This is a genomic window from Amycolatopsis sp. NPDC034160, assembly GCF_055575355.1.
The window spans coordinates 1-57,032 of the sequence record NZ_JBVISU010000007.1; the positions used below are offsets into that span (position 1 = coordinate 1).

Annotated in this window: 52 protein-coding genes and 1 pseudogene (1 of these 53 running past the window's edge); 20 read left to right on the forward strand and 33 right to left on the reverse strand. The window is 69.1% G+C overall.

The features are described 5' to 3' along the window. Positions 1-120: 120 nt before the first annotated feature. On the reverse strand, positions 121-1,035 hold the full coding sequence (locus tag ACZ54P_RS16355) for a cation diffusion facilitator family transporter (RefSeq protein ID WP_465462356.1): 915 nt from the start codon (positions 1,033-1,035) through the stop codon (positions 121-123). 155 nt (positions 1,036-1,190) lie between these two features. Between ACZ54P_RS16355 and ACZ54P_RS16360 the strand changes: the two genes are divergently transcribed. After that, positions 1,191-4,205, forward strand: a complete 3,015-nt coding sequence (locus ACZ54P_RS16360; RefSeq protein WP_465462357.1) for an AfsR/SARP family transcriptional regulator — start codon at positions 1,191-1,193, stop codon at positions 4,203-4,205. 44 nt (positions 4,206-4,249) lie between these two features. Here ACZ54P_RS16360 and ACZ54P_RS16365 read toward each other — a convergent pair whose 3' ends face one another. From ACZ54P_RS16365 to ACZ54P_RS16390, 6 genes are all read right to left on the reverse strand, one after another. Then, the gene (locus ACZ54P_RS16365; RefSeq protein WP_465462358.1) at positions 4,250-4,507 is read right to left on the reverse strand and encodes a hypothetical protein; all 258 of its coding nucleotides are present in this window, start codon (positions 4,505-4,507) and stop codon (positions 4,250-4,252) included. A gap of 194 nt (positions 4,508-4,701) precedes the next feature. Continuing rightward, positions 4,702-5,925, reverse strand: a complete 1,224-nt coding sequence (gene manA / locus ACZ54P_RS16370; protein ID WP_465462614.1) for a mannose-6-phosphate isomerase, class I — start codon at positions 5,923-5,925, stop codon at positions 4,702-4,704. Between the two features lie 67 nt (positions 5,926-5,992). Then, positions 5,993-7,084 carry a hypothetical protein gene (locus tag ACZ54P_RS16375; RefSeq protein WP_465462359.1) on the reverse strand — a complete coding sequence of 364 codons (1,092 nt, stop codon included), beginning with the start codon at positions 7,082-7,084 and terminating at the stop codon, positions 5,993-5,995. Further along, positions 7,068-7,289, reverse strand: a complete 222-nt coding sequence (locus tag ACZ54P_RS16380) for a Trm112 family protein (protein WP_465462360.1) — start codon at positions 7,287-7,289, stop codon at positions 7,068-7,070. Before ACZ54P_RS16380 ends, ACZ54P_RS16375 begins: the two co-directional genes overlap by 17 nt. A gap of 84 nt (positions 7,290-7,373) precedes the next feature. Next, positions 7,374-8,729, reverse strand: coding sequence for a phosphomannomutase/phosphoglucomutase (locus ACZ54P_RS16385; protein WP_465462361.1), 1,356 nt, complete (start codon positions 8,727-8,729; stop codon positions 7,374-7,376). A gap of 71 nt (positions 8,730-8,800) precedes the next feature. After that, positions 8,801-9,154 (reverse strand): DUF3499 domain-containing protein, encoded by a 354-nt coding sequence (locus ACZ54P_RS16390; protein ID WP_074038239.1) that lies wholly within the window; start codon positions 9,152-9,154, stop codon positions 8,801-8,803. Between the two features lie 116 nt (positions 9,155-9,270). Here ACZ54P_RS16390 and ACZ54P_RS16395 point away from each other — a divergent pair, with 116 nt between their 5' ends. Next, on the forward strand, positions 9,271-9,702 hold the full coding sequence (locus tag ACZ54P_RS16395; RefSeq protein WP_037306554.1) for a metallopeptidase family protein: 432 nt from the start codon (positions 9,271-9,273) through the stop codon (positions 9,700-9,702). Positions 9,703-10,092: 390 nt separating this feature from the next. On the opposite strand, the gene ACZ54P_RS16400 is transcribed toward ACZ54P_RS16395, so the two are convergent. Next, positions 10,093-13,392, reverse strand: coding sequence for a glycosyltransferase family 2 protein (locus ACZ54P_RS16400; protein ID WP_465462362.1), 3,300 nt, complete (start codon positions 13,390-13,392; stop codon positions 10,093-10,095). Between the two features lie 146 nt (positions 13,393-13,538). After that, positions 13,539-13,922: a WhiB family transcriptional regulator gene (locus tag ACZ54P_RS16405; protein WP_007028952.1), complete on the reverse strand. Its 384-nt coding sequence runs from the start codon at positions 13,920-13,922 to the stop codon at positions 13,539-13,541. Between the two features lie 171 nt (positions 13,923-14,093). Here ACZ54P_RS16405 and ACZ54P_RS16410 point away from each other — a divergent pair, with 171 nt between their 5' ends. Then, positions 14,094-14,855, forward strand: a complete 762-nt coding sequence (locus ACZ54P_RS16410; protein WP_465462615.1) for a site-2 protease family protein — start codon at positions 14,094-14,096, stop codon at positions 14,853-14,855. A 3-nt stretch (positions 14,856-14,858) separates the two neighbouring features. On the opposite strand, the gene ACZ54P_RS16415 is transcribed toward ACZ54P_RS16410, so the two are convergent. From ACZ54P_RS16415 to mshB, 3 genes are read right to left on the reverse strand one after another with little or no spacing between them, the layout of a single operon-like run. Beyond that, positions 14,859-15,650, reverse strand: a complete 792-nt coding sequence (locus tag ACZ54P_RS16415) for a hypothetical protein (protein ID WP_465462363.1) — start codon at positions 15,648-15,650, stop codon at positions 14,859-14,861. Beyond that, on the reverse strand, positions 15,643-16,068 hold the full coding sequence (locus ACZ54P_RS16420; RefSeq protein ID WP_465462364.1) for a hypothetical protein: 426 nt from the start codon (positions 16,066-16,068) through the stop codon (positions 15,643-15,645). Before ACZ54P_RS16420 ends, ACZ54P_RS16415 begins: the two co-directional genes overlap by 8 nt. Then, positions 16,065-16,898: an N-acetyl-1-D-myo-inositol-2-amino-2-deoxy-alpha-D-glucopyranoside deacetylase gene (mshB, locus tag ACZ54P_RS16425; RefSeq protein ID WP_465462365.1), complete on the reverse strand. Its 834-nt coding sequence runs from the start codon at positions 16,896-16,898 to the stop codon at positions 16,065-16,067. The genes ACZ54P_RS16420 and mshB overlap by 4 nt, the downstream gene beginning before the upstream one ends. Positions 16,899-17,093: 195 nt before the next feature. On the opposite strand from mshB, the gene ACZ54P_RS16430 reads away from it, so the two are divergent. Further along, the gene (locus ACZ54P_RS16430; protein ID WP_465462366.1) at positions 17,094-18,875 is read left to right on the forward strand and encodes an ABC transporter ATP-binding protein; all 1,782 of its coding nucleotides are present in this window, start codon (positions 17,094-17,096) and stop codon (positions 18,873-18,875) included. Between the two features lie 247 nt (positions 18,876-19,122). Here ACZ54P_RS16430 and ACZ54P_RS16435 read toward each other — a convergent pair whose 3' ends face one another. From ACZ54P_RS16435 to ACZ54P_RS16450, 4 genes are all read right to left on the reverse strand, one after another. Continuing rightward, positions 19,123-20,046, reverse strand: coding sequence for an ABC transporter permease (locus ACZ54P_RS16435; protein ID WP_465462616.1), 924 nt, complete (start codon positions 20,044-20,046; stop codon positions 19,123-19,125). A 1-nt stretch (position 20,047) separates the two neighbouring features. Further along, positions 20,048-21,064, reverse strand: a complete 1,017-nt coding sequence (locus tag ACZ54P_RS16440; protein WP_465462367.1) for an ABC transporter permease — start codon at positions 21,062-21,064, stop codon at positions 20,048-20,050. A gap of 180 nt (positions 21,065-21,244) precedes the next feature. Continuing rightward, on the reverse strand, positions 21,245-23,047 hold the full coding sequence (locus ACZ54P_RS16445) for an ABC transporter family substrate-binding protein (RefSeq protein WP_465462368.1): 1,803 nt from the start codon (positions 23,045-23,047) through the stop codon (positions 21,245-21,247). A gap of 285 nt (positions 23,048-23,332) precedes the next feature. Further along, positions 23,333-25,042 (reverse strand): ABC transporter family substrate-binding protein, encoded by a 1,710-nt coding sequence (locus ACZ54P_RS16450; protein ID WP_465462617.1) that lies wholly within the window; start codon positions 25,040-25,042, stop codon positions 23,333-23,335. Positions 25,043-25,271: 229 nt separating this feature from the next. Here ACZ54P_RS16450 and ACZ54P_RS16455 point away from each other — a divergent pair, with 229 nt between their 5' ends. Then, positions 25,272-26,645, forward strand: a complete 1,374-nt coding sequence (locus ACZ54P_RS16455) for an MFS transporter (RefSeq protein ID WP_465462369.1) — start codon at positions 25,272-25,274, stop codon at positions 26,643-26,645. A gap of 478 nt (positions 26,646-27,123) precedes the next feature. Here ACZ54P_RS16455 and typA read toward each other — a convergent pair whose 3' ends face one another. Next, the gene (gene typA / locus ACZ54P_RS16460; RefSeq protein ID WP_465462370.1) at positions 27,124-29,046 is read right to left on the reverse strand and encodes a translational GTPase TypA; all 1,923 of its coding nucleotides are present in this window, start codon (positions 29,044-29,046) and stop codon (positions 27,124-27,126) included. A 221-nt stretch (positions 29,047-29,267) separates the two neighbouring features. On the opposite strand from typA, the gene ACZ54P_RS16465 reads away from it, so the two are divergent. Beyond that, positions 29,268-29,426 (forward strand): hypothetical protein, encoded by a 159-nt coding sequence (locus ACZ54P_RS16465; protein ID WP_007028942.1) that lies wholly within the window; start codon positions 29,268-29,270, stop codon positions 29,424-29,426. A 20-nt stretch (positions 29,427-29,446) separates the two neighbouring features. Here ACZ54P_RS16465 and ACZ54P_RS16470 read toward each other — a convergent pair whose 3' ends face one another. Beyond that, entirely contained in the window at positions 29,447-29,746 is a 300-nt protein-coding gene (locus ACZ54P_RS16470) for a YciI family protein (protein ID WP_465462618.1), read from the reverse strand. A gap of 313 nt (positions 29,747-30,059) precedes the next feature. Here ACZ54P_RS16470 and trpS point away from each other — a divergent pair, with 313 nt between their 5' ends. Continuing rightward, positions 30,060-31,025, forward strand: coding sequence for a tryptophan--tRNA ligase (trpS, locus tag ACZ54P_RS16475; RefSeq protein ID WP_465462371.1), 966 nt, complete (start codon positions 30,060-30,062; stop codon positions 31,023-31,025). A gap of 86 nt (positions 31,026-31,111) precedes the next feature. Here trpS and ACZ54P_RS16480 read toward each other — a convergent pair whose 3' ends face one another. The 3 genes from ACZ54P_RS16480 to ACZ54P_RS16490 form a co-directional block, all read right to left on the reverse strand. Further along, the gene (locus ACZ54P_RS16480; protein ID WP_465462372.1) at positions 31,112-31,501 is read right to left on the reverse strand and encodes a (deoxy)nucleoside triphosphate pyrophosphohydrolase; all 390 of its coding nucleotides are present in this window, start codon (positions 31,499-31,501) and stop codon (positions 31,112-31,114) included. Between the two features lie 65 nt (positions 31,502-31,566). After that, positions 31,567-32,901, reverse strand: coding sequence for an ATP-binding protein (locus tag ACZ54P_RS16485; RefSeq protein ID WP_465462373.1), 1,335 nt, complete (start codon positions 32,899-32,901; stop codon positions 31,567-31,569). After that, positions 32,898-33,626, reverse strand: coding sequence for a response regulator transcription factor (locus tag ACZ54P_RS16490; RefSeq protein WP_465462374.1), 729 nt, complete (start codon positions 33,624-33,626; stop codon positions 32,898-32,900). The genes ACZ54P_RS16485 and ACZ54P_RS16490 overlap by 4 nt, the downstream gene beginning before the upstream one ends. A gap of 145 nt (positions 33,627-33,771) precedes the next feature. Here ACZ54P_RS16490 and ACZ54P_RS16495 point away from each other — a divergent pair, with 145 nt between their 5' ends. The 4 genes from ACZ54P_RS16495 to ACZ54P_RS16510 all read left to right on the forward strand — a co-directional run bounded on the left by ACZ54P_RS16495 (position 33,772) and on the right by ACZ54P_RS16510 (position 37,146). Next, a complete protein-coding gene (locus tag ACZ54P_RS16495; RefSeq protein ID WP_465462375.1) occupies positions 33,772-34,863 on the forward strand; it encodes a LolA family protein in 1,092 nt (363 codons plus the stop codon). Then, positions 34,860-35,855, forward strand: coding sequence for an ABC transporter ATP-binding protein (locus tag ACZ54P_RS16500; RefSeq protein ID WP_465462376.1), 996 nt, complete (start codon positions 34,860-34,862; stop codon positions 35,853-35,855). The genes ACZ54P_RS16495 and ACZ54P_RS16500 overlap by 4 nt, the downstream gene beginning before the upstream one ends. Next, complete coding sequence (locus tag ACZ54P_RS16505) at positions 35,852-36,730, forward strand: ABC transporter permease (protein ID WP_465462377.1); 879 nt, start codon at positions 35,852-35,854, stop codon at positions 36,728-36,730. The genes ACZ54P_RS16500 and ACZ54P_RS16505 overlap by 4 nt, the downstream gene beginning before the upstream one ends. Positions 36,731-36,834: 104 nt before the next feature. After that, the gene (locus ACZ54P_RS16510) at positions 36,835-37,146 is read left to right on the forward strand and encodes a hypothetical protein (RefSeq protein ID WP_465462378.1); all 312 of its coding nucleotides are present in this window, start codon (positions 36,835-36,837) and stop codon (positions 37,144-37,146) included. 61 nt (positions 37,147-37,207) lie between these two features. Here the strand turns inward: ACZ54P_RS16510 and ACZ54P_RS16515 are convergent, their stop codons facing one another. Genes ACZ54P_RS16515 through ACZ54P_RS16525 form a run of 3 tightly spaced genes read right to left on the reverse strand, consistent with a single transcriptional unit; the run spans position 37,208 to position 40,910 of the window. Further along, positions 37,208-38,233 (reverse strand): ABC transporter ATP-binding protein, encoded by a 1,026-nt coding sequence (locus ACZ54P_RS16515; protein ID WP_465462379.1) that lies wholly within the window; start codon positions 38,231-38,233, stop codon positions 37,208-37,210. Continuing rightward, on the reverse strand, positions 38,233-39,882 hold the full coding sequence (locus ACZ54P_RS16520) for an ABC transporter permease (protein ID WP_465462380.1): 1,650 nt from the start codon (positions 39,880-39,882) through the stop codon (positions 38,233-38,235). Before ACZ54P_RS16520 ends, ACZ54P_RS16515 begins: the two co-directional genes overlap by 1 nt. Then, positions 39,858-40,910, reverse strand: coding sequence for a thiamine ABC transporter substrate-binding protein (locus ACZ54P_RS16525; RefSeq protein WP_465462381.1), 1,053 nt, complete (start codon positions 40,908-40,910; stop codon positions 39,858-39,860). Before ACZ54P_RS16525 ends, ACZ54P_RS16520 begins: the two co-directional genes overlap by 25 nt. A gap of 73 nt (positions 40,911-40,983) precedes the next feature. On the opposite strand from ACZ54P_RS16525, the gene ACZ54P_RS16530 reads away from it, so the two are divergent. Continuing rightward, positions 40,984-41,274 (forward strand): 4a-hydroxytetrahydrobiopterin dehydratase, encoded by a 291-nt coding sequence (locus tag ACZ54P_RS16530; RefSeq protein ID WP_465462382.1) that lies wholly within the window; start codon positions 40,984-40,986, stop codon positions 41,272-41,274. A gap of 381 nt (positions 41,275-41,655) precedes the next feature. Here ACZ54P_RS16530 and ACZ54P_RS16535 read toward each other — a convergent pair whose 3' ends face one another. Genes ACZ54P_RS16535 through ACZ54P_RS16545 form a run of 3 tightly spaced genes read right to left on the reverse strand, consistent with a single transcriptional unit; the run spans position 41,656 to position 42,592 of the window. Further along, positions 41,656-41,994, reverse strand: coding sequence for a winged helix-turn-helix transcriptional regulator (locus ACZ54P_RS16535; RefSeq protein WP_465462619.1), 339 nt, complete (start codon positions 41,992-41,994; stop codon positions 41,656-41,658). Positions 41,995-42,011: 17 nt separating this feature from the next. Continuing rightward, on the reverse strand, positions 42,012-42,392 hold the full coding sequence (locus ACZ54P_RS16540) for a type II toxin-antitoxin system death-on-curing family toxin (protein WP_465462383.1): 381 nt from the start codon (positions 42,390-42,392) through the stop codon (positions 42,012-42,014). Continuing rightward, the gene (locus ACZ54P_RS16545; protein WP_465462384.1) at positions 42,389-42,592 is read right to left on the reverse strand and encodes a CopG family transcriptional regulator; all 204 of its coding nucleotides are present in this window, start codon (positions 42,590-42,592) and stop codon (positions 42,389-42,391) included. The genes ACZ54P_RS16540 and ACZ54P_RS16545 overlap by 4 nt, the downstream gene beginning before the upstream one ends. Before the next feature lie 51 nt (positions 42,593-42,643). Between ACZ54P_RS16545 and ACZ54P_RS16550 the strand changes: the two genes are divergently transcribed. After that, positions 42,644-43,108 (forward strand): DUF2716 domain-containing protein, encoded by a 465-nt coding sequence (locus ACZ54P_RS16550; protein WP_465462385.1) that lies wholly within the window; start codon positions 42,644-42,646, stop codon positions 43,106-43,108. Between the two features lie 102 nt (positions 43,109-43,210). After that, positions 43,211-44,572, forward strand: coding sequence for a M20/M25/M40 family metallo-hydrolase (locus ACZ54P_RS16555; RefSeq protein ID WP_465462386.1), 1,362 nt, complete (start codon positions 43,211-43,213; stop codon positions 44,570-44,572). Between the two features lie 47 nt (positions 44,573-44,619). Here the strand turns inward: ACZ54P_RS16555 and ACZ54P_RS16560 are convergent, their stop codons facing one another. The 3 genes from ACZ54P_RS16560 to ACZ54P_RS16570 are packed head-to-tail and all read right to left on the reverse strand — an operon-like array spanning position 44,620 to position 46,803. After that, positions 44,620-45,690: an ankyrin repeat domain-containing protein gene (locus ACZ54P_RS16560; RefSeq protein ID WP_465462387.1), complete on the reverse strand. Its 1,071-nt coding sequence runs from the start codon at positions 45,688-45,690 to the stop codon at positions 44,620-44,622. Positions 45,691-45,700: 10 nt separating this feature from the next. Next, a complete protein-coding gene (locus ACZ54P_RS16565) occupies positions 45,701-46,588 on the reverse strand; it encodes a hypothetical protein (protein WP_465462388.1) in 888 nt (295 codons plus the stop codon). A 20-nt stretch (positions 46,589-46,608) separates the two neighbouring features. Next, positions 46,609-46,803 (reverse strand): hypothetical protein, encoded by a 195-nt coding sequence (locus tag ACZ54P_RS16570; RefSeq protein WP_465462389.1) that lies wholly within the window; start codon positions 46,801-46,803, stop codon positions 46,609-46,611. A 42-nt stretch (positions 46,804-46,845) separates the two neighbouring features. Between ACZ54P_RS16570 and ACZ54P_RS16575 the strand changes: the two genes are divergently transcribed. Both ACZ54P_RS16575 and ACZ54P_RS16580 read left to right on the forward strand, forming a co-directional pair. Then, complete coding sequence (locus tag ACZ54P_RS16575) at positions 46,846-47,214, forward strand: hypothetical protein (RefSeq protein ID WP_465462390.1); 369 nt, start codon at positions 46,846-46,848, stop codon at positions 47,212-47,214. Between the two features lie 230 nt (positions 47,215-47,444). Further along, positions 47,445-47,846 (forward strand): annotated as a pseudogene (locus tag ACZ54P_RS16580) (hypothetical protein); the annotation flags it as partial. Here ACZ54P_RS16580 and ychF read toward each other — a convergent pair. Then, the gene (gene ychF / locus ACZ54P_RS16585) at positions 47,836-48,918 is read right to left on the reverse strand and encodes a redox-regulated ATPase YchF (protein WP_465462391.1); all 1,083 of its coding nucleotides are present in this window, start codon (positions 48,916-48,918) and stop codon (positions 47,836-47,838) included. The pseudogene ACZ54P_RS16580 and the gene ychF overlap by 11 nt on opposite strands. A gap of 115 nt (positions 48,919-49,033) precedes the next feature. Between ychF and ACZ54P_RS16590 the strand changes: the two genes are divergently transcribed. Together ACZ54P_RS16590 and ACZ54P_RS16595 are read left to right on the forward strand one after the other, a co-directional pair. After that, a complete protein-coding gene (locus tag ACZ54P_RS16590; protein WP_465462392.1) occupies positions 49,034-50,488 on the forward strand; it encodes a DNA-3-methyladenine glycosylase 2 family protein in 1,455 nt (484 codons plus the stop codon). Then, a complete protein-coding gene (locus ACZ54P_RS16595) occupies positions 50,488-50,988 on the forward strand; it encodes a methylated-DNA--[protein]-cysteine S-methyltransferase (RefSeq protein ID WP_465462393.1) in 501 nt (166 codons plus the stop codon). The genes ACZ54P_RS16590 and ACZ54P_RS16595 overlap by 1 nt, the downstream gene beginning before the upstream one ends. Before the next feature lie 533 nt (positions 50,989-51,521). On the opposite strand, the gene ACZ54P_RS16600 is transcribed toward ACZ54P_RS16595, so the two are convergent. Continuing rightward, complete coding sequence (locus ACZ54P_RS16600) at positions 51,522-54,473, reverse strand: AAA family ATPase (protein WP_465462394.1); 2,952 nt, start codon at positions 54,471-54,473, stop codon at positions 51,522-51,524. Then, on the reverse strand, positions 54,470-55,621 hold the full coding sequence (locus tag ACZ54P_RS16605) for an exonuclease SbcCD subunit D (RefSeq protein ID WP_465462395.1): 1,152 nt from the start codon (positions 55,619-55,621) through the stop codon (positions 54,470-54,472). The genes ACZ54P_RS16600 and ACZ54P_RS16605 overlap by 4 nt, the downstream gene beginning before the upstream one ends. Before the next feature lie 179 nt (positions 55,622-55,800). Between ACZ54P_RS16605 and rmuC the strand changes: the two genes are divergently transcribed. Together rmuC and ACZ54P_RS16615 are read left to right on the forward strand one after the other, a co-directional pair. After that, complete coding sequence (gene rmuC / locus ACZ54P_RS16610) at positions 55,801-56,715, forward strand: DNA recombination protein RmuC (protein ID WP_465462396.1); 915 nt, start codon at positions 55,801-55,803, stop codon at positions 56,713-56,715. 248 nt (positions 56,716-56,963) lie between these two features. Continuing rightward, positions 56,964-57,032, forward strand: partial view of a DUF6542 domain-containing protein gene (locus ACZ54P_RS16615; RefSeq protein WP_465462397.1) — the start only. 792 nt of this gene lie beyond the right edge of the window; only the first 69 of its 861 coding nucleotides appear in the window; it begins with the start codon at positions 56,964-56,966; its stop codon lies beyond the right edge, outside the window.

Genomic DNA, 57,032 nt, shown 5'->3' on the forward strand with positions numbered 1-57,032 from the left:
CCGCGTCCGCACCAGCACCCACCGCGTCACCGCACTAGCCAAAGCCATCCTCACCCTCGAATACAGCCTCAGCTAACCAAGATGGAAAAGGCTCATTGCGTGTCTTGGGGCGAGCGAGACTCAGACCAGGGAGCGGTCCAGGTCCGGCTCCAGGTAGATCAGCTTCGCCGTCGGCACCTTCGCGCGCACACGCGCTTCGGCGTCGTCGATGGTCTGCGCGACCTCGCCGGTGTCCAGTCCAGGCACCAAAGCGAGCTTCGCGGCCACCAGCATCTCGTCCGGGCCGATGTAGAGGGTGCGGATGTGGATGACCCGCTCGACCTTGCCCGCGGCCAGTTCGTCGACGATGGTGTCGAGGTCGGCCGGCGAGGCGCCCTCGCCGATCAGCAGGCTCTTCATCTCGATGATCAGGATGATCGCGATGATCCCGAGCAGCACGCCGATGGTCACGGTGCCGATGCCGTCCCACACCGGGTTCCCGGTGACGACCGACATCCCGACGCCCGCGAGCGCGAACACCAGGCCGAGCAGCGCGCCCGCGTCCTCCAGGAGGACCACCGGCAGTTCGGGGGTCTTGGCCTGGCGGATGAACGCCCACCAGCCCGCGTCGCCCTTGATCTTCTTCGACTCCTGGATCGCGGTGTAGAAGGAGTAGCACTCCAGTCCGATCGCGACCACCAGGATGCCGACGGCCACCATCGGCGAGGTCAGGTCCTCGGGATGCGAAATCTTGTGGATGCCCTCGTACAGCGCGAACACCGAGCCGAGGCTGAAGAGCATCAGCGCGACGATGAACGAGTAGAAGTACCGGTCGCGGCCGAACCCGAACGGATGCGTGCGGGTCGCCTTGCGCTGCGAGGTCTTCTGCCCCAGCAGCAGGAGGCCCTGGTTCGAGGTGTCCGCGAGCGAGTGCACCGACTCGGCGAGCATCGACGACGACCCCGTGATGAGGAAGCCGGTGAACTTCGCGACCGCGATGCCGGCGTTCGCCACGAGCGCGGCGATGATCGCTTTGGTTCCGCCACCTGCTGACACGTGCCAACTCCCCAATGGTGTCCCGATATGCCGGGTTCGAAGGCTAGCAGTGCAGACGAGCCGGTACGCGCTGGGCGGCCCGGCCCGGGGACAGGTCACAGAATTGTCGGACGCCCTCGCTAGTCTCGCCCCTCTCATGAGCTGGGGAGGTACCCGTGCCGCGATTCGGCGTGCTCGGACCGTTGACGATCGAAAGTCCGCCCGGGCGGCGTACGACGCCGCGCGGCGATCATCAGCGCACCCTGCTGGCCGTCCTGCTGCTGAACGCGAACTCGTCCGTCCCGGTCGACGCCCTGGTCGAGACGCTCTGGCCGGAGACGCCGCCGAAGTCGTACGCCTCGAATCTGCACACCTACGTCTCCCGGCTGCGCGCGCGGATCGAGGGGCTGGAGATCGAGCGGGATCCGCATGGCTATCGGCTGGTGGTCGAGCCCGGCGAACTCGATCTGCTGTCCTTCCGCGAGGCCGCGGCCGCGGGGAAGGCGGCGGCGCGGGCGGGTGATCCGGCGGCGGCCGCCGGGCACTACCGCCGCGCGCTCGCGGAATGGCGCGGGCCGGTCTTGTCCGGACTGCACGTTCCCCGGCTCGACGCGGATGTCGCCCGGCTCGAGTCGGAACGTCTCGCCGCCTTCGAAGACTGTGTCGACGCCGAACTGTCCGACGGCAGGCATGGCGAACTCACCGGCGAACTCCAGGCGATGATCACCGAACACCCGCTGCGCGAGCGGCTGGCCGCGCAACTGATGATCGCGCTGCACCGCGCCGGGCGGCAGGCCGATTCGCTGGCCGTCTACCGCGACCTGCGCGCCACCCTCGTCGAGGAGCTCGGCGTGGAACCCGGCGCCGAGGTCCGCCGCGTGCACGCCGCCGTGCTGCGCGGTGAGGATCCGGTGCCCGCCACCAAGGTGACGCCGGTCTTCCCGATCTGCCAGCTTCCGCCGGACATCGCGGATTTCGCCGGCCGCGAAGGCGAGATCGTGAGACTCTCCGGCCTGCTCGGCGACGGTGCCGGCGTCCCGGTCGCGGTGATCACCGGCGAACCCGGTGCGGGCAAGTCCACCCTCGCGATCAGCACGGCACACCGGCTCCGCCGGTCCTTCCCGGACGGTCAGTTGTTCGTCCCGCTGGCAGGCGCCTCCAGTCCGCGCGATCTCGCCGACGTCCTCGGCGACCTCTTGCGGGCACTGGGGGTCACCGGCCCCGCCATCCCGGACGACGTCGAGGCGCGGGCGGCGGTCTACCGCGGGCGCCTCGCCGACCGGCGGGTCCTCGTGGTGCTCGACGACGCCGCCGGCCCGGATCAGATCCGCGCACTGCTGCCGGGAACGCCGGGCTGCGCCGTCCTGATCACCAGCAGGCAACGGCTTTCCGGTCTCGCCGGGGCCAGTCGCCTTCACCTCGCCCCGCTGTCCGGCGCCGAGGCGATGACGCTGCTGGAGCGGTTGGCCGGACCGGACCGGGTGGGCGCCGAACGCGCGGACGCGGAGCGGATCGCCAAGGCCTGCGGCAATCTCCCGCTGGCACTGCGGATCGCGGGCAGCAGGCTCGCCATGCGGCCGGGACTGCCGCTGGGGAAACTCGCCGCGAAGCTGGAAGACGAGGTCTCCCGCCTCGACGAACTGCGGGTCAGCGATCTCCAGGTCCGCGGCAGCATCGCGTTGAGCTACCGAGCACTGAGCCCGGCCGCGCGGCGGGCGTTCCGGTTGATCGGCCGCTGCCGCACTCTCGACCTTCCCGCCTGGGCGGTCTCGACCCTCATCGACAACACCGCCGACGAGGACGCGGACGAGGCCATCGACGAGCTCGTCGAAGCCAGCCTGCTCGAAGCCACCGGCCTCGACCCGACGGGCGAACAGCGGTTCCGCGTGCACGATCTCGTGCGCGTCTTCGCCACCGAACTCGGCCGGGAACTGGAGACCCACGCCGAGCGGGTGGCCACCGTCGCGAAAGTGTCGGACGCGGCGCTGTGCCTCGCCGACACGGCGGCCCGTCGCCTGCCGAGGACGGTGCCGATGCCGTTGTCGGATCAGGACCTGCCCGCGCAACCGCTCGCGGGTGAACTGGTCGAGCGGCTGCTGCGCGATCCCGAGGCGTGGTTCTCCGTGGAGCGGGCCAATCTGGTCACCGCCGTCTCGTCGCTGTGCACCATCGGCTGGCTGCGGAAAGCGTTGCGGATACTGGAAAGGCTGAGCGCGTACCTGTACCTGCACAGCCACTACACCGATATGCGGACGGCGTACGAGACCCTGCGCGACGCCGCCCGCGAGGCGGGCGACAGGCATATAGTGGTCATCGCCGAGGCGAACTTGGCGGTATTGCTGCACGCTCGCGGCGAGTACGAACGCGCCGCCGAGGGTTACCGCGAATGTTCGAAGGAGCTGGCGGTACTCGGCGACAGTTCCGCGCAGGCGTGGGTCGAAACGAACCTGGCGCACTGCCTCGTCGGTCTCGGCCGGGCAGGGGAATCCCTCCACGCCGCGACCCAAGCCCGCGAACTGTCCACTGTGGAGGAAACGGGGCCGGGAGCGTACGCGCGGCACGCGGAGTCCGCCGCGTTGCATCGGCTCGGCAAGGTCACCGAAGCGCTCGAGATCGACCGCAGGATCCTCGCGCACGCCCGCGAACGAGGTGACGAACGCCAGCTCGGCGCTGCCCTGCAAGGGCTTTCGTGGTCGCTGATGCTCGACGGAAGGCCGGGGGAAGCGCTGGAGACGATCGAGGAATCGGTCTGGGTGCTGCGCCGGACGACGGCGAAATCGGCGCTGGCGAAGTCGTTGCGCACCCAGGGCGCCATCCTCGCGGGTGCCGGACGGCGGGTCGGCGCGGTGAAGGCCTACGAGAACGCGCGGCGGCTGGCCGGCGCGCTCGAAGAACGGCCACGGGAGCTTTCGTGCACCCGCGCGATCGCGGCCAGCTGGATCGGCGACGGCCGGGCCGATCGCGCGATTCCCGTGCTGCGCCACTGCCTCGACGAATTCCGGGCCATGGGCGGGAAACCCGCGACCGGCCTCACCCTGCACGTGCTGCGCCGGGCGTACGAGGCCGTCGGGGAGACGAAGGCGGCCGAGGCGGCGGGCGAAGAGGCGAAGCGATTGGAAGTCCCCCACGACGCCAACGCTTCGACCCTCGTCCGGTTGCTGTTGTCGCTCACCGAACCCGCCCCGGCCTGACCGGGGGGTGCCCGACCCCTCAGACGAGCACCACCCGGAAATCACTACAGCGCGAACCGCGGCTCGCGACGGATCGAGGAGAACCAGGCCAGCACGATGACCAGCAGACCGGCGACGGTCAGCCTCACCCGGGTGGGCTGCGCGCCGGTGATCACGAGCGCGGCGGTGAGCAGGACCTGGGCGCCGAGGGGGACGAGCACGGTCACCACGACGAATCCGAGCGCGGTGAGCAGGACGCTGGGGCGCACGGAAACCGGCACCCGGTAAACGCGCCCGCTCGCCGCGTCGGGATGGGAAGTCACTGTTGGTCACTCCTTGGCTATCGACATCCGGGATGAGCCGACGCCAACCGCCGGGTCACCCCTTCGGGCGATAGTTGCGGAACCCACCACACGGAACGCACACAGTTCGGCCAAGAAACGCGTTTAGTCCTCTTGATGCGGTACTTGCACACGCAAGTACCGCATCAAGAGGACTAAACGCGAGGGATCGGGGGCTAGCAGGTGCCGGCGGTGGCGCGGAAGACCTGGGTGCGCTCGCCGGAGAGCGGCCGCACGCGGACGGCCGGGTCGGCGGCCGGGAGCCACACCGACTGACCGCGGCGGAGTTCGACCTGCTCGCCGTCGTCGGCGGTCACCTGAAGGCTGCCCGCGGTACACAGCAGGATCTGCGGGCCGACGTCATGGACGGCGACCTCGCCGTCGTCCCCGGCCTCCCACTCGATCCGCGACAGCTCGAATTCGGGCGCGTCGGTGCGGTACACCGACATCCGCGCCTCTTGCTCGCCGCTCTGGACCGGCATCTCACCGCACGCGAAGTCGACGACGCGCAGCAACTCCGGCACGTCGACGTGCTTGGGGGTGAGCCCGCAGCGCAGGATGTTGTCCGAGTTCGCGAGGATCTCGACGGCGGTGCCGTGCAGGTACAGGTGCAGGTTCCCGGCGGGCAGGTAGATCGCCTCGCCCGCGCTGAGGGTGAGCCGGTTGAGCAGGAGCGCCGCGAGCACGCCCGCGTCCCGCGGATGCGACTCGCCGAGTTCCAGGATGGTCCGGCATTCGATGTCGAACTCGCCGCGTTGCTGAATGTGTTTGACGCACGAATCGAGAACCTCGGGCAGCAGTTCGTCGAGCGCGGCCTGCGGCAGGGTGATCCAGGTGGTGAACAGCGCGCGCAGCCCGGCCGGATCCGGCTGGGCATCCAGCAGCACCGCGTACTTCGCGAGACCGGGCGTTTCGATCGCCTTCAACAGCGAGATCGTGCGCTCCGGGTCCCGGAAGCCGGCCAGCGCGTGGAACTCCGTCAGCGCGCAGACGAGTTCCGGTTTCGCGGTCGGGTCCGGGTAGTTGCGGTTCGAGGCGTCGCGCGGGATCCCGGCGGACTCCTCGCGCGCGTAGCCCTCCGCCGCCTGGGCGGCCGAGGGGTGCGCCTGCATCGAAAGCGGCTCTTCGGCGGCGAGGATCTTCAACAGGAACGGCAGCCTGCCGCCCCAGCGGTTGGCGCAGCTCGTGCCGAGCTGGCCGACCGGGTCGGCTTCGACGAGCTCCAGCAGGCTCCGCTCGGTGCCGTCCGGGCCGATGACGTGAGACGGGTCACCGGGGTGAGCGCCCATCCACAGTTCCGCCTCCGGATGCGGCGCCGGCACCGGACGCCCCAGCAGCTCGGGGATCGTCGTTCTCGATCCCCACGCGTAGGGCCGCACGGCATTGCGCAGCAGCTCCACTGTCACCTCAACTCCTCGCCGGGCACGGGTGGTGCCGGCCCTCATTCATTCGTCTCGCGCGCGGGGTTCACGCCGTTGCGGGCGTGTACCTCCCGGCGCCGCCGATGCTGCCGACGGCCAGCCCCAGGTAGACCGCGGCCAGCTCGAAACGCAGCGCGAGAACGGCCGCACGCACGATCTCGTCCGTTTCGATCTCTTCGGCCGGGGCGATCACGTCCGCACCGGGCAACAGGTCTTGTGCCTCGTAGCGGGCCGCCTCCGTGGCGGGCCCCGTCCGAACCGAGAGGAGCAACACCCTCGGCGTCAAGCCGGCCCCGTCCTCCGGGTCCGCGAAGATATCGCGCTCCACGCCCCCGGACAACGCCGCACGCCGCAAAGCGGGCCTGGCCAGCGCCTGACGGTAGTCCTCGACGTCACAGACGAGCGCCGCGTGGGCGGCGAAAGCGTGTGCCGCGTGCTCGCCGACGGCGACCGCGACCGGGTCCAGTCCCCACAGCAGCGGCTGCCGGTCGACGACACGCAGCGCCATCGCCTTGGCCGGGTTCGCGAACGAGTCCCTGGCCAGGTAGTCCTTCTCGGCTTCCGCGTCGAGGTGATCGGCGAGCTGCTCGAGATCGGCCACCAGCAGGCCGAGCGCGTTCGCGGTGACCAGCGCGGCGGCGAGCCCGCGCGGGAAGGCCATCTCCGGTGGGACCGGGATCCGGGGCGTCAACAGCACACCCTTCCCCGCCACAGCGGCCGCGACGGGGCCTTCGCCGGGCGCGGACAGCACGACTGTCGCGCCGAACCGGGCGGCGCGCTCCAGTGAAGCGGCCAGCTCGCGGTCACCGGCGTCGTCGGTGTGCGTGAAGACGACATCGAGCGCGCCGATCCAGCTGGGCACCACCTCGGCGACGACCACCGGGACCGGGCACGACGGGGTCAGCAGCGCGGCGACCAGCCGGGTCAGCGTCCGGCTGACCCCGGGCCGGTCGATCAGTACGAGCGAGCGGGGACGCCCGACGTCCAAACGATCGCTCAACTCGAGTTCGGCCGCGGCCTCGGCGGTCGCCCTGACCTGGGCGCCCGCCATCGCGGCGGCGCGGAGAAGCCCCGCGGTGTCGGCCTCGGCCAGCCTCGCGGGGTCGTCGAGCAGGGAATCGTCAGGGACTGTCGGCATGTTCGCCATCCGGGTTCGTCGGCTCGGTGGCTTCGTCCAGCAACAATACCGGGATTCCATCACGGACCGGAAACACTCGACCACACTCCGTGCAAGTCAGCGCGTCGGCCTCGGGGTCCGCCGTCGTCCCCGTGCGCAGCGGCGCGTGATCGGGGGACGGGCAGGCCAGGATCTCCAGCAACTGTGCGTCAAGCGTGACGGCCATGCTTACTCCCTACCTGTGAGTACGTCGTGAATGCCACCTTCGAGACCAAGAGATGTCTCTATGTGCGTTTCCACGACACATTCGTTACCCACGGACTATCGCCAGTACGTCTTCGGTCAATGCCCGGACTGCTTCGGCGTCGGCGGCCTCGACGTTCAGGCGGAGCAGCGGCTCGGTGTTGGACGGGCGGAGGTTGAACCAGCCGCCGCCGGGAAGCTGGACGGTGAGCCCGTCGAGTTCGTCGATCTCGACGCCGTCGCGCGCGCCGAACGCGTCCTTGACCGCCATCATGCGCGCGACCTGGTCGTCCACGGTCGAGTTGATCTCGCCGGAGGCCGCGTAGCGCGAGTACTCCGCGGTCAGCTCGGACAGCGGGCCGGTCTGCTCGCCGAGGGCGGCGAGGACGTGGAGCGCGGCCAGCATGCCGGTGTCGGCACGCCAGAAGTCGCGGAAGTAGTAGTGCGCGGAGTGTTCGCCGCCGAAGATCGCGCCGGTCTTGGCCATCTCGGCCTTGATGAACGAGTGCCCGACCCGGGTGCGCACCGGTTTGCCGCCGTGTTCGGCGACGATCTCGGGTACGCCCTTCGACGTGATGAGGTTGTGGATGATGGTGCCGCCCGGCTCCTTCTCCAGCTCACGGATCGCGACCAGCGCGGTGATGGCGCTGGGCGACACCGGCTCGCCGCGCTCGTCGACCACGAAGCAGCGGTCCGCGTCGCCGTCGAAGGCCAGACCGGCGTCGGCGCCCTCTTCGCGCACCTTCGCCTGGAGGTCGACGATGTTCTTCGGATCGAGCGGGTTCGCCTCGTGGTTCGGGAAGCTGCCGTCGAGCTCGAAGTACATCGGCACGATCTCGATGGGCAGGCCCGCGAAGACGGTCGGCACGGTGTGGCCGCCCATGCCGTTGCCCGCGTCGACGACGACCTTCAGCGGACGGCTGCCCGACAGGTCGACGAGCTTGCGCAGGTACGCCGCGTAGTCGGCGAGGACGTCCTTCTCGGTCACCGAACCGCGCTGGCCGGCGAAGGCGGGCACGCCCTGCTCGACGGTGTCGCGGATTTCCGCGAGACCGGAGTCCTGGCCGACGGGGGCCGCGCCCGACCGGCACAGCTTGATGCCGTTGTACTTGGCCGGGTTGTGGCTGGCGGTGAACATGGCGCCGGGCAGGTTCAGCGACCCGGACGCGAAGTACAGCTGGTCGGTGCTGGCGAGACCGATCGTGACGACGTCGAGACCCTGCGAGGTCACGCCGTCGGCGAACGCGGCGGACAGCTCGGGCGACGAGTCGCGCATGTCGTGGCCGATGACGATCGCGTCCGACTCGGGTTTGATCAACAGGGCGAACGCCGAGCCGAGGTCGCGGACGAGTGCCACGTCCAGCTGTTCACCGACCACGCCGCGAATGTCGTAGGCCTTCACGATGCCCGAAAGGTCTGGCACGCCTGCTCCCCGCCAATAGTCTCGTTACAACGCCCTCTGGCGCCTCGAAAGCCTACCGGCGAGCCCTTGCGTCAAGCGCGGCCGGGCAGGACGCGCAGGTGGCCGCGCCTGCCCGAGGGTCCCTCGGGTTCGGGGTCGGGCGCGGGCTTGTCCGAGCGGCCCGCTTCGCGGACGGCCTCGGCCAGCGCGGTCAGCTCGTCGGCGGACGGGTCCGGGGCGGCGAAGGCCCCCTCGTGCCGGACGACTTCCCAGCCCTTGGGCACGGTGAGCCGGAGGGCGTGGGCTTCGCAAAGGTCATAGGAGTGCGGCTCGCTCGCGGTGGCCAGCGGGCCCACCACGGCCGTCGAATCGCTGTAGGCATACGTGAGCGTGGCGACAGCGGGTTCGAGGCAACCCGTTCGCGAACACTTTCGTACGCTCCGCACGATCGAGAACGATAGCGCGTCGCGAGCCAGGCGTACCGGCGACACGCGCTTCGACTCGCCGAGCGCGTACCCTTCGTTCCGTGGCGACGGCTCGTGATTCCCGACAGCGACGGCGAATGCGCCGGGACCGGCACGGCCGGGGCCTGCGTGGTGCGCTCTATCCGTCGACCCTTCCCGCCGCCGCTAGCAGGGCGGAAAGGTTCGACGCACTGGTTTTGGACGCGCTCGAACCGATCGAGGCACGGTGGCGGCACGAGCTCACGAAGCTCGATGTCGCCGTCGACGACGTTCCCGAAGTTCGCTCGGATGGCGCACCGAGCGGAGTGGACGGCGTGTTGCACGACGGAGCCGTCCCGCTCTCGCGCCTCGTGCCCGCCGGCGTCGACCGCGCCGGACTGCCGACGCGCGCCCGCATCGTCCTCTACCGCCGCCCCCTCGAAGCACGCGCGAAGGACCCGGGCGAACTCGCGGAACTCGTGCACGACGTCCTGGTGGAACAGGTCGCGGGCTACCTCGGCGTCGAACCCGACGTCATCGAAGGCGAATAACCCTCGCCTCTCCCTCCCCCGCCCAGCCCCCGCCCTTCCCCGGGGGGGCGTCCCCAGCCCAGCGTACCGCGCGGGATCGACTTGACCTGGGAAAACGGGACTGAAGCGCGGAGTTGTCCACAACCGGATCATGCTGTGGACAACTCAAGATCCGGGCGAGCTCAAGGGTTCCGAATGTCGCATTCGGGCCGCTCAGCGTCTCGAATGCGACTTTGGGGACCCTGAGTGGTTTCCATGCGGGCTCCCGTTTGTGTGGTTCGTCGGCCGTCGGGATGTCGATGAAGGAATTGGGACGTTGAGTGTCCCAATTCCTTCATCGGCGCGGGGGATCGCACCGGCTCGGATGTTGATCAAGGCCACGTCGCCCAGAACCCGGCCCGGGCTCAAGACTCAGCCCGGACGCCGCCGCGTGGGCACCGCGGTCAGCAGCGTGAACAGCACCGCCGCGATCTGCGCCAGCAGCAACAGGTTCCGCGTGGTGCCCGGGTGCTCCACCACCACCTCCGAAGGCGCGGGAGGCACCGAGACGGCGACCTGGTGACCCCAAGCCCGCACGATCGGCACGGCCTTGCCGTCCACGGTCGCCTGCCAGCCCGCCTCGAACTCCGCGGCCAGCACGAGCAGCCGTCCGGTCGGCCCTTCCGAGACGCGCACTCGCACGTCCGGCAGACCGGCCTGCACGGGCGCCACGCCGGGCGACGCACCCGGCGCGCCCTTCCCGGTCACCGCCGCCTGCGCCAGTTCCGGTGAGATCAGCGCCACCTGACCACCGGCGGGCAGCAGCCGTAGCACCGCACGCCCGTCGGAGGTCGGTGCGACCGGTGCGACCAGGTCCCGTGCGAGCCCGACGAAGGCCGAGCCATCGACCCCGCTGGGCAGCACGACGTACTGCACCCCGGAAGCCGCGGCCGCCGCGAAAGCCTGTTTGACCGCGTCCGGTGAGCCCTGCAACAGGTCCCGGCGCCACGAGGCCAGCCTGTCGGCGCTGCCGGGCGTCGACGCGAGTTCGTCGTCGCCGTAAAGCGGCAACCGTCCGCCGGTCTGCCGGACCAGGTCCGGAGACGAGCCCACCACCAGTACCGAACGCCCGCTCGAAGCCAGTTCGGTCGAAATCTCCGGAGCCAGCGAAGGACGGTCACCCGACCTCAGCGGCCCCTCGCGTCCGGCGACGACGGCACCGGTCGCGAGGGCCAGCAGCACGAGCACCCCGGCCACGGCCGTCACCTTCGCCAGCCACGGCGCCGGTTCGACACCGGCCGCGCCACGCTGCCAGGTCGCCAGCACCGTCCACAGCAACCCGGCGCCGATCACCAGCAGCGGCACCCCGGCGTATCCGGTCGCGTGCGCGCCACCCGACATCGGCGTCACCGCCACGAACCGCACGGCCACGAGGCCGAGCACACCCAGTACGACGACCGCGACGCCGCCGCCCGCGCCCCTCGACGGCCGGACCACCAGCGCGACGATCGCGGCCGCGACCAGCACCACCCCGATCGGCCAGGCGCCGGGACCGCCGGGGTCCAGCCCGGCGAGATCGGCGCCGGACGCGGCCGTGGCGCCGCCACCGAGTCCGTGCAGCAGCAGTTCCGGATGCCTCAGCAGCACACTCGGCCACGGCAGCAGCAGCGCCAGTGGCAGGAAGACCACGATGCCGACCGACGCGATCCGACGCGCGAGCCCGCTCGGCGAAGGCAGCACCACGAAACCGACCACCAGCCCGACCAGCGCCAGCGCGTGCGCCAGCGGCGAGAAGGCGCCGATCAGCGCCAGCCCGATCGCGCTCAGCGCGGAAACGTGCAGCCACCGCGAGTCCGCGCGGACCAGCAAGCCCACGAGGCCGGCGAGCACGAGCGGCAGCAGCAGGTGCACGACGACGACGTCGAGCCGTCCCTGTGCGACCGAAGCCGTAGCGGCGGGAAGCACGCCGTAAGCCGCCGCGACGACGGCACGCACCCAGCGACGCACGCGAAGGTGCCGAGTGGCCGCGTACGCGCTCAGGGCGGCGAGCGGAATGTCACCGATGAGCAGGATCGCGACCAGCGCCGCCGGTCCCCCGATCGGCGTGAAGATCGCGCCGAGGACGCCCAGCACCGGCAGCGTCGCGGGGGCCGGACTCGCCGTCCCGCCCGCGTTCGCGTGCCACGGCGCGAGATACGACGACCAGATCTCGCCGAGCCCGCCGACCGGCAGCAGTTTCCCGCCGAAGAGGTCGAGCCCGAGCCGCGAACCGTTGACCACGAACGCGAGCGCCGTCAGCACGACGAGCATCAGCACCGGCGGGGCGAACACGGTCGCGCCGAGCACCCGTTTCCGGTCGACCTCGACGAACACGAGCTCCGGCTCCGTCGGGCGCCCGCCGTCACGCGGTACCGGCGACGGTTTCGGCCTGCCCTCGCCGCGTGGCTCGGCCGCCTGCTCGGGCACCGCGACCGCGACGACCCCGCTGGGCCGTCGCAGACCGGTCCCCCGCGAGCCGACACCGCGCATCGCCCCCGCCGGCAGCGCGTCCGGACCGACCGGCCGCTCTTGTCCGGCCTTCACCGCTTCCGGCGGAATCCAGGCGCCTTGCTGATCCACGGTCTCCGGCACGGTCCCGAGCGCGTAGTCCCGTTCGACGCCGCGCCGGACGAGACCGACGACACCCGCGCGGACCGCGTTGCGCACCCGCGTCATCCGCCCGGTGAAGAGGCCGCGCACAGCGCCGGGCTTGCCGGTCTTCCGGCGTGCGGCGCGGGCCGCGCGCAGTCCGCCGCGGCCGCGCAGCAGGTACCAGGTCGCCGCGACTTCCGCGCCCGCCTCGCCGGTGCGGCGCAGCAGCAGGAACGCGAGCGCGCGCAGCACCGCGAAGAACGGGATTCGAAGCAAGCCGAACCAATACGACGATGGGTAGCAGTTGACGAGGAACACCCGGAGTCCGTGCGCGCGGTTGGCGGCGGCAAGCGAAATCCCGAGCGCGTCCGGTTTCCGCTGTCCGGTGCTGAGCGCGCGGGCGTGCCGGAGCCGGGCCGACGGCACCGAAAGCACGCGGCCGCCCACGGCGTTGGCGCGCCAGCCGAAGTCGAGATCCTCGCGCAGCAAAGGAAACCCGGGGTCGTAGCCACCGAGGTCGTGCCAAATCTCCCGCCGTATCAGCGATCCCGCGCTCGGCACGGCGAGCACCGCCGCGGCGGTCTCCTCCGGCGAGATTTGCTGCCGATGGCCGATGGCGTCGGTCGACAGCCCGGCTTCGACGATCAGCCGCGGATCGCTCCAGTCCACCGCGAGTGGACCGAGCACCGTCGCGGCCGGCTCGTTTTCGGCCGCTGCCAACAGGTTTTCGAGGCAGTCGGGTTCCGGCGCGCAATCGTCGTGCAGCAGCCAGACCCAGCCGCCGGGATCACCCCAGCGTTCGACGGCGTACTCGACGGCCTCGCCGACAGCGGCGCCGAAGCCGATGTCCTCCGATAGCGTGAGAATTCCGTCGAGGACCGGCGCCTCTCCGGCGACGCCTTCGGCCGCTGCCGCGTCGGTGAGGAGTCGCGCGGTCCGGTCAGTGGAACCGGTGTCGACGGCGAGCACGTGCCGGGGCCGGACCCCGCTGCGCCGCAACGCGGAAAGCGCCAGTGGCAACCAGTTCTCGCCGTTGTGACAGACCACAATGGCCAGAACGGGGACCGTGCGCAGTGCGGGTGACGCGGCAGTGCGAGACAACGGGCACTCCAGATGTGGCGGCGAAGTCGAGTGCCGCCACCCTACGACGCGACCCTGTCACCCGTTGGTGGCCCCACTATGTGGAAAAAACTGGGGGGAAGCGGGCAGGAAGCGATCTCCGGCGCACGGGGTGCCGGAGATCGCCGTCACACAGCTCGTTTCTTCAGTTTCCGACGCTCGCGTTCGGAGAGCCCGCCCCAAATACCGAACCGCTCGTCATGCGCGAGGGCGTACTCGAGGCACTCGTCCTTGACCTCGCAACCGAGGCAGATCCGCTTGGCTTCGCGGGTGGAGCCGCCCTTCTCCGGGAAGAACGCCTCCGGGTCCGTCTGCGCGCAGAGGGCCCGTTCTTGCCAGTCCTGCTCTTCCGCGGAGGCATCGTCGAAAAGCTCGGTGAGATCGCCCAGTTGCTGCTCCGGGACCTCACCCCAACCCACGACTTGCCCCCATTCCCTTCCATCTGCTTCCAACCGCACGTCCGCCTCCTCGCTGTCCACGCACTCCCCAGGCTGGCGGTGTTGAAACACCATCCGCCGCCCCCTTCCAGCGACGAATGACATCACTGTGATTACACCCGTGTAGTGCGGTCAGGTCAAGCGGAGTAGCGAGTTCGGGGGATACTTCGGCGCGACCGCGCAAGGGGACACGCCGAGAACTTCACATCGGGCATACGGAAGACTGGAGGGGTGCAGAGATCAGCAGTGCGGCCAAGCCCGATCTTCCTCGGCATCCTCGCGGTCACCGTCCTGGGCGGTGTACTGGCGGCTTTCGGTGACGCGAACACGATTTCCAGTCAGAAGTACGACCCGCTCATCATCACCGGCGTGGTCCTGCTCGTCGCGGGCGGCTGGGTCGCGTCCTTGACGTTGCACGAGTTCGGGCACGCGCTCGTGGCGTTCCGCGGCGGCGACCACAGCGTCGCCCACAAGGGTTACCTCTCCATGGACGTCCGGAAGTACACGGATCCGGTGCTCTCCATCGTCCTGCCGTTGGTATTCCTCATCATCGGCGGCATCCCGCTGCCGGGTGGCGCGGTCTGGATCGAACACGGGCGCCTGCGGTCACGCGCGGTCCAGTCATGGGTCTCCCTCGCCGGGCCGCTCAGCAACCTCGCCGTCGGCGTGGTCCTGACCCTCGTCGTCGCGCTGGTGCCGATGTCGAACGGACTCGTGATCGGACTCTCGTTCCTGGCGCTGCTCCAGATCGTCACGTTCGTCCTGAACATCCTGCCGATTCCCGGTCTCGACGGCTGGGGCGCGATCGAGCCCTATCTTTCGCCCGGCGCGCGTGAGTTCGGCGCGAAGGCCCGGCCGTGGGCACCGCTCGTGCTGTTCGCCGTGCTGTTCGCGGTACCCGGAGCCGCCTCGTTGCTCTGGAAGGTGTCTTACGCGCTCTTCGACTCCGTCGGCGGCTTCTCGCTCGCGGCTCAGTACGGGCAAGACGCGTTCATGTTCTGGAGGTGAGCGTCACTTGCCTTCGGGATGCTCGGTGAACCACGTGTGCGCCCGCTTCCAGACGCGTTTCAGTCCGGAGCGCTCGCCGAGGTAGTCACCCGCCATGCCGACCACCGGCAGTTTGCCGAGCGCCCGGTGGATGAGACGGCCACGTGGCCGCTTCTCCAGTTCGTCGACGATGCCCAGCAGTCCCCGGCCGAGGCGCCACAGCGTGCCCGCGGCCGCCTTCAGGGTGACTTTGCCGTGTTTCTTCTTGGCATCATCGAGTTCTTCGGTGAGCTTCGCCGCTTCGTCGTCTTCGGCGACCTTGTCATGGTCGGCGTGCTTGCCCGCCGCGATCACCGGATCGATGTCGCGCTCGAAGAGCACCCACGCGATCAATCGGACCCGGGCGCCGACGTCGGTCACGCCGTACTCCCCCGCGATGGCGCACAGCAAGATCCCTTGGGACGCGGAGCCGAGCGCGTCCTGCACCGGCAGCCGGTCGGCGAGCGCGCCACCCAGTCCGGGGATCGCGGTGATCAGCGCGGTGACCCGGCCGACCCGGTTCACCCACCAGTGGGTCCGCTGGTAGTTCGACATCTCCGCCCAGGCAGCGGTGCCGGGCACCTTGACCGACGTGATTCCGTCGAGGAGTTTGTCCTTCAGTTTGGGCTCGACGCCCTCCAGCGCGTCCTCACGACGGCCCCTGGCCTGCAGGCCGAACGGATCCGCGACACGCAACGCGTCGACCATCGGGCCGCAGGCGCGGACGAACGGCCGCAGCACCGCCACGACCTGGCGATCCGAAATCGCTTCACCCATCGTTACCTCCCTTGCCGGCTTTCGCCGCCTTGCCAAGGCCCCCGCCCAGCACCAGCGCGCCCGGCAGCGCCCCGCCGCCGATCAGCAGCAGCGCCCGCCAGTCCTGTACCAGCACCAGATCACCTCCCGGGCCCGTCACGCCCATCCCGAGTACGACTAGTACCCAGACGAGCAACGGAATCACCGAAAAAGACGGGCGGATCACTTTCGCGGTCATCATGACCAGCAAGGGGGTGGTGAGCACGGCGAGCACCACGGTCAGCGGAATCGGCGCGTCCCCGAGTTTCGGGAGCACGATGCCGTCGAGCCGCAGCGGCAGAAAGAACAACTCGAGCAGCCCCAGCAGGAACGCGTCGAAGGACAGCAGGACCAGCAGTCCACGCTGACGCGGGGTGAGCGGCTGGGGCGTGACCGTCACTTCGCGAGCCCTCCGAACAGATCGGCCGCGGCACCGTCGGCCGTCCCGTGTGCGAGCACGAAGTACTCGTTCGGGGTGATCGGCTGCGCGACATCGTTGCTCAGCGCGAAATGGTCCGCGGCGGCGGGCACGCTGACCTGGGTTTCGTGCGCTCGCAGCGCGGCGGCCTTCGCCCGGAGATGGGCGCGGACGTCGAGGACGGTGGTGATCGTCTCGTCCGGCGTCACCGGCAGTTCGCCGTCTTCGGGAACCCGGAACGGCGAGTGGCCGCGCAACGCGGCAAGCCCGGCCGCGACGGCGTCACGCGAAGAAACCGTATGGAACACCCGCTCGACCGAGGCGGCCTTCGGCGCGGCGGCCATCGTGATCTCGTGCGCGCGAAGGTGGTCGGGGTGCCCATAACCCCCGAAAGCGTCATAAGTGACCACGACCCGCGGCCGGACCTCGTCGAGGATCTCGGCGAGCTGAGCCGCCTGCTCCTCGACGTCGCCACCGGAGAAGGCACGCGGATGGGCCGCGGACGGTGTCCCGGCCATCCCCGAGTCGCGCCAGCGGCCGATGCCGCCGAGATAGCGGTGCCGGGTGACGCCGAGCGCGGCGCACGCCGACGCCAGTTCGCCCGCGCGATACCCGCCGAGCTGGTCGGAAGCCCACGAACCGAGCCCACCGAGAGACGGCGGGATGATCTCGCCTTCCTCACCGAGAGTGCACGTGACCACGGTCACGTCGGCGCCTTCGGCCGCGTAACGCGCGATGGTGCCGCCGGTGGTGATGCTTTCGTCGTCCGGATGGGCATGCACCAGTAGCAATTTGGCCTGAGGGGAGATCACGGCTTGAAGACTAATTCGAACACGGCGGGCATTCCTTTATAGGGTGTCGGGAACGGAAGCCACGAGCACCGACCTTAGTCGGGCGACTCTCGGTTATCCTCGCGCACGTCCGAGGCAGTCTTTACCGCCGAGGACGCACAAACAGGGCATGGCCGATGCGCCGTGACCATATGTACCCCCACGAAGGGCATCTTGGTGAGCACTGAAGCAGCATCGTCGGACCTCGGCGGCGTGTCGGGTTCGGTTCTGTCCATCTCCGACCTGCGCGTCTCGTTCCCGACCGACGAAGGCGTTGTCGACGCCGTCAAGGGCATCGGATTCGACGTCAAGCCGGGTGAGATCGTCGCGGTGGTCGGCGAGTCCGGCTCCGGCAAGTCCGTGACCTCGATGTCGGTGCTCGGGCTGCTCCCGAAGACGAGCCGGATCGCGGGCGAGCTTCGTCTCGGCGAGCGCAACCTGGCCGATCTCAGGGAGAAGGACCTCCAGAAGATCCGCGGGAACCAGATCGCGATGATCTTCCAGGAGCCGATGACCGCGCTCAACCCGGTCTACACCGTGGGCTGGCAGCTGCGTGAGGCGCTCCGCTCACACCAGGACATCTCGAAGGAAGCCGCCGACAAGCGCGCCATCGAGCTGCTGGAGATGGTCGGCATCCCGAACCCGCCGCTGCGCTTCAAGCAGTACCCGCACCAGCTCTCCGGTGGTCTGCGTCAGCGCGTCGTCATCGCGATGGCGATCTCGTGCGACCCGAAGGTGATCATCGCCGACGAGCCGACCACGGCCCTCGACGTCACCGTGCAGGCGGAGATCCTCGGCCTGCTGCGCAAGCTGCGCGACACCCTCAACACCGCGATCGTGCTGATCACGCACGACATGGGCGTCGTCGCCGACCTCGCCGACCGCGTGGTCGTGATGTACCAGGGCAACATCGTCGAGCAGGCGCCGGTGCGCGACCTGTTCGCGTCGCCGCAGGTGGAGTACACCCGCAAGCTCCTCGCCGCGGTGCCCGTGCTGGGCCAGCGTCCCGAAGGACGCCGTCTGCTCGACGACTCCGGCATCGACGCCGACAGCGACGAGGCTTCGAAGATCGCCGAGGACATCCGCCTCAAGGACACCGAACTCGAGGCCGTGATCGAAGCGGACGCCCCGGCGCTCGAGATCAAGAACCTCGTACTGGAGTACCCCGGCCGCCGCGGCCAGGCGAAGAACCGCGCGGTGGACGACGTCTCGCTGAGCATCGCCAAGGGCGAGATCGTCGGCCTGGTCGGCGAATCCGGTTCCGGCAAGTCGACCGTCGGCCGCTGCGCGATCCGCCTGCTGACCCCGACCGAGGGCAGCGTGTCGATCGCGGGCAAGGACATCACGAACATGTCCAACAAGGAACTGCGCCCGCTGCGCCGCTACTTCTCCATCGTGTTCCAGGACCCGGCGTCCACCCTGGACCCGAAGATGACCATCGGCGAGTCGATCGCCGAGCCGATGGTGCTGCACAAGTTCCTCCAGGGCAAGGCACTGAACGAGCGCGTGGCGTCCCTTTTGGACAAGGTCGAGCTCGGCGGCCACTACCGCAACCGGTACCCGCACGAGCTGTCCGGCGGCCAGCGCCAGCGCGTCGCCATCGCGCGGGCGCTCTCGCTCGACCCGGCGCTGCTGATCGCGGACGAGCCGACCTCGGCGCTGGACGTGTCGGTGCAGGCACGCGTGCTGGACCTGTTCCTGGACCTGCAGCGCTCGCTGCAGTTCGCCTGCCTGTTCATCAGCCACGACCTCGCCGTCGTCGACCTGCTGGCCGACCGCGTCGCGGTGATGCAGTACGGCAAGCTGGTCGAGGTCGGCACGCGTGACCAGGTGCTGCACTCGCCGCGCGAGGACTACACGCGCCGCCTGCTCTCGGCGGCTCCGGTCGCGGACCCGGTGCTGCAGGCCGAGCGCCGTGCGGCCTGGCAGGCCGGCAAGCTCGCACCGGTGGCCGACTGACCTCTGGAAAGTACGTGAAGGCCCCCTTCATTGCGCTAGACGCAGTGAAGGGGGCCTTCACGTAGCTGGGCGCCGGTAACGCCTCGGTGCCGGTGGTCGTGGGTGGCGATTCGGGTTAGAACCCGAATCGCCACTCACGACCACCGGAGGCCCACGGAAACGCGATGAAGGGGCGCCTCCCCGCCCAACCTGAGGTTGAAGCGGGCCGGCGCCCCTTCGGCGCGTTTACGTCAGCGCGCGAAATAAATCACGCCTTCATCCGGCGCTGCCGCGGGTCGAAAGCGTCCCGCAGACCGTCACCGATGAAGTTGATCGTCAGCGAGATCAGCACCAGCACGATGAACGGACCGAAGAACAACGCGGGCCGGTTCTGCAGCTGCGAGTAGTTCTCGAGGATGACGCGGCCGAGCGAGGTGTCCGGCAGCTGCACCCCCAGCCCGATGAAGGACAGCGCCGCCTCGATCAGCACGGCCTGCGCGATCGCGAGGGTCGCGTTGACCGTGATGAGGCCGACCATGTTCGGCACCAGGTGCTTGAACACGATGTGCAGCGTCCCGGCGCCGGACGCGCGGGCGGCGTCCACGAATTCACGCTGGGACAGCGACATCGACTCGGCCCTGGCGATACGCGCGATCGGCATCCAGCCGAAGGCGGCCAGCACGATCGCGACGATGTACCAGGTACCGCCGCCGAACACCTTCGCCAGGATCGCCGCGGCGGCGATCTGCGGCACGATCAGGAACAGGTCCGTCACGCGGGAGATCGCCGAGTCGGTGAAGCCGCGCAGGTATCCCGCCATGGCCCCGAAAATGGTGCCGATGGTGGTGGCGACGATCGACACGATGAGCGCGATCAGGAGCGAGTACTGGGTGCCGCGCAGGATCTGCGACACCATCTCCTTGCCGACCTGCGTGGTGCCGAGCGGATAATCCCCGCTGGGCCTGGCGAAGGACGGGAACGAGCTGTCCTCGTAATCGTACGGCCAGAAGATCGGCATGATGATCACGGTCAGCACGAGCACCAGCAGGATCGCCGTGCAGACCATCGCCAGCTTGTGCCGCAGGAATTTGCGCAGGACCAGCTTGCCCTGGCTCCGGGGTTCGGGCAGGGCCTCTTCCGGGAGCTTGCCGTCGGCGGACGTCGAGCCTTCCGCCGCGATGAGGGAGTTCAAGTCAGCCAACGCGAATCCTCGGGTCCAGGATGCCGTACATCAGATCGGCGATCAGGTTGGCGACGATGATGCTGCTGGCGATGAGCACCAGCCACCCCATCATCACCTGTGTGTCGTTTTTGACGACGGCTTCGACGAGCAGCTTGCCCATCCCATTCCAGTTGAACACCGACTCGGTGATGATCGCGCCCGAGAGCACGGCACCGAAGTTGACGGAGAACAGGGTGGTCACCGGGATGAGCGCGTTCCGGAACGCGTGCCGGAAGATGACCCTGCCGTTGGCGAGGCCCTTGGCACGCGCGGTCCGCACGTAGTCCGCGTTCAGCGTCTCCAGCATCGAAGCGCGCTGGAACCGGCTGTACGCGGCGAAGCTGATCGCCATGATGGACAGGGTCGGCAGCAGATACGCGCCGACGTAACTGGCGAGGAAACCGCCCGGCCCGTCGAAGTTCAGCGATTCCGGACTCGTGGTGCGAATCCAGGGATTACCGAGCACATCGGACAGTCCCAGGTCCCGGACCCAGCCGTTGAACTGGATCGCGTAGCCCTTCAGCACGATGGCGACACAGAAGATCGGCATCGAGAACAGCAGGAAGGCCAGCGTGGTGGCGACGTAGTCGATGATCGAGTACTGCTTGACCGCCGCGACCACACCGACGAGAACGCCGAGGACGAGCGCGAGGATCTCGGCTCCGACGACGAGCTTCAAGGTGACCTCGAACGCGGCAATCACCTTCGGGAACACCGGGGCCTGCGCGTTGCCCTGTGCGATGGAAACGCCCCAGTCGCCGGTGACGAAGTTGCCGAGCCACGAGAAGTACCTCGGGATGATGCCCTGGTCGAGCCCGAGCCGCGCGGCCGTCTCCGCGAGTACCTGCGGGTTCATGGCCGGGTTGCTCTTCAGCTCGGCGAGCGGGTCACCGGTGCCGGCGACCATGATGAAACACAGAAAAGTCCCGACCAGCAGGACGGGAATCGATATCGCCAGACGGCGAAGAATGTAGATCACCAGGTTCAACGAACTGCTCCTCATCCAGGCCTGGTCGCCGAAGTGCTGGACCGTCGCCCGGTTGTCACCGTAGTGGCGGTAACCCTACGGTCAACAGCTACTTCCGGCGGGGGCGGGGGCCCGGCTTGTGGCCGGGCCCCCGCGCCTCCAGGATCGCGTAAGCGAGAGGTGAAAAAGCGGGGCTAGGCCCTACTTCTTCTCCCACTCACCGACGTTCCACAGGACACCGTTGTACGACTGCATGTAAGTGCGGTCGATGCCCTTGAACGCCCACATGGACGGGGTCTGGAACAGCGGCAGCGTCGCGTACTCGTCCGCGATCGCCTGGTCGGCCTTCTGGTAGCTCTCCAGCTGGACGGCCTCGTCGGTGGCCTTCACGGCCGCCTCGAACGCGGAGTCGATCGTCGGGTTGGACAGGCCCTGGTAGTTCTGGCTGCTGTCGTCGACCCGGGTGATGTAGATCGACTTCTGCTCGGCCTTGAACGGAGCGGCGGACCAGCCGAAGAGCGCGGCGTCGTAGTCGCTGGCCGCGAGGCGGCCGCCCTTCAGGAAGTTCGCGTCCTGGTCGTCCGTGATCTCGATACCGGCGAGCTTGGCCTGCGAGATGATGATCTCGACGGTCTGCTGACGGCGGGCGTTCTGGTTGTGCGAGATCTTGAACGACGCGCGCTGGCCGTCCTTGGCGAAGATGCCGTCGCCACCCTTGACCCAGCCGGCGTCCGAAAGCGTCTTGGCCGCGGCCTCGGCGCCCAGACCGGCCTTGCTGCTGTAGCGGTCCTGGAAGCCCTGCTCGCCCGGCATGAACACGATGCTGTTCAGCGGGGTCGCGTCGGCCTGGACCTCCTTGAGCAGCTTGTCGGTGATCTCCTGGCGGTTGACCACCTCGAAGAACGCCTTGCGCAGGGTCTTGTCCTTGAACATGCGCTTGTAGTTGAGGTCGATGTGCTCGAAGGTCAGCTGCGAGGCCGAACCGTAGGTGACGCCCTGAGCGGAAAGGCTCTTCAGGGTGCCGGCGGCGGTGGCGTCGGGCTGGGTCGAAGCGGCGATGTCGATCTCACCGTTCTGCAGCGCGGTCGCCATGGCCTTGGTGTCCTCCATCGCCTTCACGACGATCTTGGAGGGGCCACCCTTGCCACCGATCCAGTTCGGGTTCTTCTCGAGCGTGACGGCCTTCTGGTTGGGGTCGAACGCGGTGATCTTGTACGGACCCGAGGCCGGCATGTCCTCGGCCTTGAACTGCTTGAAGCCGTTGGTCCAGAAGTCACCCACCGCTTTGAGCTGGGCCGAGTCGCTGGTCGGCGTCAGCTTGGTGATGTCGGGGACGTTCGCGCGCTTCTCGACGATGTGCGCGGGCATGATCGCGGTCGAGTTGAACAGACCCTTGTAGTCCAGGTACGGCTCGGTGTACTTGGTCTCGAAGGTCAGGTCGTCCTTGCAGGTCGCCTGGTTGATCAGCTGGTAGCCGGTCGTCGAAGCGGCGAGGAAGGCCTGCTTGCCGTCAGAGGTCTTGGCGGCACCGGAGTGCGACAGCCACGACAGGTACATGTCGTCGCAGTCGAACGCCTCGCCGTCGGACCACTTCACGTTCGGCTTGATCTTGTAGACGACGGTCTGCGGCTCCTTGGAGGTGACCTCCCAGGAGTCGAACACGTCGTTGTTCAGCAGCACCTTGTTGTTGCCGTCGAGCACATCGGCACCGGCGAGCACGGCCGTCAGGATGTAGGTGTTGTACGACGTGTTGGTGTCGGGCGTGTCGTTGTTGTAGCCCGAGTACCCGTCGTCGATACCCACGGTGACGGTGCCTTCGTACCCCGGGGTGTCCGCGAGCTTGAAGTTTTCGCCGTTCTGCGCCTTGCCGACCGCCATGCTCTTGATGTCGGTAGACGACCCGTTCTGGTCGGAACTACCGCTGTCGCCACCGCTGCATGCGCTCAGCACAAGCGCGGAGGCCGCGACCAGCGACCAGGCGGAGACTGCCTTGGACTTCCTCATGAAGTGTGCCCTCCTAGCACTGGGTTCCTGAGATCGGAACAGGACCCCACACCGCTCCGGTGAGATGGCCCGGAGCCTATGACACGCCAAGCAACCTCATTTGGCGCACTGCGGGTGCACGCTAGAAAGGAAATGCACGAACAGTCACCAGTTACGGGGCGATCGTGACCAAAGGGTAACTTGCGGCTGACTTCAGGAAATATATTGGTTACCAGGAGGAATCGGTCCGCCACTCGAACGTGCCGGGAAACGTCACCCTCCGGCGCGAACTCGATCGCGAATCGGCTACTTCGGACCCCGCGTCCAGTTCACCGCCGACCCGAAAGGGCCCACCATAGGAGGACCAGCGGTTACTCCGGAAATACCAGAGCCGATGGCGAGGGTATCGGCCAGCTGGAACAACGGAATGGCCACATTCCGGCGCCACAATTCCGGTTCGAGGGTCGAAAGCGCGTCGGCGGCGGGCGTGGCGCCGGTCAGCGCGGCGTCGATCGTCGGCTGCAGGGCCGGGTCGCAGAAGCCGAGCGGGTTCCCCGGCACGACGGCCTTGGTCTTGTCGGCGAGCTGATCAGGACGGCAGCCGAAGACGGACGCCAGCACCGACGCGACGTCCGCGCCGCCGGTGGCCTGGCCGATCACGGCGATGTCGATGCCGACGTTGCCCGCGCCCTCGGACGTCGTCTGCTGGACGCCGTTGAGCACCGGCATCGCCAGCAGCGTCGAGAACAGCTCCCTCGGCTGCGGCGCGATCGCGTTGACCTCGATCCCCGCGGCCACCAGTTGCGCCGTCAGCTCCTTGGCGATCGTCGCGTACGGCTCCTGCTTGGCGGGCGAGGCGACGACCAGCGAAAGGTTCTTCCCGTTCTTGCGCCAGGTTCCGGCTTCCTTGGTGTATCCGGCGGATTTGAGCAGTTCCTCGCCCTTGGCAGGATCGGGCGCCGACGGCGGGCCCGGCGACGGGATCGTCGGCTGGAAACCGGTTCCCGACGGGACGCGGACCTGCGCGTCGGCACGGAGTTTGTCCGACGGGCCGCCGTCCGCCGTCTCGGTGATCAGCTTGCCGCGGTCGATCAGCGCGGTGACGCCTTCGCGCACCTTGGGGTCCGACAGCGTCGGACTCACCGGCCGCAGGAGGATCTGCGCGACCGTCGGCCGGGCGACCGTGTGCAACTGGACGGCGGAACCCAGTTCGCCGAGCCGTTTGAGGCCGGTGGCGCCGGTCCTGGTCATCACGAACTGGTCGTTGCCACTGCGCAGCGCGGCCAGGGTGCCGTCCTGATCGGCCGCACGCAGCACGATCCGGTCCAGTGCGGAGGGTTTCTCCCAATAGCGCTCGTTGCGCTCCAGGATCACCTCTCCGCGCGCGGTGTCGAGGCTCTTGATCGAGTAGGGCCCGGCGACGGCCGGGAAGGTGGTCGCCAGCGCGCCCTGCCAGCCGCTCGGGGCGTCCTTGAGCAGATGGGCGGGCAGGAGGTTCGCGAACAGCGTCTGCCAGCCGGGGTAGGGCTTGCCGAAGATGACCTCGACCCGTTTGCCGCCCTCACGCGACTGGATGTCGGAGATCAGCCGGTAGCCCGCGGCGCCGATCACGCCGGGCTGGTCGCGCATCGCCTCGCGGAGGTACGCGAAGTCCTCGGCGGCGATCGGCGCGCTGTCGGACCAGGAGGCGTCCGGCCGGATCGTGTACGCGACCGTGAACGGCTGCTGCGAGACGACCTCGGCGGACTTCATCAGGTTCTTGTCCAGCTCGACACTGCCGTCGTCCTTCGGGCGGAACACCGACGGGAGCAGAAGCTGCGAGAGCGCCGACGTCACCTGGGACGCGTCCGCGAGGTTGTGCGGGTTGTAGCCGCCGAGAATGGTGTCGACACCCACCACGACCTGCGAAGGCGTCTTCGTGGTCGAGGAGCTCACTGGGGAGGCCGAGGAGCTGACCACGGGCGGGGGCGGCGTATTGCTGCAGGCGGCGAGGAGCACGGCCGCGCACGCCAGCATGGGCGCCGCTGTGGTCACTAACCGCACGCCTGAATCCTCCTGATTTGTCCCTCGCCATGCTGCCACGTCGATCCGACCGCCACAGCGAGATTCCCATATCGGCCTGGCCGTCGCCCGACCGGCTTGAATACCACCCATCCGGTGGACGTGCGGGAGGCCCGTGAGGTTCCTGCTCAGGCCATGGGAAAACGCTTAGCCGCGCGAAGTAGTCGGCCACTAGCTTGCCGGGGTGACCAAACGCGCGCTCGTCCTCGTGATCGTGCTCATGTCCACGTTCACCTTCCCGCTGACCATCACGGGCGCCTCGGTCGCCCTGACCGACATCGCGGACGACCTCGGCGCCGGCCTCGCGGCGACCCAGTGGGTCGTCAACGGGTACAACGCCTGCTTCGCGAGCTTCCTGGTCTTCGCGGGTTCTCTGGCCGATGTACTGGGCAGACGCCGGATCTACGTGGCGGGCCTCGCGTTGTTCGTCGGTGGCGGGATCGGCTGCACCGTGGCGGGGAACATCGTCGTGCTCGACGTCGTCCGGCTGATCGCCGGAACCGGCGCGGCCGCCGCGGTGACCGGCGGGCTGGCGATCCTCACCGAAACCTTCCAAGGCGCGGCGAGGACGCGGGCGTTCGGCTTGGTCGGCACGGTGCTCGGGATCGGGCTCGCGTTCGGGCCGTCGATCGGCGGCCTGCTCGTCGATCTGCTGGGCTGGCGGGCCGTCTTCGGCGCACCGGCCGTCGTGGCGGCGCTCGTGCTGGCCCTGACGCCGCTTCTCCCGCGAGTTCCCGGGACATCCGGGCGCCGGGTCGACTGGGCGGGCGCCGCGCTCTTCACGGGCGCGATCATGCTGCTGATCTTCGGACTGGTCGAAGCGGGCGATCTCGGCTTCGGGCATCCGCTCGTCGTCGGCGCCCTGGTGCTGGCCGTCGTGCTCGCGGTGGTCTTCCCGTTCGTGGAGCGACGGCGGGCCGATCCGCTGTTCGATCTCGCCCTGCTGGCCAACCGCGGCTTCACATCGCTCGCCGTCGCGGCGGGCGCGCTGGTGACCATTCTGGTGCCGTTGCTGGTCTACCTGCCGTCGTACCTGATCGAGGTCCTCGGGCTCGGCGCCGGGGAAGCCGGGCTGTGGCTGCTGATGCTCACCGCGCCGACCGTGCTGTTCCCGACCGTGGGTGCCGCGCTGGCACGGCGGCTGCCGTCGTCGTGGTTCGTCGCGGGCGCGGTGGCCGTGAGCGGCGCGGGCGCCTTTCTGCTGATGACCATGAACTCCGCGTCCGGGGCGCTCTCGTTGCTCGCCCCGCTCGTTCTGGCGGGGACGGGCACGGGATTGACGATGGGATTGCTGGACGGTTTGGCAATAGGTTCCGTCGGCCCGGAACATTCCGGAACGGCGGCCGGAATGTTCACCACCGCACGATTGGCGACGGAAACGATCGCGATCGCGGTTGTCGGCGCCGTTCTCGCGTCGATTACCGGGGGGAAGCTCTCCGGCGAGTCCTATACCGACGCATTTCGGATCGTTTGTTTCGCGCTGGGTTGTGTCGGCGTTCTCGGTACGGCGGCCGTTGCCGTCCTCTCGCCGCGTCGGGAAGCCGTTCCGGTGATGTGAACGGCGGTCCTAAAAGGAGCACAAATCGACGGAAAAACGATTCTTCACATTAAGAGCCCGGATGACTACTTAGCGTTACACCGATGCGAGGGAGGCGAAGCTGTCGCGGCGGAACTCGCGGGCAGTGACGCTGGCGGCGACTGTCCCGCTCACGGCTTCGCGGTGTTGACGGCGGAAGCGGACTCAACGACGACCCGACAGTCCATAAAGGACACCTCCCGAGGCCCGGGTGTCCGATTCAGGCACTTTGCGCGGTTTCCCTAAGGGGTCGTGAGAGCTGATGAGCGTTCTGGCCAAGGGCGTTTCAGACGCCTACGGCGAGTGGATCCGGTAGTGCCTTCCCAAGTACATGATGGTCCCCTTCCTTGCGCCTGGCGCAAGGAAGGGGACCATCATGTACTTCCCGCCGCACGCCGAAGGGGCGCCCCCTCACGCTGAGTGAGGAGACGCCCCTTCGGCGCGTTTACGGCTTCGAGGATCAGCCGCGGTTCTTGTTGCGGTTGCGCTCCTTGGCGCGCTGGTTGACGTCCAGCGTGACCTTGCGGATCCGGACGACGTCCGGCGCGACCTCGACGCATTCGTCGACCGAGCAGAACTCCAGCGCCTCTTCCAAGCCCATCTTGCGCGGGCGGGCCAGCGTCTCCATCACGTCGGCGGAGGACTGACGCATGTTGGTCAGCTTCTTCTCCTTGGTGATGTTGATGTCGAGGTCCTCGGAGCGCGGGTTCTCGCCGACGACCATGCCCTCGTACACCTCGGCGCCCGGCTCGACGAAGAAGGTGCCGCGGTCGGCCAGCTGGATCATCGCGTACGCGGTGATCGGGCCGGAACGGTCGGCGACCAGGGAACCGGAGTGGCGGGTGCGGATCTCGCCCGCCCACGGGAAGTAGCCCTCGAACACGTGGTTCGCGATACCGGTGCCGCGGGTCTCGGTGAGGAAGTCGGTGCGGAAGCCGATCAGGCCGCGCGCCGGGAGGACGTAGTCGAGCTTGATCCGGCCCGAGCCGTGCCCGCCCATGTGCTCCATGCGGCCCTTACGGGCGGCGAGGAGCTGCGTGATGCCGCCGAGGTGCTCTTCCGGGGCGTCGATCGACAGGCGCTCGAACGGCTCGTGCAGCTTGCCGTCGATCATCCGGGTGACCACCTGCGGCTTGCCGACGGTCAGCTCGAACCCTTCGCGGCGCATCTGCTCGACGAGGATCGCCAGCGCCAGCTCGCCACGGCCCTGGACCTCCCAGGTGTCGGGACGCTCGGTCGGCAGCACCTTGATGCTGACGTTACCGATCAGCTCCTGGTCCAGCCGGGCCTTGACCAGCCGCGCGGTGACCTTGTCGCCACCGCTGCGGCCCGCCAGCGGCGAGGTGTTGACACCGATGGTCATCGAGATCGCGGGCTCGTCGACCGCGATCCGGGGCAGCGCCTCGGGGTTCTCGACGTCGGCCAGCGTGTCGCCGATGGTGATCTCGGGGATGCCGGCGATGGCGACCAGCTCGCCCGCGCTGGCCTCGGTCGCCGGGACGCGGGTGAGCGCCTCGGTGACCAGCAGCTCGGAGATGCGGACGTTCTGGATGGTGCCGTCCTCGCGCATCCAGGCCACGGTCTGGCCCTTGCGCAGGTTGCCGGAGTGGATGCGGATCAACGCGATCCGGCCGAGGAAGTTCGACGCGTCGAGGTTGGTGACCAGTGCGCGCAGCGGGCCTTCCTTGTCCGCGAAGGGCGGCGGCACGTGACGCATCAGGGTCTCGAACAGCGGGTCGAGGTTCTCGCTCTCGGGCACCGCGCCGTCGGCGGGCTGCTCGAGGCTCGCCTTGCCTGCCCGCGCGGACGCGAACACGACCGGCAGGTCGAGGATCGCGTCGAGGTCGGCGTCCTCGATGTCACCGGCGAGGTCGAGGAGCAGGTCGTGGGTCTCCTCGACGACCTCGGAGATCCGGGCGTCGGGGCGGTCGGTCTTGTTGACCACGAGGATCACCGGCAGGCCGGCCTCGAGGGTCTTGCGCAGGACGAACCGGGTCTGCGGGAGCGGGCCCTCGCTGGCGTCGACCAGCAGGACGACGCCGTCGACCATGGCGAGGCCGCGTTCGACCTCACCACCGAAGTCCGCGTGGCCGGGGGTGTCGATGACGTTGATCGTCACCGGACCGCTCTCGGTCTCGCGGTGGATGGAGGTGTTCTTCGCGAGAATGGTGATGCCCTTTTCCCGCTCGAGCTCCCCGGAGTCCATCACGCGGTCGACGAGTTCGGCACGCTCCTCGAAGGCCCCGGACTGCCGGAGCATCGCGTCGACGAGGGTCGTCTTGCCATGGTCGACGTGTGCGACGATGGCGACGTTGCGCAGGTCGGGCCGTGTCTTGCCGGAATGGCGGCCGGCATCGACTGCGGTGGCGCTGGCTGCGGGCACGCGAAGGCTCCAAAGGTTTCAAGTTCGGGTGTGGTGCCCGCGCCGCCTCGAAGGCGCACTCACGCGATCGAGTAACGTCGGCCGACTTTGGCCATACGCGGACCACACCAGGGTACCTGTAGCCGAACTGTGAGCACCCCCACGCCCCAAGATCGGTTAGCCTCACCTAACGTGAGGAGCCGAGGCGGGCGTCGCCGACGAAGTCCGACGAGGAGCCACGAGTGGGCAAGAAGCTACCTGACGACCCGCACAAGCTCGTCCGCAAGTGGATGAAGTCCGGCAAGGTCAAGAAGAAATGCTGCCGGTCCAAATCGCGGTGCGGCAAATGCCCCGTTCTCGCACTGAAAAAGGCGAAGACGAAGATCGCGAAAGCGGCCTGATCGGGCGTCGTGAAAGATTTTCAGCGCACCACCGCCTCGTTGACCACCCGCAGTTCCGGAGCGGTGCGGGTCGGCGAGAATTCGATCACCTCGTAAGCGGCCATGTGCTTGATCGAAAAGGGGTCGGTCGCGAGGATCGCGTCCAGCTTTCCCCTGGTCATGAGCCTGGTGACGAGGACAGAGCCGATGCGCGGATTGCGTCTGCCGGAGGCGAGGAAATTCCCGCGCTCGTATTGTTTGGTCAGCCAGTCGGCGTGCTCAGGCAGCGCGTAGTCGATTTCTTCGATGGGTGCGGTGTAGGTCAGCAGAACGACATAAATGAGATGAAGGCGGACCCGAATCTCCACTGTGACAGCCGCACCGCCCTCGCCGATATGAAGTGTTGACGCGAACGTCGCGTTTCGTCCTCTGGATGCGGTGGTTCGGCGTCGAACCACCGCATCCAGAGGACGAAACGCGAGGGGTGCGCTAGCATCGTCGGCATGCGCGCGCAGAACGCCCAGTGGTGGCCGCCCTCCGGCGGCCCCGAAGTCCTGCGCTGAACCAGACGAGCGCACCACCAGGCCGCCCCACCGGGCGGCCTTTTTCGTGCCCGGACCCTGGGGCGGCCCGAATCCGGAAGGAAGAAGGCAGATGATCAGGTTGTCCGGGATCACCCCGTCCGGCCACGTCCACGTCGGGAACCACCTGGGGGCCATCCGGCGCTGGGCGGACGAGGGCGGGCCGGATGACCTGTACTTCGTCTCCGACCTGCACGCCATGACGACGTCGCACAACCCGGCGAAACTGCGGTCGATGGCGGCCGAGCAGCTCGCCGTGCTGATCGCGGCCGGGATCGAACCCGACCGCGTGTTCGTGCAATCGGACATCGCTCGCGAGCTGGGCGCGCTCAACTGGGTCCTGGAATGCACCTGCAACTACGGCGAGGCCGCCAGGATGATCCAGTTCAAGGACAAGTCGAAGGGCCGCGCCGGGGTCCGGCTGTCCCTGCTGACCTATCCGGTGCTGATGGCGGCGGACATCCTCCTGCAGGGCGCGGACGAGGTCCCGGTCGGCGAGGACCAGCGGCAGCACGTCGAACTGGCCAGGACGCTGGCGAAGCGGTTCAACTCCACCTACGGCGAGGTGTTCACCATGCCGAAGGCGGTCCTGCCGCCCGCCGGGGCGCGGATCATGGACCTCTCCGTGCCGACGCGGAAGATGTCGAAATCGACCCGCGAGGAGGCCGGGGTCGTCTTCGTCCTCGACGAGGCCGACCAAGTCCGGCGGAAGGTGAAACGCGCGGTGACCGACGGCGGGTCGAAGCCGGTCTACGCGCCGGAAACCCGGCCGGGGATGGCGAACCTGCTGGACATCCTCGCCGCCTGCGTCAAGGAGAAGCCCGCCGTCCTCGCCGATCAGTACGCCTCGTACGGCCAGGTGAAAGAGGCCGTGGCGGAAGCGCTGATCGAGGAACTGCGGCCGGTCCGGGAACGCGCCCTGGCGCTGCTCGCCGACCCCGGGGAGCTGGAGCGGGTCCGCAAGGCGGGTGCCGTCCGGGCGGCGGAACGGGGCGAGCACCGGGTCCAGTCCGCGCTGCGGCTCATCGGCGCCGGCTGAACTCGCGTGCGTGTGTCATGAGGGGTCCCCATAGGACGAAGTTCGTCCTATGGGGACCCCTCATGACACTTGGCGCGAGGTGAAGCTCACGCGGGAACGAGCAGGGCGTGCAGCGCGGGCAGGAGTACGCGGTCGGCGGGCAGCCAGTCCAGGTCGTCGAGGTCGCGCGCGGAGACCCACCGGACGTCCTTGTGCTCCACCGCCCGCGGCTCGTCCCCCGCCGAGACCAGCGAAGCCGCGTAGATCCGCAGCACCTTCCCGCCCGGCAACGGGACGTCGTCGCCGACCCGGCTCCCGACCGTCACCGCGACGTCCAGCTCCTCCACGCATTCCCGCGCCAAGGCGGCCTCGTCACTTTCGCCGTCCTCGACCCGGCCGCCCGGCAGTTCCCATTGCCCGGCGTGGTCGGCGGGCCAAGCCCGCTGCTGCGCCAGCAGCTGTCCGTTCCGCACGATGGCGGCGCCCACGATCACCACGTGGCACACCATATTCTGGTCCGTGAAGGCCTCCTTCCCTACCTTGAGAGCAGGGAAGGAGGCCTTCACGGCCGTGCCGCCTGCCAGACGATCTGGAAGCGGGCCCCGCCGTCGGGTGATTCGCCGACGCGCACCCGGCCACCGCGCCGCCGGACGGCCTCGGCGACCATCGCCAGCCCCAGCCCGGTGCCGCCGGAGGACCGTGCCCGCGAATCGGAAACGCGATAGAACCGGTCGAAGACACGATCCCGGTGTTCCGGCTCGATACCCGGCCCGTCGTCGTCGACCACCACGCGCACGGTGGAGCGTGCCGCGAGCACCGACACCACGATCTCGCCGCGCGCGTACCCGCAGGCGTTGCGCAGCAGGTTGCTCAGCACCAGTTCGACCTCGGCGTGCGTGGCCAGTGCCCACGCGGTCCCGACGGTTCCGGTGACCCGGATGTCCGGCGCGTCCGGAGACGACCGTGCCAACCTCGCGACCACCGCCCGCACCTCGCTCACCAGCTCGACCGGTTCCGAGGGCGGGACCTCCCCCGCGTCCGACCTCGCCAGCGCCAGCAATCCGTCGAGCAGCGCGGAAAGCCGTTCCGCCTCCTCGAGGATGTCCGACAGCGTCTCCTGGGCGAGGTCGGGATCGGGGTTGGTGACGGCGACCTCGGCCTGCACGCGGATCGACGCGACCGGCGACCGCAGTTCGTGCGCCGCGTCCCCGGTGAAGCGCCGCAGCCGTCCGGCACTCTCTTCCTGCCGGGCCAGCAGCGCGTTGAACTCCTCGGCCAGCGCGCGGAGTTCGTCGTGCGAATCCGGCAGCGGCAGCCGCGCGCCCGGCGGGAGCGCCCGCACCGACCCGCGCATCCGGGCCACCGGCCGCAGCGCGAACCGCACCAGCAGCCATGTCGCGATCCCGGCGCCCACCGCCCCGACGGACGCGACCACGAACAGCCAGAGACCACCTGAGTGCACGGCCGTCGCGAAACCGACCAGTCCCGCTCCCGCGACGACGAGCCGTTGCTGCCCGTCGGGCGCGGTGACCACGGTCCCGGCCCACCGCCAGCTGTGCTCGCCGCCGGTCGTGATCGGCTCCCCCGCCTTCAGCGCGCGGACCTCGGCGGGACCGAGATTCGCGGGCGGCAGGCCGTCCACCGGCCCGCCCCCGGTGTCGAGTACGCGGACGGTGACCGCCGATCCCGACGGCGTCCTGCCCGCGGCGACGTCGGCGGTCGCGGTCGCCAGCTGGGCGCCGAGTTCGTCGTCGACCGAGTCGATGAGCAGCGGCCGAAGATTGTCACCGGCGACCGCCGCCAGCCCGAGCAGGAAACCGAGCGTGACCGCGGCCGCGAGCAGGGTGATCCGGACCTGGAGCGAACGGCGGCGCCACCAAGACGGCGAGCCGATCACCCCTGTCCCACCGGAGCGATGACTTCGTCGAGCTGCGCGTCCGAGGCCAGATAGCCGTGCCCGCGCACGGTTCGGACGAGGGCGCCGCCGCCGACGGCGTCGAGCTTGCGGCGCACGTAACCGACGTAGACCTCGACGACGTTGCGGGTCGCGGCCTGCTCGTCACCCCAGACCGCGCGGAGCAGCTCGTCCTTGGTCACCACCGTGCCCGCCCGGCCGGCCAGCACTTCGAGCAGCGCGAACTCGCGTGGGCTGAACGCGACCTCGACACCGTCGTAGCGGACCTGCCGCAGGCTCCGGTCGACTTCGAGCGCGCCGATCCGCAGCGGCCCGCGGATCGCGTCCGGCGAGGCGCGCCGCAGCACCGCGCGCACCTGCGCGACCAGGACGACGAACGAGAACGGTTTCACGAGATATCCGTCGGCGCCGAGGTCGAGGCCGTCGGCCTGGTCGACCTCGCCGTCCTTGGCGGAGATCATCAGCACTGGAGTGGTGACGCCGATCGCGCGCAGCCGTTCGAGCACGCGGTAGCCGGAAAGCCCCGGAAGCATGATGTCGAGCAGGACGACGTCGAAGGAGCCCGTCTGCGCGAGCCGCAGGCCGCTGGGCCCGTCCGCCGCCGTGACCACGTCCATGTCCTCGGCGTGCAGTCCGCGCTGCAAGGCTTTGCGTACGCCGGGTTCGTCGTCGACCACCAGTACTCGAGGTTTCACGTCACTCATCATTCACGGTTTCACCAGCTCACGCGCGAGCTCTCAGCGCCATCTCAGCTCCGGCGGTGAAGTCTGAGTGGTATCTCAGCGTTTCCGGGGAAGCGTTGTCGCCAAGACCCGAGCACACTCCGGGTTCGGGGAAGCAGGGAGAGACAGCATGGATCCGAAGAGGAAGGCCATCACCGCGGCGGTGGTGGGGACGGCACTGGGTGTCGGCGGGCTCGCCGTCGTCGCGATGCCGGCCACCGCGGGTGACGCGCCCGTCTTGCCGCAGATCAGCGCCGAAGAGCTGGTGCAGTCGACGCTCAACGCGAAGCCGTTGGCGTTCGACGGGAAGGTCAAGGTCGACAACGACCTCGGCCTGCCTCGGGTCGGCAACGCGCTGCCCGGCGCGTCGGCGCTCAGCATCGACTCGGCACAGGTGTCGACGGACGGTGCGGGCAAGAGCAAGATGTCGCTCACCGAAGGCTCCAGCCAGCAGACCATCGTCCGGAACGGCGAGACCGTCTGGGAGTACAACTCCAAGGACAACTCCGCCACCAAGATCACGATCCCGCCGGAACTGGCCAAGGAGCACAAGACCAAGGCCGACGGTCAGGCCGTCGACCCGGCCACGGTGGCCTCGGAACTGCTCGGCAAGGTGCGGGAGAGCAGCACGATCGCCGTTGACGGGACGTCGTCGGTCGCCAACCGCGCCGCGTACGAACTGGTGCTGACGCCGAAGCCGACCGAGCGGACGCTCCTGCGCGAGATCCGGGTCGCGATCGACGAGCAGACGCGGATGCCGCTGCGCGTGACCGTGCTGGCCAACGGCACCTCCTCGCCGGCGTTCGAAGCTTCGTTCAGCGAGATCAACTTCGCGAACCAGCCCGCGTCGAACTTCGAGTTCACCCCGCCGAAGGGCGCGAAGGTGACCGAGAAGACCGCCGAGATCGACCCGAAGGACCGTGAGCTCGCCGAGCAGGCGAAGAGTGACGTCAAGGTCGTCGGCGACGGCTGGGACACCGCGATCACCGGCAAGATCCCGGCCGACGCGCTGGCGAAGGCCGGAACCGCGAAGGACGGCGAAGGCAACCAGGTCGACCCGAAGGCGCTGCTTTCGCGGTTCGCCAAGCCGGTCAGCGGTGCCTGGGGCAGTGGCTGGCTGGTGACCACCAAGGTCGGCACCGGCGTGCTGACCGACGACGGCCGTTACGCCGTCGGCGCGGTGCCGGAGCAGGTTCTCTTCGAGGCCTTGGCCGCGAAGTGACCACCACGTTCGTAGCCGGAGCGGACGTCTCGCAGGAGGCGTCCGCTCCGGCGGTACCCATGGCGGCCCGCACCAGGGGCCTGCGCAAGGTCTACGGCCGCACGGTGGCCGTGGACCACGTCGACCTCGACGTTCCCGAAGGCGCCGTGCTGGGGATGCTCGGCCCCAACGGTTCGGGCAAGACGACGACCATCCGGATGCTGCTCGGCCTGGTACGCCCGACCGAGGGCGAGGTCGAACTCTTCGGCAAGCGGATGCCCGACGAGGCGGCGCACGCGCTGCCCGACGTCGGCGCGCTGGTCGAAGGGCCGGGCTTCTATCCCTTTCTATCCGGGCGGGAGAACCTGCTGCGCGTGGCCGCGGCCGAGCCGAGGCTGGCGGCCGCCGGGATTCCCGGCGCTGTCGACTCGGCGCTGGAGCGGGTCGGCCTGACCGACGCCTCGACCCGGCGCTACAAGGGGTATTCGCTGGGCATGAAACAGCGGATGGGGCTGGCGAGCGCGTTGCTCGTACCGCGGCGGATGGTCGTGCTCGACGAGCCGACCAACGGCCTCGACCCGGCCGGGACCAGGGAGATCCGCCGGATCATCGGGGAACTGCACGCCGACGGCGTCACCGTCCTGGTGTCGTCGCATCTGCTGGCCGAAGTCGAAGCGACCTGCACGCACGTCGCGGTGCTCCAGTCGGGGAACGTGATCGCCCAGGGCGAGCTCGCGGAACTGCTGGAGTCGGGGAACGCGGCGCTGCTGGTGCGGACGCCGGACGCCGAACTCGCGGTGGAAACGTTGCGGGAGAACAGGATCGGCAGCAGGCTGACGCCGGACGGCGTCCGTGTCGATCTCACCGCCACCGAAGCTCCCGACGTGCTTCGACACCTGGTGACGGCCGGGGTCGCGGTGCACGAGGCGGCGAGGGCGCGGACCGGACTCGAAGATCTGTTCGCCCGCCTGACCCAACCCGAGTCCACTGTAGACAGTGAGGGAGAGTCGTGACCCACGCTCTGGCCGCGGCACCCGCGGCGCGGACCGGCCAGGACAGTGTCGGCCTGCTTCGGTTGTATCGCGCCGAACTGCGCTGGATCTTCCGGCGGCCCCGCACCCTGGCCGTCCTGGGGCTGCTCGCGCTGATCCCGGTGATCATCGGCGTCGCGCTGACGCTCGTCGACGACGTGTCCGGGCCCAACGGGGGGCAGAGCGACGACGGGGCCTTGCTCGCCTCCGCGGTCAGCAACGGTTTCGTCCTCCCGGTCGCGGCGCTCACCATGACGCTGGCGTTGCTGCTCCCGCTCGCTTCGGCGATGGCGGGGGCGGACGCGATCGCCGGTGAAGCGGCACACGGGACCTTGCGGGGCTGGCTGGTCGCCCCGGTCGGCCGCGGCAGGCTGCTCGCGATCAAGGCGTTCGGCGTCGCGACGGTTTCGACGATCGCGGTACTGGCCATGACGTTCACCGGTTTCGTCACCGGGCTCATCATCAGCGGCACCGATTCGATGTTCACCCTCACCGGCTCGACGTTGAGCGTCTGGGACGCGCTGGGCCGCATCCTGCTCGTGGCGGCGTGGGTGGTCCTGCAATTGTGGGCGGTCGGCGCGGTCGCGCTCGCGATCTCGTCGTTCACCGAACACCCGATGCTGGTCGTCGCCTCGGTGCTGGCCGGGACGATCGTGTTCACCATCCTCGGGTTCCTGGACGCGGTGTCGTGGCTGCATCCGTTCCTGCTCAACGAGAACTGGTCGCAGGCGCCGGCATCGGTACTGATGGATCCCATCGACACCACGATGCTCGGCGAAGGCGCGCTGCGCGCCGCCTGCTACATCGCCATCGGGCTCTCGATCGCCTACGCGCGCCTCACGACGCGGGACGGCTGACTCTTCGTGCCGTGAAGGCCTCCTTTACTACCTTGAGGGTAGGCAAGGAGGCCTTCACGGCGTCGAGGGGCGGTAAGGTCGGGGCTTCTGCGAAGGGGCGCGACATGTACGAGGTTGGTGCCGTCAAGTGGTCCGGGGCAGGTTGCCTGGTGGGCCCACTGCTGTTGCTCGGACTCGCCGTCGGCGTCGTCTTCCAGGGAGTGTTCGACGGGAAGACCCTGATCACCGACATAGCGTGGGTGGCGGGGTTCGTCCTCAGCGCGATTCTGATCCGCGTGATCGGCCGCAGGCTGAACCGGTACGGCACCGTGCACACCCTCTACGACTCGCCGATGGAGGGCTACGCGTGGCTCGCGATCGCCTGCGCCGCCCTGACGCTCGGTTTGGTCCTGCTCATCCGCTTGGTCGCCGTCTGATCCCCACCACTCCCGCGTTTCGTCCTCTAAATGCGGTAGTTGGGTAAGCGAACTAACGCGTTCAGAGGACGAATTGCGGGAGTTGGGCGACGCCGTCCGGGTCCAGAGCGAGCCGGACGGTGTCGCCCGGACGCAAGTCGGCGGTGACCGGCGCGACGGCGTCCACAATGGACAGATCGCCGCCGGGCGCGACCACGAGCCGGACGTGTTCCCGCCGGTGCACCACCGCCGTGACCTCGCCCGCCACCCCGCTTTCCGAAACCCGCAGGCCATGTGGCCGCAACCCCAGCCGCACAGCGCCGTCCTTGACGTCGGGAAGGGTGACGTCGCCGAGCACGGTCCGCACCGTGCCGCCGGACGCCTCGCCGTCGACGAAGGCCGTCACGCCGAGGAACCGCGCCACCCCCTCGTCCACCGGCTGCCGCCAGACCCGGCGCACCGCGCCCTCCTGCCGGATCTCACCGCCGTCGAGGACGGCCACCCGGTCAGCGAGCGTGAACGCCTCTTCCTGATCGTGCGTGACCAGCAACGCGGTGATCTTGCTGCGCCTCAGCAACGCCGCGAGGTCGATCGCGAGCTGCTCCCGCAGTCCGGCGTCCAAACCGGACAGTGGCTCGTCCAGCAGCAGCAATCGCGGTTCCGGAGCCAGCGCACGGGCCAGCGCCACTCGCTGCGCCTGCCCGCCGGACAGCTCGGTCACCCGACGTCGCTCGTACCCGCTCAGTCCGACCAGTTCCAGCAGGGCGCGCACCCGCTCGGCGTGCTCGGCGCGCGGGACGTCGTGCATCCGCAGGCCGAACGCGATGTTCGAGGTCACGTCCTTGTGCGGGAACAGCTGCCCGTCCTGGAACACCAGCCCGAACCCCCGCCGATGCACCGGCACCCCGACGAGGTCCTCGCCGTCCCAGCGCACGGTTCCCGAGGTCAGCGGCTCCAACCCGGTGATGGCCCGCAACAGCGTCGACTTACCCGAGCCGGACGGGCCGAGCAGGGCGAGCACCTCGCCGTCGGCGATGTCCAGCCCGGCGTCCTTCACCGCCGCGAACGATCCATAGTGGACGCTCAGCTCCCGTACCGACAGTGACACTAGAACTCCCCTACCGAATTCTGCCCGCGGACCGCGCCGAACCGGTCGATCAGCACCACCGCCGCCACGGTCACGATCATGAGCAGCGCGCAGGCCGCGTAGGCCATCTGGTTGTTCAGTTCACCCGGCCGTGAGATGAGCGTCGCGACGGCGACCGGCAACGTCGGCGCGTCCGGCCTGGCCAGGAAACTCGTCGCGCCGAATTCGCCGAGCGCGACCACGTAACCGAAGCCCGCCGCCGCCACCAGCGAACGCGCGGTCAGCGGGAGATCGATCTCGCGCCACACCCGGCCGGGACTCGCGCCGAGTGTCGAGGCGGCCTGCCGCAGCCGGACGTCGACCGAGCGCAGCACCGGCAGCACCATCCGCACGATCAGCGGGATGATCACCAAGGCCTGGGCGAGCGGGACCAGCAGCGGCGACGTCCGCAGGTCGCCGGGGAGCGCGTCGAGCGTGACGAGATAGCCGAAACCGACGGTCACCGCTGACACGCCGAGCGGCAGCATCAACGCCGCGTCCATCGTCTCGCCCATCCCCCGTGCCAGCCTGCCCGGCGTACGCCGCAAGGCCACCAGCACGACCGAGGCGAGCACCCCGACGATCATCGCGAGCATCGTCGCGTCGAACGCCGTCCGCAGCGACATCGACGCCGCGTCCCAGCCAGAAACCTGAAGCGCGCCACGGGAGCCCTGTCCGGCGAGCGCTTCGTACCCCGCGAAGCTCCAACCGTCCGAAGTGGACACAGACTCGACGAGCAGCGCCACGATCGGCGTCATGAGCAAGGCGATCACCGCCAACCCGGCCCCGACGGCCCACCACTCGCCACCTCTCGGCCGCCGCGCCGTCTCGGACCGGGAGCGCAGCCGCACCGCGTTCTCACGGCGCCGCCTGGCCAGCGCGCCCACCACGAGCGCGGCGACGACGGCGGCGAACTGCACGAGCGACAGCGCGGCCGCGCCGGAAAGGTCGAGCAATTCGACCGTGCGCAGATAGATCTCCGTCTCCAGCGTCCGGAACTTCGCCCCACCGAGAATGAGCACGACCCCGAAACTGGTGGCGCAGAACAGGAACACGACCGCCGCGGCCGACGCGACGGCAGGCGCGAGCGCGGGCAGCGTCACCGCGGCGAAGGCGCGCCACGGCGACGCGCCGAGTGCCCGCGCGGCGTCGACGGTGCGCGGGTCGAGATGGCTCCACAGACCGGAAACCGTGCGCGCGACGACGGCGACGTTGAAGAAGGCGTTGGCCAGCACCAAGGGCAGCAGTCCGCCGTCCGGCCAGAGCGCGCGGAACGCCAGGCCGACCACGACCGTCGGCAGCACGAACGGCACCAGAACCAGCGTCCGGACCAGCGAGACTCCCGGCAGCCGCACCCGGGCGAGCAGGAACGCCACCGGCAGGCCCGCGAGCACCGCGACGATCGTCGAAGCGCCGGCACTGGCGACGGTGAACCCCGCGAGCTTCCAGGTCAGCGGGTCACCGATGGCCGCGCCGACCCCGCCGGAGCCGAAACCACGGGCGACGATCGCCGCGACCGGCCAGGCGAAGAAGACCACGAGGAAGCCGAGCGGCAGCACGGCGAGTGCGGCCAGCCCGACTCCACGGGAACTCAGCCCAGAAGTCTTCAGCCCTCGAAGAGAGTGCGCCACTGGGCGATCCACTGCTCACGCCCGGCTTGGATCTTGGCCGGTTCGAGCGTCTTCGGTTCCTGCGGCAGCGGCGCGGCCTGCGCCCAGCCCTGCGGGAGTTCGACGCCCTGGCGTGCCGGGTAGACGTACATGTTGCTCGCCACGGTCACCTGGAACTGCTGGGACAGCAGGAAGTCCACGACCTTACGGGCCTTCTCGACCTGCTTGCCGCCCGCCAGCACGCCCGCGTACTCGACCTGGCGGTAACAGGTGTCCAGCAGCGCCTTCGTGCGCGGCTTGCCGTCTTCGCCGAGCTCGGCGGCGGGCGACGACGCGTAGGAGACGACGATCGGCCGCGGCCCCTTGCCGGAGGAGCCGGAGAATTCCTTGGTGTAAGCCTCTTCCCAGCCGCTGACCGTCTTGAGCCCGTTGGCCTTCAGCTGCGTCCAATACCCCTGCCAGCCCTGGTCGCCGAACTGGGCGACGGTGCCGAGCAGGAACGCCAGGCCCGGCGACGACGTCGCGGGGCTCTCGGCGACCATCAAGTCCTTGTACTTGGCGTCGGCGAGGTCCGCGAACGACTTCGGCTCCGGGAGGCCCTTGTCCGCGAAGTAGCGGGTGTCGATGTTGACGCAGACGTCGCCGAGGTCGACCGCGGAGAGCCGGTGCCCGGGGTCGATGGAGTACCGCTGCGGGCCGCGATCGGCTTCCGGGCTGGTGTACTGCTCGAAAACACCCTCGGAAAGTGCGCGGGAGGCGAACGTCGAGTCGATGCCGTACGCGACGTCGCCGATCGGGTTCGCCTTCGTCAGCACCAATTTGTTGGTCAGCGCGCCGGCGTCACCCTGCTTGAGCACGGAGATCTTGATCCCGGACTGCCGCTCGAACGCGTCGAGGACCTCCTGCGGGGCGAGCCACGAATCGTGCGTCACGAGCGTGACCGTCGTCGGTCCCTGCGGGTCTCCTCCGGAGTTCCCGGAGAGCGAGCAGCCCGCGACGAGGGCGGCCACCGTGCCAGCCGCAACGAGCGTGCGGAGGGCGCGTTTCATCTAGCCTCCTGCGTTTTCCTGGGGGACCCGTGGCAAACGTGCAGCGTAGCCGACGGCGTACCACCATGGAGTCATGGCGGAAATCTTGACCGACACGCAGGCCGACGAAGCCGTGACGAAGCTCTCCGGCTGGACCCGCGAGGGCGTCACCATCGAGCGAACGGCGGAGCTGCCGAGCTTCCCGAAGGCCATCGAAGCGGTGGACAAGGTGGCCGAACTGGCGGAGGCGGCCGACCACCATCCCGACATCGACATCCGCTGGCGGACGGTGACGTTCCGGCTCAGCACCCACTCCGCCGGAGGGCTGACGGAGAAGGACTTCGCGCTTGCGTCGCAGATCGACGGGGTACTCACCGACGTGTGACGTCCGCGACGCTCACGCCACGCCGCCGCCTCTCGGACGTCCTTCCAGTAGGAACAACGAGAAAGGACGAGTGATGACGCAAGCGATCGTGGTGGGGTTCTCGGCATTCGGCACGATGGTGGCGGCCGCGGCCGGAGTGCTCTGGCACACGGCGCGAGGGCGGCATCACCAGCACGACCAGTGATCTTGATCACAGCGGCCCTCCGCAAGTAACGCGGAGCCTGATCAACGCGCTGTTCACGGCGGACCTGTCGCTTCTCTCCCCGGGGAACCGCCGTGAACAACGCCTCCATCACCGCCGCACAGCGCGCCTGGGTGACCGCCTTCGCCGCCGCGATCACGCTGCTGACGATCATCGTGCTGGGCCTTCTCGGCTAACTTTTATCCCGAATACGCCTCACGGGCGGCGATAAGCTCCGGAAGGTGCTTCGCCGCCCACTCGCGGCACGCCTCGATCGGCTCGAACAACGTCCGGCCCAGCGAGGTGAGTTCGTACTCCACCCGTGGCGGTGTCTCGTCGTACGCCGTCCGCGTGATCATGCCGTCGCGCTCCAACGCCCTCAGAGTTTCCGTGAGGACCTTCGCCGTGACGCCCCGCAACGGCACCCGCAGTTCGGAGAACCGGCGCGGTCCTTCTTCCAGGCACAGCACGACCAGACCCGCCCACTTGTCGCCGATCCGGAACGGAGTCAGGTTCGACGGGCAGCCTGGGGCGAACATGTCGGGACTCAACGGCTTCACCCGTCCGAAGTTACCCGCGTCCACGCCGCCAGTTCGGCCGCGGCGTCTTGGTAGATGCGCGAGCCGGTGGACATCGCGATCACCAAGTCGTACGCGTCGTCTTCCGGCGCGTCGAGATCGTGGCCGTTGAGCCCGTAGAAGACGAACGTCGCCATCCAGGCCAGCCGCTTGTTGCCGTCGATGAGCGGGTGGTTGCGTACGACCGACTCCAGCAGCACCGCCGCCTTTTCGTGCAGCGTCGGATACGCGTCCCGGCCCATCAACGAAGCCTGCGGCCGATGCGCGGCGGAGTCGAGCAGGCCGAGATCCCGGATCTTGGGCACACGGAGGTCTTCCGCGAGCGCGAGGAGGTCTTCGACGGTGAGATACTCGATCACTGGGCGAGACGGTCGAGCAGAGCGGCATAGCGCTCCCGGCCGTCCTTGGAGAGCGCGCGGACGCGGTCGTCACGGACCCGGCGCGAGGCGGCCTCGGTGATGGCGCGAACGGTCGCCTCGTGCTTGCTCACGCCGTCGGCCTCGGCCAACAAGGCGAGAGCGCGCTCCTGCTCGTCGTTCAACCTCAGGGTCATGGCCATGCCGCCTATGATACCACTCTGGTAGCACGCCCCGGCGCGTATTTTCCCTGGGTGAGCGTCGAGACCCTCGGATACTCCGAACACCGCCAGGTGTGGCACCGCTTCTACGCGGACTTCGCCTTCCGGCCCAGCACGGACCGGTTCCAGTGGCCCGGGATCAGCGAGCCGCCCGGTTCGATGACCTGGAGCCTGACCGCCCTCGACGACGACCCCGAATACCTCCTGCTGGATCGGATGATTTCCGTGGTCCGGCGGGGACTGACCGCCTGCGCCGACGAGCTGTACGCGCTCGATTGGCACCACGACGCGTACCGGTTCCCGACCGCCGCGGCAGACTGGCCGCTCAGCCCGTTCCCGGACGGCGACTACTACATCTACCTCACACCGGACTTCCGGCTCGGCACGTTCGGGCATCCGTGGGAGTACACGCTGTGCGTGTTCGGTGACGAACTGGTGGCCGCGATTTCGGCGGAACTCACCCCGATCCTCGGCAAGCCGCTACGCAGGTCCGCGTAGCCGCTTACGAATCGGAAAAAGGGGACGATCGGAGGTTGCTCTCCGAGCCTCGCCTCTCTTAGCTACTCGAACGAAGGTTTTCCGAGAAGTGAGGGGTGTTCCATGGCAGGTCTGCGCAGGCGTGAGGTGCTCGCGGGCGCGGTGGCACTGGCGGGCGCGGCGACGATCGGGCTGAACCCCGGCACCGCCGCCGCGGCCACGCAACAGCGTCCGGGCGCGCAGTTCCCGCCGTCGCTGGAGTTCGGCGACTATCCCGTGGTGGCCAGGGTCCGTTCGCGGCGGGCGCTGGAGCATCTGCGGGTGCTCAGCGACCGGATCGGCCCCCGGATCGCCGGCACCGAAGGCGAACTGCGTGCCAAGGACTACATCGCGAAGGTGCTGCGCGATCTCCGCTACCAGGTCACGGTGCAGCCGTTCCCCATCGCCGACAAGTTCCTCGGTGTCCTATCGATCGGACGCGACAGCTGGCAGACCGGCTCGTCGCCGCAGGGCGCGCAGGACGTCACGCGTGAAGCGGTCGTCGTCGACGCCGGCGACGGAAACACCCTGCCCGACGACCTGACCGGCAAGATCGTGCTGATCGCGGCCGTGACGAACAAGGCCGACGCCTACCTGACGGCCGCGCAGCGCGGTGCCGTCGCCGTCCTGCTCGGCCGCGTCGGCGCCGACCCGGCACGCAAGCTGTCCGCGTTCTCCCCGACGCTCGCCACGCCGGTCACCATCCCGGTGCTCGGGCTGGCCCAGGTCCAGGTGGAGCGTCTGCGTGAACGGCTCGCCAAGGGCTCGGTCACGGTGAAGGCGTCGGCCGTCCACCACAAGAACCTGACGTCGCACAACATCATCGCCGAACGCCCGGCCACCTTCCCCGGCAAGGACGACGGCGTGGTCATGGTGACCGCGCACTACGACAGCGTTCCCGGCTCCCCCGGCGCCAACGACGACGGCAGCGGCACCGTGCTGTGCCTCGAACTCGCGCGCGTCCTGCGGTACCTGCCGACGAACAAGACGCTGCGGTTCGCGCTGTGGGGCTCGGAGGAGTACGGGCTGATCGGTTCGCGGCACTACGTCTCGCAGCTGTCCGACCCGGAGGCGAAGCGGATCGCGGGCTGCTTCCAGAACGACATGGTCGCCACCAGTTGGGACCCGGCGATCACCTACTGGCTGCTCTCGGTCGACGGTGCCGACAACGCCACGACCGCGGCCGTCAACGCCGCCGCCAAGCGGCTCGGCTACGACCCGCGCGTCAAGGGCCCGGTCGCGCGCGGTTCGAGCGACCACGTGCCGTTCTTCGAGCGCGGGATCGCTTCCGGCAACTTCAGCTGGCGCGGCGAGTCCGGCCCGGCGTTGCTGGAACCGACCTACCACACGCCGGAAGACACCATCAAGGACAACGTTTCGCTTGAACGGCTTCAGGTTTCGCTGGAGCTGATCGGCTCGGCGGCGTACAGCCTGCTGCGGAAGTGAGCCTCGCCGCGTGTCCCCGATGCCTTGTCGGGACACGCGGCCCGCCCTCAACGTGTGTAGTCCACCGGCCCCAAGGCGATCGGGTCCGGATTCTTCGCGACCCAGACGACGGCGAGTTCCCTCAAGCGATCGAGGTGGCCGTCCGCGCCGCGGCCCGACCTGACCTGCTTCGCGATCTCCTTGGCTTCTTCAAGTTCTTCTTCGCCGAGAGACTCGCCTCGCGCCAGGAAACCCGGGAACGCGTCGGCCATCGCACGATAATCACGGTCCCAGTTCGCTCCGCCGTTCCGGAACATCTCGTCGGAAATCCGGCCGGTGACGCGGACGGCCTCGCACTGCACTGTCGCGCCCGCGCCGGCCGACGGCACGAGAAGCTCCCAAAGCGCTTTGTGCCGCTCCCGCCAGGGTCCGTCGGGCACGACGATCGGCGATACCCCGTCGTGCGTCGACCGCCGGGCGACCGGCGCGACCCCGAAGATCCGGTACAGCTCGCCGAGCGCCGCGTCGGTCTCTTCGAGGAAATCGGGGTTGAAGTTCTCCCGGTGGAACTCGAAACCACTACCGATCCGCTCGACCTTCCGACGCATCTCGGCCGTGATGCTCGCACCGTGTTCGAGCAGTAGCTTCGCGATCTCGACACACTCGGGGATGTCGACGTTTCGCGTCCCGATCAGGCCCCGCGTCAACAACGTGTTGCCGCGCCTGTCGAGCACCTCGGTCGAGGCCCCGTGCTCGATCAGCACGCGCGCCGCCCCGGCATTCAACCGGTCCACAGCGGTCTGAAGCGGCGTTTGCCCGGAGCTGTCGGCCGCCTCGATGTCCGCGCCGAGAGAGAGCAGCAAAGGAATCTGCGCGATCGGCTTCGGAGCAGCGCGTGAAGCCCGTGCGTGAAGCGGTGTCCTGCCGTAGCTGTCCGGGGTGTCGACGGCGAGGCCCTGCCCGGTCAGCCAGACGACGAGTTCGTCCGGGCACTCCGGGAAGCCGATGGCGGTCCCTTTGGCATAGCCGCCCCGCGCGTCGATCTCGCATTTGCCGAAGACGGCTTTGAGCTCCTCCACCGAAGCCGAGGTCAGCATCTCTTGGAAGTCTTTGGGAAGGGTCTTGCGCTTTCGTGCCACCGTGCTCTCCTCAGCCGAAATCCGGGCGCAGTTGTTCGCGCATCTGCCGGAAGTTCCTCGGCTTCACGGCCCAGCGCTCCTCGTCGGTGTCCTCGAAGGTCACTTCGTACTTCCCTGTCGTCCGGTCGTATTGAACGAGGATCTGCACCGGCAGCCTCTCACCGGGCCGGTAGTAGCCGCCCAGGTACGCGTTCACCGCCGCTTCGATGCCCGACCACTGGCAGGACACGGGCGTGATGACGTCCCCGGGCGCGTACGCGTACCCGTACGCACTGCGAAACCCTTCCCCGAACTCCAGGACCATCGCCAGCGATTCCCAGCCGTCCACCGATCCCGGCAGGCCCGCGACTTCGACCAACGAACCGATGAGATCGACGGCGGCATCGTTCGGCACTGTTCTCCTTGTCTCGTTGCCCTTCGCTCGCTGCAGGTCGAGGAACTTCCGCATGACTTCGGAGACCACCGGTTCCTCGTCCGCCGGCGAGATGTCGGCGTCGTCGATGCCGAACCGCCCCAACAGTTCGAGTGCGGCGTCACTGACAAGCAGGTCGACAACGGTTTCGAGCACGAAGTCCTCACCGCCCTCCACCGTGCCGGTGGGGATGAGGCGCTCCCAGTCACGAGGAAGGCCGAGGTGGCTGTAGAACATGTCGAACTGTTCGTCGGTGGTCACCACCACCTCGCCGAGTTCATAGCCAGTGAGCGGCGATTCCCTCAGCGCGTCGGCGAGCCTGCCGGTGACGATCCAGTAACCGCTCGTCGTGACGATGTCGTCGCCGAGCCAGCCGGCGAACTGATAATGCAGCGGGCCGACGAGTGGTTCGGCCCCACGCCGTGGGTCGTAGTCGATACCGGGACCGAGGCCTCCGGCGACCTCGGGTTCGAAACGGTGGTACACGGAACGGCCTCCTGATGTGCTCATGCCCAGCGCTCGAGCTCGGCGTCGATACGCGGATCCGTGCGGACCCGCACCTCGCCGTCGGCGGCTCCCGGCGGAGCGTCCACGCGTTCGAGTCCGAGCGTCCGGATCAACCCGAGAAGCTCGTCCCGATCCTCGCCCAAGTCCGTGCGCGCCAGGGCATGGGCGAGCGGTGAGAGGGCGGGGCTCGTCATGCGGTTCATCCTCGGTCCGTGGCGGCGTGCTCGAATGGCCGCATGAAGAAGACGAAACGCGGGCCTCTGCGGTTCCTCGTGATCGCGCGCACGGCACCCGGCCACCACCCGCACCCCATGGAGGTGGCGCTGCACCCGGCCGGCGCCGCTTCCCGCGTCTCGATCTCGGTGGGCCCGCATCCCGTGAACGCGGGTGGGCAGGTCGCCCTCTCGCAGGTGCTCGACGAGTCCCGGACCGGGCTGAGGCCGTCCTGGGCGGAGGAGTTCGGCGAGGCGGACCTGCACTGGGTGGTGCCGTACCTGGTCCGCCTCCAGGCCGGGGAGGACACGACGGACGAGATCGTGGCGGCCTACACGGCGCGGCACGGCAAGCCGCCCGCGACGATGTCCCAGGAACGCTATGGCGTCTGATCAGACGACTTCGGGGCGAGCCCACTCCGCAGGGCGCTGGGCCGCTTCCTCGTAGGCAACGGCCCCGGTCGCTGCCGCGACGGCGAGCGCCTCGTCGCGGTCGGCATAGTCGAGAGTGCCAACGACTTCTCCGCCACGTTCTGCCTGCTGGAAACAGACAGAGCGGCGGGTGAACTCGACAAACCAGTCGTCGCTGTCGTTGATGTCGACGACGTGCTCGGCATCTCGACGAGATGATCGCCGAGGATCCGGAGTCCGCCATCGACGCGAGATGGCACCTCGGCGAGTGGGACATGGACATCCGCGGGGCCGAGGGGATCGACGACCCGCTGGAGCCGATCCGCGCCGAGGCAGAACGGGCGAAGCGACGCTGCACCGATTCGAGCGCCCGCCCGGGCACGGCACCGCACCTTCGCGAGTTCCGGAAGACGGTGTGGGACTCGATCGCCCAAGCGTTGACGGCATCGGACGCCGCCGGGTTCTTCGGGCAGTGGCCGAACGCGGTGCGGGTCTTCCTGCCACTCGACGCCGACGTCTCGGAAGTCGGCATCGCGCGGTGGAACGCCGCGTTGAACGATCAGGCCGCCACTGCGGAGTTCCAGGAGTTCCTGCAGGTCGACATCAAACGTTGAAGCGGAACTCCACCACGTCGCCGTCCGACATGACGTAGTCCTTGCCCTCCATGCGCACCTTGCCCGCGGACCGGGCGGCGGCCATGGAGCCGTGCTCGATCAGATCGGCGTACGAGACGACCTCGGCCTTGATGAAGCCGCGCTCGAAGTCGGTGTGGATGACGCCGGCGGCCTGCGGGGCCGTCGCCCCCTTCGGGATCGTCCAGGCGCGTGATTCCTTCGGCCCGGCGGTCAGGTAGGTCTGCAGGCCGAGGGTGTGGAAACCGGCGCGCGCGAGCGAGTAGAGGCCCGGTTCGTGCTGGCCGACGGACTCCAGCAGTTCGCGCACGGACTCCTCGTCGTCCAGTTCGAGCAGCTCGGACTCGACCTTGGCGTCGAGGAACACCGCGTCGGCGGGGGCGACCATCTTGGCCAGCTCTTCGCGGCGCGACTCGTCGGTGAGGATGCCTTCGTCGGCGTTGAAGACGTAGAGGAACGGCTTCGTGGTGAGCAGGCTCAGCTCGCGCAGGGCCTCGAAGTCGACCTCTTTCTGCGCCTGGAACAGGGTCCGGCCCGAGTCGAGGATCTCCTTGGCCTTGACCGCGTTGTCGAGGGCGGGCTTGGCTTCCTTCTTGGTCCGCGCCTCCTTCTCGAGCCGGTGCAGCGCCTTGTCGAGCGTCTGCAGGTCGGCGAGGATCAGCTCGGTGTTGATGGTCTCGATATCGCTCGCCGGGTCGATCCGGTCGTCGACGTGGATCACGTCCGGGTCGTCGAACACGCGGACGACCTGGCAGATCGCGTTCGCCTCGCGGATGTTCGCGAGGAACTTGTTGCCGAGCCCCGCCCCCTCGGACGCGCCCTTCACGATGCCCGCGATGTCCACAAAGGATACGACGGCCGGGACGGTCCGCTCGGAGCCGAAGACCTTGGCGAGCTCGTCCAGCCGCGGGTCCGGCAGCGGCACGACACCGACGTTGGGCTCGATCGTCGCGAACGGGTAGTTCGCGGCGAGCACGTCGTTGCGGGTCAGCGCGTTGAACAGGGTGGACTTGCCGACGTTGGGCAGGCCGACGATACCGAGGGTGAGACTCACGGGCCAGAAGTCTACGTGCCGCCCGCCGCCGCTCCCGGTGCCGGTCGCCGCGGCCCGGATCGCCGTGTCGGATTTCCGCCAGCCGAGCCCTCGACCTGGTGGCACGATCGACGTCATGACCGAGCAGACGCTGGCCGAGCGGGCCGTGTGGCGCGACACCGAACGGTGTTACCGCGCCGTCGCCGCTCGTGATTCCCGCTTCGACGGGCAGTTCATCATGGCCGTGCGCACCACCGGGATCTACTGCCGCCCGTCCTGCCCCGCGTCGACGCCGAAACCGCAGAACGTCCGCTTCTACCCGACGTCGGCGGCCGCCCAGTCCAACGGCTTCCGCGCCTGCCGCCGCTGCCTCCCCGACGCCGTCCCCGGCTCACCCGACTGGGACATCCGGGCCGACCTCGCCGCGCGGGCGATGCGGCTCATCTCGGACGGGACCGTCGAACGCGACGGCGTCCCGGGGCTCGCGCGGCGGCTCGGCTATTCCGAACGCCAGCTCGGGCGCGTCCTCACCGCGGAACTCGGTGCCGGACCGCTCGCGCTGGCCAGGGCGCACCGGGCGCATTCCGCCCGGCTGCTGATCGAGATGTCCGGACTGCCGCTGACCGACGTCGCGTTCGCGGCGGGCTTCTCCAGCGTCCGTCAGTTCAACGAGACGATCCGCGAGGTGTTCGCGACGACGCCTTCGCAGCTTCGGGCCGCGAGCCTGCGCCGTCGCAAGGCCGAGGAATTGCCGACCGGGACCCGGCTGAGCCTGCGGCTGCCGTTCCGCAAACCCTTCGACGCGGCCGGGGTACTGGACTTCCTGGCCGATCGGGCGGTCCCCGGCGTCGAGCACCTGACGCGCGACGAGGCCGGGGTGACCGGCTACGGGCGCACGTTGCGCCTGGCGCACGGCTCCGGTGTGGTGTGGCTGACGGCGAAGGACGACCACGTCCTCTGCGACCTGCGGCTCACCGACCTGCGGGATCTGAGCAGCGCGGTGGCCAGGGTGCGGCGGCTGCTCGACCTCGACGCCGACCCGGCGGCGGTCGCACGGGTCCTCGGGGCGGACCCGGCACTCGCGCCGCTGGTCGAGGCGATCCCCGGCATCCGGGTGCCCGGCGCCGTGGACGGGGACGAACTCGTGCTGCGCGCGCTGCTGTCCCCCGCCGAGGCGGCGTCGCTCGCCGACACCCTCGGCGAACGCCTGCCCAGCTGCGACGAGTCGCTGGCAGGGTTGACCACGCTGTTCCCGACGGCGGCGCAGGTCGCCGAACGCGGTCCGGAACGGGTGGCCGCCGTGGCCCGCGCGCTGACGGACGGGGTTTCGGTCCATGTCGGCCGCGATCCCGCGGAGTTGCGCGCGGAGCTGCTGGAGATCCCGGGGATCGGACCGCGGACCGCGGACTACGTCTTGATGCGCGTGCTCGGCGCGCCGGACGTCCTCCTGACCGGTGACCCGGCGCTGCGCCGAGGAGCGGCCGCGCTGGGCATCGCCGACGACGAGAAGACACTGGCCGAACGCGGGCGGGCTTGGCAGCCGTGGTCCTCGTACGCCGGCATGTACCTGTGGCGCTTGAAAGGAAACTGATGAACATCGCGTATTGGTCCACAATGGACACGAAGATCGGCCCGTTCACCGCCGTGGTGGCCGGTGACGGGGCCGTGCTCGCCTCGGGCTGGACAGGCGACGTCGGCGAACTGACGCCGCTGATCTCCCCGTCACTGGCTCCCGGCGAGGTGACGCAGCGACGAGACCTGGGGCCGGTGAGCACGGCGATCCGCCGGTACCACGACGGCGACCTGGACGCCGTCGCCGATATCGAGGTTCGGCAACGATCCGGCGCTTTCCGCGAGTACGCCTGGGAAATCCTGCGGAAGGTGCCCGCCGGTGAGCCGGTGAGCTACGCGGAATACGCGGCGCTGGCGGGGAATCCGTCGGCCGTGCGGGCGGCCGCTTCGGCGTGCGCGAAGAACGCGGCGGCGCTGTTCGTACCCTGCCATCGGGTGGTGCGGACCGGCGGCGCGGTGGGAAACTTCCGGTGGGGTGTCCCGGCGAAGCAGTGGCTGCTGACCCACGAAGCCGCCTGATCTCGTCTCTCAAGTGACATGAAAGGCCCCTTCATCGCGAATTTTGCAATGAGCCTTTCCATCCTGAGGTTCCGAGGGTGTGGGGGCGTGAGTGGTGATGACGGTTCTGGCGGACCGGTACTTGCTGACCTGCTGGAACCTGACCTCGCCTTGGTGCCGCTACGTCCGAGTGGGGAGGATTCCGGCCGTCCAACGGCCGGAATCCTCCCCACTCGGCTGTGTCAGCCGCGGGGCCCGAGCGGCACGACGTCGATCGTTGATCAACATCGGGACCGGGGCAACCTCACGACGATGTGGGAATCGGGACACTCACTGTCCCAATCCCCACATCGCCACCCCGACCCGACCGGGTCAAACCCTCCAGCCGCCTTACGGAAGGACAAAGGACACCCCGGCCAAGCCTTACCTCACAGTCGACTACCTGCGAAGTAAGATCTGCTCGTGAATGGCGCCACTCACGCCCCCACACCCTCTGAACCTCAGGATGGAAAAGGCTCAATGAAGGGGCCTTTCATGTCATGAGAGAGGGGGGTCTAGGCGGCGTGGATCTCCACCGAAGAGCCCGTACGCGCCTTCCGGACCCGCAGGCGGGTCGGGATCCGCTGCCGCAGCTCCTCGACGTGCGAGACCAGCCCGACCACGCGCCCACCGGCGCGAAGCTCGTCGAGGATGTTCATGACGATGTCGAGCGTTTCGGCGTCCAGGGTGCCGAAGCCCTCGTCGATGAACAACGTGTCCAGCAGCGCGCCACCGGTTTCGGCGGCGACGACGTCGGCGAGACCCAGCGCCAGCGAGAGTGACGCGAGGAACGACTCGCCGCCGGACAGCGTCTTCGCGGGCCGGACGGTGCCGGAGTAGTCGTCGAGTACGTCGAGACCGAGTCCGCCGCGGGTGCCCCGGGCACCGGCCGCGTCCGAGTGCACGAAGGAGTAGCGGCCCTGGCTCATCGTCCGCAGGCGGTGGGTCGCGGCGACCGCGACCTCTTCCAGCCGGGCGGCGAGGACGTACGAGCGCAGCGACATCTTCCGCGCGTTCTGCCCGCGCCCGTTGACCACCTCGGCCAGCGCCTTCAGTTCGAGGTACTGCTCCTCGACCGGCGCCAGTTCCGCCATCACCGACGCCATCCGCTCGGCCAGCTTGGTCAGGTCCGTGTGCCGGGCCGTGGCCGTCCGCAGCGCCACGAAAGCCTGTTCGGCCTCGCCCCGGGTGTCCCGCGCCGCTTCTTCGGAGGCTGCGACGTCGATCTCGTCCTCCGGCGAGATACCGAAGAGTTCCGGTTCGGCGAGGGCCTGCCGTTCGGCCTTCTCCATCGCCTTGGCGTCGGCGAGGCTGGTCTCCAGTTTCGTGATCTGTTCTTCCGGCCGCGCCGCGGCACGCATCTCGTCGAGATCCGCGAAACCCTTGGCACGCAAGGCTGCCTCGACCAGTTTCGCCTGCTCGTCGCGGCGCTCGCGGGCACCGGCGACGCCGATCCGCGCTTCGGCGAGCGCGTCGAGGCGGCTCGCGAAGCCGAGCAGGTGCCGCCGTCTCGCGGCGACGTCGGCGAACTCGCCGCGGGCGCTTTCCAGCCGTCGTTCCCGTTCGGCCAGCCTTTCCGTGAGACCTCGGACCTCGGTCGAGACCTCGACCACCCGCCGCTCGGCCACCCCGCGCTGGTCGGTCAGCCGCTCTATGTTCTTTTCCAGTTCGAGGAGCCGCGTCTCGAGAGCAGGCTTGCGACGAGCCGACTCCGACAGCGACGTGACCAGTTCCCGCGCCTCGCCGAGGCCGGTCCGCAACGTCTCCGCGGTGTGCTCACCCAGCCGCTCGACCAGGAGCGTCAGCCGGTTTTCGGCTTCCAGTAGTGAGGCTTTCGCCTTCTCGCGCCGACCGTCGGCCTGTTGCTCCGCGAACTCGGCGCGTCGCTCGTCTTCGGGATCGACCAGTCCGCCGGTGTGCTTGGCGGGAGCCGGATGTTCGGTCGCGCCGCAGACCGGGCAGTTCTCGCCCGCGTGCAGCCCGGCGGCGAGTTCGGCCGCCATCCCGTCGAGGCGGCGCTCGCGGAGATCCAGGCGATGCTGACGGGCCCGCTGATGGACGTCCACGGCTTCGCTGACCGTCGTACGCGCTCGCTCGACGGCTTGCCGGGCGTTCGGCAGCTCGTCGGCGTCGCGGACAAGCGCGGTCAGCTCGTCGACGCGGGTGCGCGCGCCGTCGAGTTTCGCTTCGGCTTCGGCGGCCGCGGTCATCTCCGCGCGCAGTGCCGCGACCTTCTCCGGGGCCGAATCGAGTTCGTCGGCGAAATTTTCGGCCTGCTTCTTCGCCTTTTCCGCGACGGCGTTCAGCTGCTCTCGACGTGCCAGATCCCGTTGCTGCTGCTCGCTTTCCGCCACGAGTTCGGCGAGCGCCCCGGCCTCCTCGCGCAAACCTCCGGCACGCGCGCGAAGTTCGGCGGCAGAGCTGTCCGCGGCGTCAGGCACCTCACAGGCCCGGAGGGCTTCCGTGGCCTCGGCCTCCGCGAGCTGCTCCAACCTGCGTTCGAGGAGATCGGCCTCCGCGACCACGCCGGCCGCACGATGGGCCGCCTCGACCTCCTCCGCCCACTCCGCGCGCTGCCCCGCCTGCTCGGTGATCGCCGCGAGGCGCGTGTACGCGGTCCGCACCCGGCGGATGCGGTCGGCGGTGGTCCGGTTCTCCTGCCAGATGGCTTCGGCGGTCTTGGCCGCCGTCCTCGCCTTGGCTTCCCGTTCCCGCGCCTCGGTGACGCGCTCGGCCGACTCGGCGAGGACGGTGTCGATCCATTCGGCCTGCCCCTCTTCGGGCGCTTCCTGCCGGGCGACCTGCGCGAACCGCGCGACCCACTCCCGCAGCGACTGCTGCCGCGCCTGCAGCTCCCGGCCGCGTTCGGCGCGCAGATTCGCGAACCAGTCCTCGACGCACGCGAAGCGCTCGGTGCCGAACAGCCGCTCCAGCAGTTCCTCCCGCTCGGCCGTGTTCGCGCGCAGGAACCGCGCGAATTCACCCTGCGGGAGCAACACCACCTGGAAGAACTGCTCGTGCGTCATGCCGATGAGCCGCTCGACCGTGCGCGCGACCTCGTCGATCCGGGTGATGCCCTCGGCGACGTGCCCGGCCGGCACCGTCCCGACCCAGTTCAGCACCGCCTTCGCCTGCTGGACGGTCATCCCTTCGCCGCGCCGCTTGGGCCGCTGGTACTCGGGGTTGCGCGCGATCCGCATCCGCTGGCCCTGCACGGTCAGTTCGAGGACGACCTCGGTGACCTGGTCGGGCTCGGCGAGATCGCAGCGCAGCCGCTTGACCTCGCCGCGTGCGCCGGGGACCGTGCCGAACAACGCGAACGCGATGGCGTCGAGCAGCGTCGTCTTCCCCGCGCCGGTGTCGCCGTGCAGCAGGAACAGGCCGTCGGCGCCGAGCGCGTCGAAGTCCACCACCTCACGGCCCGCGTACGGGCCGAAAGCGGCGACCTCCAACCGGTGCAACCTCATACTTCGCGCTCCCTGCCCGCGGCGCCGAGAGCGGCCAGCACCAGGCGCTCCTCGCTCTCCGACGGCGCCGAGCCGCGGCAGTCTTCGAGGAAGCTACGGGTGATCTGGACGTCGGATCGTCCTCGGACGGCTTCGGCGTACTTCAGCACCGCGCCGTCGTGCCCGCCTTCCGGCTGCCAGTCCATGTGCACGGCGTACGGGAACCTCTCGCGCAGTTTGCGCATGGCGTCGATCGGGCGGACCCGGTCGGTGACCGTGAAGGAGAGGAAATGTTCGGTGAGATCGTCGTGTTCGGGATCCGACAGGAGGTCGGCCAGCTCGCCGCGGAGCTTCGCGAGCCGTCGTGGAACCGGCAGTTCATGGCGCCGGACCTCCGCGAGGCCTTCGGCGTCGAGGTCCACCAGCCACACCGATTTCCGTTGGCGGGTCTCGGAAAACGAGTACGCCAGCGGACTGCCCGAATAGCGCAGGTGCTCGGCGAGGGTCTGCGGCCCGTGCAGGTGGCCGAGTGCGACGTAATCGACGCCGTCGAACACCGACCCCGGCACCTGCTCGACGCCGCCGACCGCGATGGTCCGCTCCGATTCGGTCGGCTCACCACCGGTGACGAAGGCGTGCGCGAGCACCACGGACCGCGTGCCGGACGGCCGCGCGGCGAGATCCGCGCGGATCCGCCGCATCGCCTCGGTGAGGACGCCGGTGTGGCCGCGGGCCTCCGGCACGCCGAGCGCGTGACGCGCGGGCTCCGGTTCGAGGTACGGGATGCCGTAGAGGGCGACTTCGCCGTGTTCGTCGGGCAGCAGCACCGGCTCGGCGAGGCCGTCGATCGTGGCGCGCAGGTACAGCCCGCCCGCCGCGGCGAATTCGGCGAAGGCGCCCAGCCGCGGCGCGGAGTCGTGGTTGCCCGGCGTCATCACCAGCTTGGCCCCGGCCTGGCGGAGCCTGCCCAGCGCGGTGGTGGCCACGCGGACGGCTTCCGCCGAGGGCACCGCGCGGTCGTAGATGTCCCCGGACACGAGCACGACGTCGACCGACTCGGCGACCACGAGATCGGCGAGATGGCCGAGCACGGCTTCCTGTTCGGCGAGCAGATCGGCGCCGTGGAAGGTACGGCCGATGTGCCAGTCGGACGTGTGCAGGAGCTTCACGCAGCCCAAGGTAGGGCCGCGCACCGGCCGGAGAGCGGAGGCGCGCCCTTGGCGACGGTGCGCTTTCCGACACGCCGGGGATGGCGCAGGTCAGATACGGAGCGCGACCGCGCCGCTCCGGTTTTGTCGGTGGGTTCCGCCATGATGTCCCCCGACTCGGATCGGGAGGGGAGGTACCGGTGGCGACGGTGATCACCACCGCGGCCGTCGTGCTCGCGTTGCTGCTGCTCGTGGCCGTCGCGCTGCTGTGGCGGCTGTACAACGACGGCATGCGGCGGGCGGACGCGGCGGCGAAACTGGTCGCCGCCGAACGGTCCAAGCTGGATCAGCAGCAACTCGCGCTGCGCCGGTACGAAGTGGCGTTCGCCTCGATCAGCGGCCGCGGTGAACTGGGCGAGCAGGTCCTCCTGGAGACCGCCCGCGCGCTCGGTCTTCGCGAGGAACTGCACTTCACCCTGCAAACGGACCTGGCGGGCGGCGGCGCGGCGAAACCGGACATGGTGCTTCGGGTGGGCGGCGGCCGGACGGTGCCGGTCGACGCGAAGGCGAGCATGGCCTGCTGGGCCGAAGCGGTCGAGACCGATGACCCCGAAGAACGGTTGGACGCGTTGCGCGTCCATGTCCGGCAACTGCGGTCACGGGCGGCCGAACTGGCGGGCAAGGGCTACCAGCGCTGGGCCGACGCGATCTACGGGACGATCATGTTCGTCCCCTCCGACGCGGCCGTGGTGGCCGCGCTGGACACCGATCCGGAACTGCTGCGCTGGATGCTGGACAGGCGGGTCTTCCTCTGCGGGCCGACCGGGTTCGCCGTGCTGGCGTCCGCCGCGCTGTTCGCCGCGACCGAGCGGGCGCTGGTCGAGGACGTCGAGCAGGTCCGCGCCGGCGCCGCGGCCGCGCACCGGGCCGCGGGCAACGCGATCGACGCGCTGAACCTGTCGAGCACCCATCTGCAACGCTTCATCTCGGCCCGGCGGCGGGAAATGGAGGCGCTCGAGAGCTTCCGGAGCACGGTCTCCCCACTGACGGACGCGGCGGGCAGCCCGGCGCAGGTGCCGCTCATCAGGAAGGCCGACGAACTTCCCGCCTCGTGAGTGGTAATGACGGTTCTAACCGTCATTACCACTCACGAGACCCGACCCCAGCGAACCCGCATCACCTGCGGTTTCCGGAATCGGAGGCTCCGTTTCGCCCTGATTGACAACCTTGTCGCACCCTTACGCGTACTACCTCCAGGAAGAGCCCGGGCTGTCCGTCCGGGTGGTCCGGAATGACCACTACCAGGCGATAGACATACCGCCTGTTGGCGGTATGTCCGCAGCTTGGATATACGGTGGGGCCTGTGACCGCGATTCGCGATCGCCAGAGCGATCCTGATGCCGACGACGTCCCCGTTGCCTGGGACGAGCGT

Bases quoted from the DNA above. Each gene is read 5' to 3' on its own strand.
- ACZ54P_RS16375 (WP_465462359.1), bottom strand. From the start codon at position 7,084: ATGCCGACAGTCCCTGACGATTCCCTGCTCGACGACCCCGCGAGGCTG.
- ACZ54P_RS16380 (WP_465462360.1), bottom strand. From the start codon at position 7,289: ATGGCCGTCACGCTTGACGCACAGTTGCTGGAGATCCTGGCCTGCCCG.
- ACZ54P_RS16395 (WP_037306554.1), top strand. From the start codon at position 9,271: ATGCGCCGGGACCGGCACGGCCGGGGCCTGCGTGGTGCGCTCTATCCG.
- ACZ54P_RS16405 (WP_007028952.1), bottom strand. From the start codon at position 13,922: ATGGTGTTTCAACACCGCCAGCCTGGGGAGTGCGTGGACAGCGAGGAG.
- ACZ54P_RS16415 (WP_465462363.1), bottom strand. From the start codon at position 15,650: ATGGGTGAAGCGATTTCGGATCGCCAGGTCGTGGCGGTGCTGCGGCCG.
- ACZ54P_RS16445 (WP_465462368.1), bottom strand. From the start codon at position 23,047: ATGAGGAAGTCCAAGGCAGTCTCCGCCTGGTCGCTGGTCGCGGCCTCC.
- ACZ54P_RS16450 (WP_465462617.1), bottom strand. From the start codon at position 25,042: ATGCTGGCGTGCGCGGCCGTGCTCCTCGCCGCCTGCAGCAATACGCCG.
- trpS (WP_465462371.1), top strand. From the start codon at position 30,060: ATGATCAGGTTGTCCGGGATCACCCCGTCCGGCCACGTCCACGTCGGG.
- ACZ54P_RS16490 (WP_465462374.1), bottom strand. From the start codon at position 33,626: ATGATGAGTGACGTGAAACCTCGAGTACTGGTGGTCGACGACGAACCC.
- ACZ54P_RS16495 (WP_465462375.1), top strand. From the start codon at position 33,772: ATGGATCCGAAGAGGAAGGCCATCACCGCGGCGGTGGTGGGGACGGCA.
- ACZ54P_RS16510 (WP_465462378.1), top strand. From the start codon at position 36,835: ATGTACGAGGTTGGTGCCGTCAAGTGGTCCGGGGCAGGTTGCCTGGTG.
- ACZ54P_RS16525 (WP_465462381.1), bottom strand. From the start codon at position 40,910: ATGAAACGCGCCCTCCGCACGCTCGTTGCGGCTGGCACGGTGGCCGCC.
- ACZ54P_RS16530 (WP_465462382.1), top strand. From the start codon at position 40,984: ATGGCGGAAATCTTGACCGACACGCAGGCCGACGAAGCCGTGACGAAG.
- ACZ54P_RS16535 (WP_465462619.1), bottom strand. From the start codon at position 41,994: ATGTTCGCCCCAGGCTGCCCGTCGAACCTGACTCCGTTCCGGATCGGC.
- ACZ54P_RS16545 (WP_465462384.1), bottom strand. From the start codon at position 42,592: ATGGCCATGACCCTGAGGTTGAACGACGAGCAGGAGCGCGCTCTCGCC.
- ACZ54P_RS16555 (WP_465462386.1), top strand. From the start codon at position 43,211: ATGGCAGGTCTGCGCAGGCGTGAGGTGCTCGCGGGCGCGGTGGCACTG.
- ACZ54P_RS16570 (WP_465462389.1), bottom strand. From the start codon at position 46,803: ATGACGAGCCCCGCCCTCTCACCGCTCGCCCATGCCCTGGCGCGCACG.
- ACZ54P_RS16575 (WP_465462390.1), top strand. From the start codon at position 46,846: ATGAAGAAGACGAAACGCGGGCCTCTGCGGTTCCTCGTGATCGCGCGC.
- ACZ54P_RS16590 (WP_465462392.1), top strand. From the start codon at position 49,034: ATGACCGAGCAGACGCTGGCCGAGCGGGCCGTGTGGCGCGACACCGAA.
- ACZ54P_RS16595 (WP_465462393.1), top strand. From the start codon at position 50,488: ATGAACATCGCGTATTGGTCCACAATGGACACGAAGATCGGCCCGTTC.
- ACZ54P_RS16600 (WP_465462394.1), bottom strand. From the start codon at position 54,473: ATGAGGTTGCACCGGTTGGAGGTCGCCGCTTTCGGCCCGTACGCGGGC.